At 40.6% G+C, this 57,671-nt stretch carries 51 protein-coding genes and 1 pseudogene (1 of these 52 running past the window's edge); 7 read left to right on the top strand and 45 right to left on the bottom strand.

Annotated features, from left to right (window positions below; all coding sequences use genetic code 11):
- The 5 genes from H6G92_RS26795 to H6G92_RS26775 form a co-directional block, all read right to left on the bottom strand.
- A protein-coding gene (locus tag H6G92_RS26795) for a GNAT family N-acetyltransferase (RefSeq protein WP_190897800.1) crosses the window boundary here: on the bottom strand, positions 1-827 show its 5' portion. The gene continues 13 nt to the left of window position 1, outside the view; the window shows 827 of its 840 coding nt (coding positions 1-827); it begins with the start codon at positions 825-827; its stop codon lies off the left edge, out of view.
- A 153-nt stretch (positions 828-980) separates the two neighbouring features.
- Entirely contained in the window at positions 981-1,148 is a 168-nt protein-coding gene (locus H6G92_RS26790) for a hypothetical protein (RefSeq protein ID WP_190897795.1), read from the bottom strand.
- 242 nt (positions 1,149-1,390) lie between these two features.
- Positions 1,391-2,704 carry a DNA polymerase III subunit gamma/tau gene (gene dnaX / locus H6G92_RS26785; RefSeq protein ID WP_190897789.1) on the bottom strand — a complete coding sequence of 438 codons (1,314 nt, stop codon included), beginning with the start codon at positions 2,702-2,704 and terminating at the stop codon, positions 1,391-1,393.
- A gap of 66 nt (positions 2,705-2,770) precedes the next feature.
- Entirely contained in the window at positions 2,771-4,147 is a 1,377-nt protein-coding gene (gene dnaN, locus H6G92_RS26780) for a DNA polymerase III subunit beta (protein WP_190897783.1), read from the bottom strand.
- A gap of 80 nt (positions 4,148-4,227) precedes the next feature.
- Positions 4,228-5,226 carry a DUF5895 domain-containing protein gene (locus H6G92_RS26775; protein WP_190897779.1) on the bottom strand — a complete coding sequence of 333 codons (999 nt, stop codon included), beginning with the start codon at positions 5,224-5,226 and terminating at the stop codon, positions 4,228-4,230.
- Positions 5,227-5,810: 584 nt separating this feature from the next.
- Between H6G92_RS26775 and H6G92_RS26770 the strand changes: the two genes are divergently transcribed.
- Entirely contained in the window at positions 5,811-10,844 is a 5,034-nt protein-coding gene (locus tag H6G92_RS26770) for a UvrD-helicase domain-containing protein (protein WP_190897775.1), read from the top strand.
- A gap of 233 nt (positions 10,845-11,077) precedes the next feature.
- Here the strand turns inward: H6G92_RS26770 and H6G92_RS26765 are convergent, their stop codons facing one another.
- The 14 genes from H6G92_RS26765 to H6G92_RS26700 form a co-directional block, all read right to left on the bottom strand.
- Positions 11,078-12,130, bottom strand: a complete 1,053-nt coding sequence (locus tag H6G92_RS26765; RefSeq protein ID WP_242059319.1) for an SAM-dependent DNA methyltransferase — start codon at positions 12,128-12,130, stop codon at positions 11,078-11,080.
- Complete coding sequence (locus H6G92_RS26760) at positions 12,090-12,440, bottom strand: hypothetical protein (protein WP_190897771.1); 351 nt, start codon at positions 12,438-12,440, stop codon at positions 12,090-12,092. The genes H6G92_RS26765 and H6G92_RS26760 overlap by 41 nt, the downstream gene beginning before the upstream one ends.
- Positions 12,437-13,120 carry a hypothetical protein gene (locus H6G92_RS26755; RefSeq protein WP_190897767.1) on the bottom strand — a complete coding sequence of 228 codons (684 nt, stop codon included), beginning with the start codon at positions 13,118-13,120 and terminating at the stop codon, positions 12,437-12,439. Before H6G92_RS26755 ends, H6G92_RS26760 begins: the two co-directional genes overlap by 4 nt.
- A gap of 62 nt (positions 13,121-13,182) precedes the next feature.
- Complete coding sequence (locus tag H6G92_RS26750) at positions 13,183-14,022, bottom strand: ThiF family adenylyltransferase (RefSeq protein ID WP_190897765.1); 840 nt, start codon at positions 14,020-14,022, stop codon at positions 13,183-13,185.
- The gene (locus H6G92_RS26745; protein ID WP_190897763.1) at positions 14,010-14,606 is read right to left on the bottom strand and encodes a Mov34/MPN/PAD-1 family protein; all 597 of its coding nucleotides are present in this window, start codon (positions 14,604-14,606) and stop codon (positions 14,010-14,012) included. Before H6G92_RS26745 ends, H6G92_RS26750 begins: the two co-directional genes overlap by 13 nt.
- A 2-nt stretch (positions 14,607-14,608) precedes the next feature.
- Positions 14,609-15,331 carry a prokaryotic E2 ligase family D protein gene (locus tag H6G92_RS26740; RefSeq protein ID WP_190897758.1) on the bottom strand — a complete coding sequence of 241 codons (723 nt, stop codon included), beginning with the start codon at positions 15,329-15,331 and terminating at the stop codon, positions 14,609-14,611.
- On the bottom strand, positions 15,328-16,056 hold the full coding sequence (locus H6G92_RS26735) for a hypothetical protein (protein ID WP_190897753.1): 729 nt from the start codon (positions 16,054-16,056) through the stop codon (positions 15,328-15,330). Before H6G92_RS26735 ends, H6G92_RS26740 begins: the two co-directional genes overlap by 4 nt.
- 43 nt (positions 16,057-16,099) lie before the next feature.
- Positions 16,100-16,522 carry a hypothetical protein gene (locus tag H6G92_RS26730; protein WP_190897749.1) on the bottom strand — a complete coding sequence of 141 codons (423 nt, stop codon included), beginning with the start codon at positions 16,520-16,522 and terminating at the stop codon, positions 16,100-16,102.
- A 5-nt stretch (positions 16,523-16,527) separates the two neighbouring features.
- Positions 16,528-17,022, bottom strand: a complete 495-nt coding sequence (locus H6G92_RS26725; protein WP_190897744.1) for a hypothetical protein — start codon at positions 17,020-17,022, stop codon at positions 16,528-16,530.
- A 2-nt stretch (positions 17,023-17,024) separates the two neighbouring features.
- On the bottom strand, positions 17,025-18,023 hold the full coding sequence (locus tag H6G92_RS26720) for a bifunctional DNA primase/polymerase (RefSeq protein WP_190897740.1): 999 nt from the start codon (positions 18,021-18,023) through the stop codon (positions 17,025-17,027).
- Between the two features lie 73 nt (positions 18,024-18,096).
- A complete protein-coding gene (locus H6G92_RS26715) occupies positions 18,097-18,315 on the bottom strand; it encodes a hypothetical protein (RefSeq protein ID WP_185580033.1) in 219 nt (72 codons plus the stop codon).
- 28 nt (positions 18,316-18,343) lie between these two features.
- Positions 18,344-19,090 carry a hypothetical protein gene (locus H6G92_RS26710; protein ID WP_190897726.1) on the bottom strand — a complete coding sequence of 249 codons (747 nt, stop codon included), beginning with the start codon at positions 19,088-19,090 and terminating at the stop codon, positions 18,344-18,346.
- A 101-nt stretch (positions 19,091-19,191) separates the two neighbouring features.
- Complete coding sequence (locus tag H6G92_RS26705; protein WP_190897719.1) at positions 19,192-21,912, bottom strand: DEAD/DEAH box helicase; 2,721 nt, start codon at positions 21,910-21,912, stop codon at positions 19,192-19,194.
- A 79-nt stretch (positions 21,913-21,991) separates the two neighbouring features.
- Positions 21,992-22,876, bottom strand: coding sequence for a LysR family transcriptional regulator (locus tag H6G92_RS26700; RefSeq protein ID WP_190897713.1), 885 nt, complete (start codon positions 22,874-22,876; stop codon positions 21,992-21,994).
- A 105-nt stretch (positions 22,877-22,981) separates the two neighbouring features.
- Here H6G92_RS26700 and ilvD point away from each other — a divergent pair, with 105 nt between their 5' ends.
- On the top strand, positions 22,982-24,673 hold the full coding sequence (gene ilvD, locus H6G92_RS26695) for a dihydroxy-acid dehydratase (RefSeq protein ID WP_190897706.1): 1,692 nt from the start codon (positions 22,982-22,984) through the stop codon (positions 24,671-24,673).
- 125 nt (positions 24,674-24,798) lie between these two features.
- Here the strand turns inward: ilvD and H6G92_RS26690 are convergent, their stop codons facing one another.
- From H6G92_RS26690 to H6G92_RS26680, 3 genes are all read right to left on the bottom strand, one after another.
- The gene (locus H6G92_RS26690; protein WP_242061185.1) at positions 24,799-25,635 is read right to left on the bottom strand and encodes a glycosyltransferase family 2 protein; all 837 of its coding nucleotides are present in this window, start codon (positions 25,633-25,635) and stop codon (positions 24,799-24,801) included.
- Positions 25,632-26,822 (bottom strand): bifunctional 5,10-methylenetetrahydrofolate dehydrogenase/5,10-methenyltetrahydrofolate cyclohydrolase, encoded by a 1,191-nt coding sequence (locus H6G92_RS26685; protein WP_190897689.1) that lies wholly within the window; start codon positions 26,820-26,822, stop codon positions 25,632-25,634. The genes H6G92_RS26690 and H6G92_RS26685 overlap by 4 nt, the downstream gene beginning before the upstream one ends.
- Before the next feature lie 78 nt (positions 26,823-26,900).
- Positions 26,901-27,131 carry a hypothetical protein gene (locus H6G92_RS26680; RefSeq protein ID WP_190897685.1) on the bottom strand — a complete coding sequence of 77 codons (231 nt, stop codon included), beginning with the start codon at positions 27,129-27,131 and terminating at the stop codon, positions 26,901-26,903.
- A 35-nt stretch (positions 27,132-27,166) separates the two neighbouring features.
- Between H6G92_RS26680 and H6G92_RS26675 the strand changes: the two genes are divergently transcribed.
- Positions 27,167-27,580 (top strand): hypothetical protein, encoded by a 414-nt coding sequence (locus H6G92_RS26675; protein WP_190897680.1) that lies wholly within the window; start codon positions 27,167-27,169, stop codon positions 27,578-27,580.
- Positions 27,581-27,871: 291 nt separating this feature from the next.
- On the opposite strand, the gene H6G92_RS26670 is transcribed toward H6G92_RS26675, so the two are convergent.
- The 20 genes and pseudogenes from H6G92_RS26670 to H6G92_RS26575 all read right to left on the bottom strand — a co-directional run bounded on the left by H6G92_RS26670 (position 27,872) and on the right by H6G92_RS26575 (position 51,433).
- Positions 27,872-28,699: a hypothetical protein gene (locus H6G92_RS26670; RefSeq protein WP_242059318.1), complete on the bottom strand. Its 828-nt coding sequence runs from the start codon at positions 28,697-28,699 to the stop codon at positions 27,872-27,874.
- Between the two features lie 2 nt (positions 28,700-28,701).
- Positions 28,702-29,157: a hypothetical protein gene (locus tag H6G92_RS26665; protein ID WP_190897668.1), complete on the bottom strand. Its 456-nt coding sequence runs from the start codon at positions 29,155-29,157 to the stop codon at positions 28,702-28,704.
- 358 nt (positions 29,158-29,515) lie between these two features.
- Positions 29,516-30,358: a hypothetical protein gene (locus tag H6G92_RS26660; protein ID WP_190897666.1), complete on the bottom strand. Its 843-nt coding sequence runs from the start codon at positions 30,356-30,358 to the stop codon at positions 29,516-29,518.
- A gap of 28 nt (positions 30,359-30,386) precedes the next feature.
- Positions 30,387-31,829 (bottom strand): DUF6884 domain-containing protein, encoded by a 1,443-nt coding sequence (locus H6G92_RS26655; RefSeq protein ID WP_190897663.1) that lies wholly within the window; start codon positions 31,827-31,829, stop codon positions 30,387-30,389.
- 99 nt (positions 31,830-31,928) lie between these two features.
- A complete protein-coding gene (locus tag H6G92_RS26650; protein WP_242059317.1) occupies positions 31,929-32,102 on the bottom strand; it encodes a hypothetical protein in 174 nt (57 codons plus the stop codon).
- 10 nt (positions 32,103-32,112) lie between these two features.
- Complete coding sequence (locus H6G92_RS26645; RefSeq protein WP_190897660.1) at positions 32,113-32,913, bottom strand: hypothetical protein; 801 nt, start codon at positions 32,911-32,913, stop codon at positions 32,113-32,115.
- 328 nt (positions 32,914-33,241) lie between these two features.
- A complete protein-coding gene (locus tag H6G92_RS26640) occupies positions 33,242-35,503 on the bottom strand; it encodes a hypothetical protein (RefSeq protein ID WP_190897658.1) in 2,262 nt (753 codons plus the stop codon).
- Positions 35,504-35,589: 86 nt separating this feature from the next.
- Positions 35,590-37,356, bottom strand: a complete 1,767-nt coding sequence (locus H6G92_RS26635; RefSeq protein WP_190897655.1) for a type IV secretory system conjugative DNA transfer family protein — start codon at positions 37,354-37,356, stop codon at positions 35,590-35,592.
- A gap of 138 nt (positions 37,357-37,494) precedes the next feature.
- Positions 37,495-38,907 (bottom strand): hypothetical protein, encoded by a 1,413-nt coding sequence (locus H6G92_RS26630; protein ID WP_190897653.1) that lies wholly within the window; start codon positions 38,905-38,907, stop codon positions 37,495-37,497.
- A gap of 17 nt (positions 38,908-38,924) precedes the next feature.
- Positions 38,925-39,758: a hypothetical protein gene (locus tag H6G92_RS26625; protein ID WP_190897649.1), complete on the bottom strand. Its 834-nt coding sequence runs from the start codon at positions 39,756-39,758 to the stop codon at positions 38,925-38,927.
- The gene (locus H6G92_RS26620; RefSeq protein WP_190897647.1) at positions 39,755-41,605 is read right to left on the bottom strand and encodes a TrbI/VirB10 family protein; all 1,851 of its coding nucleotides are present in this window, start codon (positions 41,603-41,605) and stop codon (positions 39,755-39,757) included. The genes H6G92_RS26625 and H6G92_RS26620 overlap by 4 nt, the downstream gene beginning before the upstream one ends.
- A gap of 17 nt (positions 41,606-41,622) precedes the next feature.
- Positions 41,623-42,408, bottom strand: a complete 786-nt coding sequence (locus tag H6G92_RS26615; protein ID WP_190897643.1) for a hypothetical protein — start codon at positions 42,406-42,408, stop codon at positions 41,623-41,625.
- Positions 42,407-42,517: pseudogene (locus tag H6G92_RS26610) on the bottom strand (four helix bundle protein); the annotation flags it as partial. The pseudogene H6G92_RS26610 and the gene H6G92_RS26615, both read right to left, overlap by 2 nt.
- Positions 42,518-42,540: 23 nt before the next feature.
- On the bottom strand, positions 42,541-43,692 hold the full coding sequence (locus H6G92_RS26605; protein ID WP_190897640.1) for a hypothetical protein: 1,152 nt from the start codon (positions 43,690-43,692) through the stop codon (positions 42,541-42,543).
- 69 nt (positions 43,693-43,761) lie between these two features.
- Positions 43,762-44,493 (bottom strand): hypothetical protein, encoded by a 732-nt coding sequence (locus tag H6G92_RS26600; protein ID WP_190897637.1) that lies wholly within the window; start codon positions 44,491-44,493, stop codon positions 43,762-43,764.
- 113 nt (positions 44,494-44,606) lie between these two features.
- Complete coding sequence (locus tag H6G92_RS26595; RefSeq protein ID WP_190897634.1) at positions 44,607-47,435, bottom strand: hypothetical protein; 2,829 nt, start codon at positions 47,433-47,435, stop codon at positions 44,607-44,609.
- A 42-nt stretch (positions 47,436-47,477) separates the two neighbouring features.
- Complete coding sequence (locus tag H6G92_RS26590) at positions 47,478-47,813, bottom strand: hypothetical protein (RefSeq protein ID WP_190897629.1); 336 nt, start codon at positions 47,811-47,813, stop codon at positions 47,478-47,480.
- 91 nt (positions 47,814-47,904) lie between these two features.
- Positions 47,905-48,507, bottom strand: a complete 603-nt coding sequence (locus tag H6G92_RS26585) for a hypothetical protein (RefSeq protein ID WP_190897627.1) — start codon at positions 48,505-48,507, stop codon at positions 47,905-47,907.
- 399 nt (positions 48,508-48,906) lie between these two features.
- On the bottom strand, positions 48,907-49,464 hold the full coding sequence (locus tag H6G92_RS26580; RefSeq protein ID WP_190897624.1) for a DUF192 domain-containing protein: 558 nt from the start codon (positions 49,462-49,464) through the stop codon (positions 48,907-48,909).
- Positions 49,465-49,798: 334 nt separating this feature from the next.
- Positions 49,799-51,433 (bottom strand): ATP-binding protein, encoded by a 1,635-nt coding sequence (locus H6G92_RS26575; RefSeq protein ID WP_190897622.1) that lies wholly within the window; start codon positions 51,431-51,433, stop codon positions 49,799-49,801.
- 182 nt (positions 51,434-51,615) lie between these two features.
- On the opposite strand from H6G92_RS26575, the gene H6G92_RS26570 reads away from it, so the two are divergent.
- Together H6G92_RS26570 and H6G92_RS26565 are read left to right on the top strand one after the other, a co-directional pair.
- The gene (locus H6G92_RS26570) at positions 51,616-52,194 is read left to right on the top strand and encodes a hypothetical protein (protein WP_190897619.1); all 579 of its coding nucleotides are present in this window, start codon (positions 51,616-51,618) and stop codon (positions 52,192-52,194) included.
- A 472-nt stretch (positions 52,195-52,666) separates the two neighbouring features.
- On the top strand, positions 52,667-53,080 hold the full coding sequence (locus H6G92_RS26565) for a hypothetical protein (protein ID WP_104899404.1): 414 nt from the start codon (positions 52,667-52,669) through the stop codon (positions 53,078-53,080).
- Between the two features lie 91 nt (positions 53,081-53,171).
- Here H6G92_RS26565 and H6G92_RS26560 read toward each other — a convergent pair whose 3' ends face one another.
- From H6G92_RS26560 to H6G92_RS26550, 3 genes are all read right to left on the bottom strand, one after another.
- Positions 53,172-53,453 carry a hypothetical protein gene (locus H6G92_RS26560; RefSeq protein ID WP_190897617.1) on the bottom strand — a complete coding sequence of 94 codons (282 nt, stop codon included), beginning with the start codon at positions 53,451-53,453 and terminating at the stop codon, positions 53,172-53,174.
- A gap of 231 nt (positions 53,454-53,684) precedes the next feature.
- Entirely contained in the window at positions 53,685-53,906 is a 222-nt protein-coding gene (locus H6G92_RS26555) for a hypothetical protein (protein ID WP_190897615.1), read from the bottom strand.
- A gap of 6 nt (positions 53,907-53,912) precedes the next feature.
- Positions 53,913-54,116, bottom strand: a complete 204-nt coding sequence (locus tag H6G92_RS26550; RefSeq protein WP_190897613.1) for an HNH endonuclease — start codon at positions 54,114-54,116, stop codon at positions 53,913-53,915.
- Between the two features lie 262 nt (positions 54,117-54,378).
- On the opposite strand from H6G92_RS26550, the gene H6G92_RS26545 reads away from it, so the two are divergent.
- Both H6G92_RS26545 and H6G92_RS26540 read left to right on the top strand, forming a co-directional pair.
- The gene (locus H6G92_RS26545) at positions 54,379-54,567 is read left to right on the top strand and encodes a hypothetical protein (protein WP_190897610.1); all 189 of its coding nucleotides are present in this window, start codon (positions 54,379-54,381) and stop codon (positions 54,565-54,567) included.
- Between the two features lie 351 nt (positions 54,568-54,918).
- The coding region (locus H6G92_RS26540) for a helicase-related protein (RefSeq protein ID WP_190897607.1) at positions 54,919-57,671 on the top strand (2,753 nt) is incomplete at its 3' end.

Below are 57,671 nucleotides of genomic sequence, written 5' to 3'. Positions count from 1 at the left end.
GTGAATGAGTATTCGTGCCAATCGCTTAGGGGGCGATACCCAATCGCTTGATAAATATGATTGGCTGTGGGATTGGCTAAATCTGCTATGAGGAAACAATGGCGGCATCCCTGATCTAGCAGTTTTTGGCTTAACGCTGTGACACAGGCAGTGGCATATCCTTTGCGACGATACTCTGGTGGTGTATAAGCTAAATTGATCCGACCAATTGTAGGTAACACTTGTTTACCAGACGCAACCGAAACTGGAGTGCTATCAATCCAAAAATAAGTATTCTGCTGTTTCAACCGATTATCTACTTGGTGTTCGACATCTTCGCTCACCGCCTCATCTATCTCAGATAAAAATGCAGAAAGCCACTTGATCAACAGAGAGCGATCGCCTTCAGTTGCCAGTCTGAGATATCCACTGGCCGTTGAGACTCTTTGCACTGCCGTTAATTGGTAAATTTTCATTACCACCGACCGTTGATAGAATTGTCCTGTCAGCGTTTGCCAAGTCTGCGAGAATATTTCTGCTTCAGTTGCCAGTCCCATGCTTCCTGGCAGTTGCTCTTGGCGTAAATCTTGAGCAATCAACCGCAAGGCATCCATATTCTGGGCTTTGGATAGGATCAATTTTTGGGGTGGGGTGCGGATGGCAACAGCCAGAATCTCGCCACTTGTTTGGACAATTGCTAAATAAGGCTTACCCAGATAACGTTCTGGGTTATGCAGCAAGCTATGCGAAATACTGAGCAAAACATTATTTTCTACCTGATGCTGGAGTAAGTAAGCCTGAGTGCAGTGCCAGAACTCCTGAATATTGTCGAATCGATGTAGTTGCATGATTTGCCTTCTTCACGAACCAAGTAAAGAGTTGTGCTATCTACAGTAAACCAAAAAGTTTTTCCCATAGTGCAAGGGTTTGTTTACGATCTAAGGTTTTAGGATGGGAATAGATAACTCCGCTAATTTCTGATTTATCGGGACATTCATTTCCTACGCCTGGAAAATGCCTCCATAATGGTTGCCTTTTTCACCTTTGGCAAGGCATAATTCGCCAAAACATTTGGAGCATCGCGGTAATTCGTCAATATACGTATCGAAATCTGCGATCGCTGCTGGTAATTCAAGTCCTGTACGAAGGCTAATTGCTTCAACTGGCATAATTTTAATCGGATACTTCCAAAATGCCAGTTGTTAAATTTTGTTGTGGTATTACTTGATATCTTAATTTTTTGCTTCCCAGTCAGGGCAGTCTTTATTAATATTGAGGCTTACTGCACAAGGTAGATATTGCTGTAGATGCAAGTGTATTCAATGTAATTTTTGAATAAGTATGAAAAAATCTTTCCCCAAAGTTTTTATTGGGGAAAGTAAGTGTTTTTACAAAGTGACGAACATTTGAATTAGGCAGTTTGTAATTGAGACTTCATCTGAAGCTCTTGTACCAGTTGTACCCACGCAGGTGCTTTTTTACCTTTAATGGGAGTAAGATTGTTCCAGTGCCTTTCGAGTTCAGATTGAGATAAATGTGGGAGTTGTTCCTTACCCCAATTTATAGCATCTTGGATTGTTTTCCAATTAGTCCAAGGTTGTTTTTCTTCTTTGATATTGCTTAACTCAATGAGTGTCGCTTCCAACCAAAGTTTAGCTGCCTCCGAGTCACGCATTAACTGTTGTCTTGACATTAACAGGGCAATACTTGCCTGAATCTGGGTTAGTTCCCACATCTGAGAAATAGTAACGAGTTCCTGCCAAGTTTCTTCCTCCAGTTGAGTAATTTGTCTATTATCAGGAGCAGTTTTAGCCACTAGCAGGTCTTTGAGAAACCTAGTTAAACTTGAGTATATGACGAATGGGTTTTTGCCATACTCAATTAAGTCTTGGAGGATCTGTAAGTTAGCTGTTATCTCCCCTTTAGCAAGGTTTTCGGTTAGGGTAAGTAGGTCATGTTCGGGAACGACACCTGATAATTCCCAAACCCAGTTTGGCGTGATTTCATCTACTCCCAGGTTGCTCAATTGATCGAGCAATACAAGACAGTTGCGAATAAAACCTCCACAAGACTTGACGATCGCCCAAATACCAGGTGCGTTAATGTTGATGTTTTCATTCTGGGCAACTTTTGATAAATACTGAACAAGTGTTTCTAGTCCTACTCTCCTAAAATCAAACTTTTGACAGCGCGAGATGATAGTTTCAGGAACCTTGTGTATTTCAGTTGTGCAGAAGATGAAAACTACATGACGGGGTGGATTTTCAATTGTCTTGAGGAGTGCTTGCCACGATTGACTGCTCAGGGCATGACATTCATCAATAATGAAAATTTTGTATCTTCCCTCAACTGCTGCAAACTGGGTAGTGGAAATTAACTCGCGGATTGTTTCTACCCCGCTATTGCTGGCAGCATCTAACTCAGTGACATCCAGTGAAGAAGAGGCTGTAATTCCCTTGCATGAATTGCATTCTCCGCAGGGCTTGGTTGTTGGCTCATCGGTTGACTGACAGTTAAGGGATTTGGCGATGATGCGGGCGGTACTGGTTTTGCCTGTGCCTTTGGGGCCGTTAAATAGGTAGGCGGGTGCAATCTTCTGGAGTGCGATCGCGGAGTGACTCCCTCCTGAGAGTATCGCATTTATGAGAGTGCGGACGATATGTTCTTGCCCGATTACTTCACTAAGGGTCTGGGGACGGTATTTGAGATGTAGTGGTTGGTACATATTTTTGATGATAAACGGGTGTTTTACTTACTCCCTACCAGTGTGGTTGGTAGGAAGTTTGATTTTTTAGGCAGTCGCCGCTTCTTTTTTCGTTCGTGGCGATCGTGAGGTTGACTTAGCTTTGGTGGTATCTTTCACTACTACGGTTGGCGTTTCTATTTGAGGAGTTTCACTATCATCTGTTGCTTGTGCCACATTTGTTACTTCTTCAGTGTCAGACTCAGTTTGAGTGTTAACTTCTGTTACTTCTTCAGTACCAGGCTCACTTTGAATGCTGACTTTTGCCTTTGTACTTTGGCTATTTACCTTTTCAAACCCCTGCTTGATTTCTACAGGCATTACCAGATACAACTGATTGAGCAGTCCTCCCATCGGGCAGACAATGACTGGTTGCGTGGGTTTGTTGCACCGCACCACGATTTCATCGGTACTGATATGCTTTAATCCTTCGATAAGGTAGTCGATGTTTAATCCAATACTGATGTTTTCTGAATTACTAGTTACCGATTTCATCAGTACCGAGTCAACTGCATCCCCAATATCAGTAGCTTCAGTGTATAGTGTTGCCTGTGTAGCTTCCAATTCCCAGAGGATTTTGACAACCTTTTGCTTGCGTTCGGCTAGATAACTTACCCGCTTCAGCGCGCTCTCAAATCCCTTGCGCTCTAATGTAAATTCATACTCAAACGACCGGGGAATCAAGCTATTGATTTTGGGATATTCTCCCTCCAGAAGCCGGGAAATGAGCTTTGTATTAGGAAGGCTAAACTCGATAGTTTTACCTGATAGAAGAATATTGCAGACGCTTGTATCGGCGCTTTGAGAAAGAATTTTGTTTAACTCGCTAAGTGACTTACCTGGAACAGTGAAGTTGATTGGGTCAGAATATTCGCTATCAAGTGTTCCTGTTACTAGCGCTAATTTGTGACTATTTGTACTAGCAGCTTGCCACTTGTTGGTATCAATTTTGAAGTTGACACCAGTTAAAACCAACTTTGTCTCGTCGCTGCTGGCGCAATAGAGCGTCCCTTCAAGTGCAGCTTGGAGTTTCTTGGCACTTAAGTTTATCTCCGTCGGATTTTCTCCCTTGGGAAGTGTTGGGAACTCGTCAGATTTTCCGCCAATTAGTCGGCACTTACCGCTATTGTGAGTAATTATGCAGGCTTGATTTTCTACTTCTAGGGTAATTTCGCCTTTAACATTACTAACAGTATCAGTTAGTAGTTTGGCAGGAAGTGCTACCTGACCTGAAATTTCGACATTAGCGGTGGTTGTAGTATGAATTGTGAGGTTAAGGTTTGTACCTGTTGCTGATACTATCCCGTCTTCGTCTGCAATCAGTAAGATATTTCCTAAAATTGGGTCAGTGGGTTTAGGACTGATTGCGAGGTAAGCGGTTTCTAGAATTTCTGCGAGTTTAGATTGTTCAATTGTTAGTTTCATTTGTTACTTGGTTTTTAGTGGATGATTTCTTAACGGGCGCTATTTCTAGCACCCTTTTCGCTTAGATGAGGTAGTTTGTTTTAGTAAGGCAGTTTTTCCATCTCAGTACTGTATGCTGTATAGTCATGACCTGCTGTACTAGGAGGAAGTGCTGCTATTGGCATATCGCCTGCACCTATCAAGCGGTTATGTTCTGCTACAACGGTTGATGTTTTACCGATGCGGTGAGAGAATTCGGGATTTGCCTGCATCGTTGTTTGGATATCGATTTCTTTGCCTTCTGAGAAGAATTCGAGAAAATCGCTGCCATCGGGGTTTGGTGATTTGTAGGAAGTGACAACTGCTACCCAGGATTTATCTCTTTGGTTAACTGCTTCTTTCGGTTCAAGGGATGGTGTGAAGGTGGGTTGAAATGCACCAAGGCGATGAAACTCTGCACGTTTTTCAGCGACAGTTGTATCAGTAAATCGGGCGAATGCAACCTCTAGTTCGCGTTGGAACTGTTTGTAAGCCTCGCCAAATTTTGATGATGCAACGCCTTTGATTGACAAGACAATTGGTACTGAGTGCAGGTTGTTATTATTTTCATCGACAAGTTGCAACAAGTAGAATCGTCTCAATACTGCGGCATCTTTGCCGAGTGCTTGGTACATTTCGTACCCATCAGGTGATTCGTACACCCCGACAATTTTGCCGTCATCGCGCTGTTCAATATATCTGGGAGAAACATCAAGAATGTGCATTCTGGGCGATTGCAACAACACTCCCATTTCTGGCGTGCCACTGGAGAAGGTGTGCTTGTGTGTTGGTTCTTGTCCTTGCCAGTTAATTGCTGCTAAATACTTATCTTTTATAAACAACCCAACTTTTTCTGCTTCCATGTGGTTGATGACTTGGCAGATGCAGATATTGCTAATCGGCGCATTGTACTCAGGATTGGCAAATTTAGAAATAGCTGATTTACGCTTTTGTATGTTATTACTATTCTGGGCATTTACTTGAGGGGCTTCTGATTGCGCTGCTGTTACTGCGGTTTCTTCAGTGGCGGAAGTATTTGGCTGTGTTTGACTTTTTGGCATAATTTTGGCTAGTTGAAACCAAAATTCCATGCGTATGCAACAAAGTCGTGGTCAAGAACTCAAGTCGTCTGGTAAAAAACAACTTGAGCAGGTATTTTTTGACTTCATTAATTAATATTTATCTAACTAGCTCAAGAAATAGATATTACCCATTTACCCAAGCCCGTGATGATTAGCGATCGCCTACTGCTTTCCTTGTTAAGCGAGACTTTACTTCTTGCCTACTTTGCCAATGCGTAATATTAATTCTCAGCAATTCTAAATTTTAAAAATCATAAGGCATTATGCCTATAGTTTGCCTGGGGCTAGATTTACCAAGCTTGCCTTTACAGGCTAATTATATAGGACTCATATTTGATTTTTGAAAAACAAATTTGCTTATAAGCTTGCAATACAAAGGTTTATTACTCAGTATACTTAGCAAGAATCAAGTCGGATTTTTATATACCTTTTTATATAGATTCAGTATAAGTCATAACTGTGTTAGTTTTTTCTCAAACTGGGAACTCTAAGTATTAAGAAGGAATAAGGTATTCTTTTTTGAGCATAGTTACAGATTGTCAACAAGAGAATCCAGTATAGTCATGACTTTTTCATCTAGCGATGCAAACTCCAACAGTTCAGTTATTGATAAATGTCATAATTCACTTCCATCTGGCTGGGTTTTACTAGATATTGAACGAAAAGTAACGGAACAGAATAAATGGGATATTTACAAAGTAGCTTTAGTAGCTGTAGAAGACACTTATCTCATTGAAAATCCCAATAATAATCAATTTAATTCCCTTTTAGACCGCATTGAAAAAGCTGAGGTCATTGTAGGACATAATATTCGTCGTCACGACATACCAGAACTGTATAAATCAGTTGGACGCGAGCAGCCAGCTACACTACAAGAAAAAATCTGCGATACCTTAGAACTATCTAATTTGTTTTTTCCAGGTAAAACAACACATAAGCTGAATAAAGTATATCGTGAAGAATTAGGACTTAGTGATCCATTAGAAGATGCTTGGGAAAGTTATAATCTTTACACAAGTATTTATCAGCAACGCTGTGAATTACCTGTGATTGTACGTCATTGGGCATCGCGATTACTTCCTAAAGGTTATCCCCGTAAAATAATTCCTGGTTATGTACAACCTCCAGAGCAATTGAAATGGTGGCAAAACCTTAAACAGCGTCATCAAGGATTAAATGTTGAGGGTTTGCGGAATTATCTAATCAATTTACCAAAGGGAATTGACAATTTAGGAGCAGTAGTTTTTCTAAATTGGTTATACCAGTTTAATGTGTCTGAGGTTCGCCGCCCAAATTGGTTAGAGTGTGAATTCCCAAGCTTTGGTGAAGCTGAAAAGAATGCATTTCCACTTCCATTGGATGAAGTTAAACTTTCAAAGGAACTAAAACAGTTCTTTGGCTTTGAAACATTTAAAACACATCAACTAGAAATTGTCCAAGCACTGCTAAAAGGGAAGACAGTTCCTTTAGGTATCTTGCCCACTGGAGGAGGTAAAAGCATAATTTTCCAACTTCCAGCCCTTATCCTTTCCAAATATTATCGAGGTTTGTCTATCATTGTTTCTCCCCTTCAAGCATTGATGGCAGATCAAGTACAAAATTTGAAAGAGAAACTGAAAAATCAACAACTATCTGAGTATGCTGAACGGGTAGAACTACTTACAGGAGCACAGTGCCTTGAAGAACAACGCCGTATTATTGAAGCCCTTTGGAATGGACAAGTAGATATTCTCTACTTATCTCCTGAACGATTGCGGCAACCAACAATTCAACGTATTCTTAAACATCGTCTTCCTCATCTGTGGGTACTTGATGAGGCTCACACTTTGTCTCAGTGGGGATATGATTTTCGACCAGACTTTTTACGAATTGCCGAAAGTCTTCAGAAATTTTACAAAAATGGACAGAATACTTCTATTCGTTGGGGTTTTGTTACTGCTACCGCAACACTCAAAGTTATTGAAGACCTGGAAGAAGCTGTAAAAAAACTTGACGGATTATGCTCAGGTTCTTTAGAGCGTTTGCCACTTGATGGAAAGTCTTTTCAATGGCGTGACGAAATCAAAACTCATATAGAAATTGTGGAAAGACCTAAGTCACTTGATGATATCCCAGACTCAGAGCGACTTGAGAAGACCAAAGAATATCTAAAAAAACAGCAAAAAGAATATATAGAAAAATATCCTAATTTGGGTTTGGGTGTTGCTATTGTTTATGTTCCTACTCGCCGTATGGCAGAAAAATATGCAGAGCATCTTAATCAAGCTGACTTTAAAACAACCTATTTTCACTCCCGCATTTCTAACAAACAGCAAGTCTTGGAAGATTTTAAAGCCGGAAAAATAGAAGTAGTAGTCGCAACTAACGCTTTTGGTATGGGTATTGACAGAGAAGGTATCCATACTGTTATTCATGTTGCACCACCTGCTACCCCAGAAGCTTACGTACAAGAAATTGGTCGGCTTGCCCGTAACCAGGGGGAACGAGGTTCAGCTTATCTATTTTGGCATCAAGATGATTTTAACTGGATATTTGAGCAACAAGGGCGATCGCAAATTAGTTTTCAGGCTCTCAAAAGTTGCTGGGATTTAATTCGACCCCGACTAAAAACTCAAGATGCTTGGATAAGTACTTTGGATTTAGCGAAACCTTTATCTTTAGAAGAGCCAGAAGATTTAGAAATATTAGAGACTCAAGCACGGGTTGCTATCTTCTATTTGGAAAAAGCTGGATTGATACGGGAAGGAGAATCTTGTCCTTGCTACCTGAATATTTACTTGAAACGGGAACTTAACTTAGAAGAAATTGGTAAATTAAACGGTGATGCTAATAAATTAGCTTTGTTCTTATTTGATATTGGTTTTAGAAGAACTCAAAGTAGTATTAAACTAGATGTACGCGAGGTATCTTTAGTAACGGGAATTTTACCTCCATCTGTGATTAAGACTGTGCGTAAATTGGTTAATCTTGATTTAGTAAATTGGGAATATAAAATCGCTTTTAAATTTGAAAAGCAATCTAATAAAAAGCTGGAACAGTTTAAATTAAGCACTGAAGCCTTTTTGAATTGGCTCCAGTCCGAATCACCAGAAATAGATGAAGAAAAATCTATATTGCTTCACGTAGAAGCTTTAGAAGATAAATTAGGCAAAAAAGTACATATTGCATATAGTTTGAAGATTTTAACTCAACTAAAGTTAGCTACTTACACTAAAGAAAGTCGTGATACAACTCGCCTATTTCTGAAAACCAAGAAAACACTAACTCAGTGGTTAGAGAGCGCAAACAAAATTTGGGAGAAACAATGGCAAGAAATTGACTATGTTGAAAACATTCTAGATAAGTTATTTAAGGACAAAAACTGGAAGCGGGAAGATAGTCAACTTCTTGATTTAGCAGAATTAGAAACACGCATCGATATTCTTGAATATCCAAAATTAGACCTTTTGAAAGTTTTAGCTTTCATGCAACGTCTAGGAGTAGTTGTTTTAGGGAGAGGAGATTTAGGTAATTTAATGCTTTATCATTTGCTTCCAGGAAAAGACCGAAAAAACTGGTATGAGGGAGTGTACCCACCTCTGGATGAACACTACACACAACGGCGTAAACGCATTGATATTATGCGCCAAGTCTTAGAAGCTGGAATGCAAGATAAAGAAGAACCAATAAAACTTATTCAAATATTAGAAGATTACTTTACCCTTTCTCTGGATGAATTTTCTCAACGTTGCGGAGAAATACACGGGAATCCACCAATTGTGGAAACAATTTTAGAAAATCTCAATCCAACCCAAAAGCGGATTGTTACAGACGATCAAAGTCGTGCATTATTGGTATTGGCGGGGCCCGGTTCGGGTAAAACTCACACAATTGTAAGTCGTGTAGCTTATTTGGTATCAGCGAGAGCTGTTCCACCAGAACGTATTCTAGTTTTAGCTTACAATCGCACAGCTGCTGCCGAGGTGCGGAAACGGCTGCACCAACTTTTAGGTAAGCGTGGAACGCTGGTAGATGCTTTAACTTTTCATGCACTTGCAGCTAAACTGACAGGACTTAGAAGTAAAGGTGAGGGGGGTTTTAAGTGGTTGTTAGAGCAAGCTATTATCCATCTTCAGGAAAATCATCCTGGATACCAATATATTTTGGTGGACGAGTACCAAGATATTGATAAATTACAATACGACATAATTACCCGATTAGCTGGATTTAACCATCAGGATGAAGACGAAAGCCAAAAAAGCTTCTTAATGGCTGTGGGTGATGATGACCAAATTTTATACGAATGGAATGGTGCAAGTGTTAAGTTTATTCGCGATTTCTGGAAAGATTACGACGTACTAAAAAAAGACGTAATTCCTTTAGTACAAAATTATCGCTCTCGCCCAACTATTGTTGAGTTTGCTAATAGTTTTATCGAAAAGGCGATCGCTCCAATAAACCGACTCAAGGGAGTCAACGAAAGAATACAGGCTGTTAACACTCAGCAGCCCGGAAAAGTGTTTTGGGGAGAGTATAGACATTTGTACGATGCGGCTGAGTGGATTACTGAAAAAATAGCCGAAATTTTGACTCGACCTGGTGAAATTCAAAAAGAAAAAATAGCAGTTTTGGCACATCGCTGGGAAGACCTGCGTTTTTTACAGCATGTTTTGCGAGATAGTTGGGGAAATGACCAAGATATTGCTTACCAGTTATACAACACACAAGATAATTTACGTCCTATCAAGAGTTGTGTCGGTCAAGCAGTCCTACACCGATTACGGGAAAAACCTAATCTGCATGTTTCTAACCCCCAAGCCCATCTTGAAGAATTACGCCAAGAATTGGGTTATAGCGATCGTGATGCTGCTTGGTCATCATTGCTACAGGCTTTGTCAGGTTGTTTACAGATGACACAAGAGGATATGGCATACCTCTTAGAAGAAGCTCGTCCTGTACGACCTGGGCAAGTGATTCTATCCACCTTTCATAGTGCCAAAGGTTCAGAATTTAGTCACGTTTTTGTGTTGGAAGATGGTTTTGTACATAAGAGTAAGCTAGAAAGTCGTGCTAGGGAGTTGTACGTAGGATTCACAAGAGCCAAGGAGGAATTATATATACTCTTCAGCAAGAATAAGGATTCAACACACCCAATATTATTGGATATTTTCAATAGTATGAACTCTCATCAACATATTCAGAATGTTCAGATAGCTCAAGTTAATTTACCCCCTAGTATTCGCTATCAATGGTTTCTAGATCCAAGAGACTTATATTTAAGTCAGCCGAACGTCACAAACCAATGTGGGCGTGAACGGATAAAAGCTTATGCTCGTGAATGGGGACAACTTTACTTAATGCCTCAAAATAATGGTTATACTCCCTATGAAGTTTGCTGGAAAGATTTGAAAGATAATAATGTTGTAGCTGTTCTCTCTAGAAGAGGAAAGGAGCAGCTACAGAAACATCTTAATGTCAATAAACATTTAGTTGTAAGCGGTCATACTATCTTTCGTGTTGAGCGAGATGATAAGTTTTTTCCAAATGCGGGTGAACAAGGACATGAGGATCACCACTATGTTGTTTTACCTTACTTTGAGGTAGAAGAAGCATTGTAATCAAGAAGTTATTTAAGACTTTGCGGTTTATTTGGGTTTAATTTCAAGCATTTTATTAGTAAGTTTGGTGACATTACTGATTTTCCAACCAGCAAGCTTGCACTTAGTAACTGCTAGTTCTAATTCTTGCTGTGTAAGGATTTTGTATCTCGCATAGTTTCCGAATTTAGGGAAAATGTACGTGACATATCTAGTTTCATCAATTTGGCAGTACGCCATACGCTTGTAGTACACTATGGTTTAATTATTTTGACGATTCTAGTAGCTACATTTGTAGGGTTGTTTGAACTCAAAAAGGCATCTTTATCTACCAATTCGACATAGCTATTATTGCTCTGTGACCACTCTTTTAAGCTTTGATACTTCCGGTTGAAGAAAACCGATTCAGGGACGACTGAAACTAATACACCACCTGATATAACTAACTTCCAAGCTTGATAGATATGCTCGACAAGTTCGCAAAATGGAGGATTCATGATACAGGCATTGTATAAATGACTGGGGTTAAACTCCAGAAAGTTTTTCCCTACAAGATTAAATCCTTTGAGTTCTAAAATTTGTCGTAGGTTGTAATTCACCTCAACTACCTCTAATTGAACATTTGGGTAAGTTTGAGTGATATACTCAGCAATATTTCCGCTACCAGCGCTCGGCTCTAAAATTCGCCAATTTGGTTCAATATCTGCCAGTTGAACAAGCCGTTGACAGACTGCTTTAGGAGTAGGAAAGAAATCTCCAGATTTCATGCCAATGATTTCTAACTCAAGCTTATTAAGTTGTTGCTTGGTAGTATCAATTGCTTCAGGTTTTACTACCTGTTGAATTTTTGTTATTGCTGATATGATTTCGCCTGATGTATTTAACCCGGCGCGACTGAGAGATTTTACCCAGTCTTGGTAATATTCGCCTTCTAGTATTTCTTGGACTTTCTGGCTAATTTCTCCACTTTGAGAAATCCTAAATAGCACTTCCACCTGTGATTTACGAGATATACCGCGTAGTATTGGTGGGATATTTCCTACTTCCCACATTTGTGCGATCGCAAATAGCCAAGACTGAATAATCTCAAGTTCAATTCCTTCTTGGATTATCCCTTGAGCGATGGTTTTACGGCGCTTTGTTGCCCTTTGATTCCCAATAGCAGGATTTTTCTTTTGGTCAATTCTTGACTGCATGGAAGCGGCTAAATTACGGAGAGATTCTGCTTTTTCTAAGTTAGGAATATTGAAAATATCTAGTGATGAGTTATCCTCGTTGTAAGACAGATTCAGTAGAGATAGTTGCATTGCTAGATTCCTTGAAATCTTTAACGGCGCATTTAAGAATTAGGGAGGTTGGTACATTCCAAGTTTTTACCTCCCATTCAGTAGCTAATCGTTCTGAGTGACGGATAACTGCACTACTACATTTGTTTTTTCGGAGAAGCCAATCTCTAAACTTTTCGGCTTGTTCTTTGCTATCGAACCCGAAATAGCTGGTTTTTCGGTTTCCCAAGGGATCAGTAATAGTTGCTACTCGACGTGAGAGAATATTGAGCGTCCAACCACCGTTAGAAGTGAGTTCGATTTTGGTGATATTTAATTCTGTTGGATTCATAATTCCACTTCAGGAATTGCTGCTAAATATTCCGTAGTTGATATTTCTCTTGCTAGCCATTTGTCATGTGCTTCTTGAGGAGTTATTTGAGCGGCTAAATGTTTATTTTCATTGTTGTCTCCTATAAAAGGAGCGAGTGTTTGTTCTAGCCGTTCTTTGAAAGCCAAATGTTTCTTATCAGAGTAAGTAAACTGGTAGATACTATCAGTATTTATGAACAAGTAAACTAGGCTAATTTGTTCAAATGGCATTCCAGTTCGTTCGTGAAGGAGAAATAATCTCAATTGGGTTTGCCACTTGCTCTCAAGAATTTCAAATTTAAGAGGTTTTTGAATTGTCCAGTCAAACCCAACTACTTGATTTTCACCATATATAATGAGGTCGCACTCGCTATAGAGAAGGATATCGTGATATAAATATTGAATTTGGGCGCTCCATTGTTTGTTTCCAAGGATGTTTAGAAAAGGTTTTACCTTATCGACCCAGTTATTAATTTGGGGGTATTCCTTTAAGAAAGGTTCGACTGGTAGCCCTAACCCAATTTGTTGCATGACGAGATGAAACTGACCTCCAGCAACTTCGGATTCACTTTTTACAGTGAGATTAGAATAATTTCTCGTCGATAAACACTCTGGATGATGTTCGGCTAGCTCAAGTGTTTTGTGATTGAATCGATTCATAAAAATTTATCCCAAATTTGTTTTTTGGGATAAATATGCGTGAGCTATTTGTGGTGATTTCTCTACGGTATATAGTATTTTTTCAGATTGTCGATACTTGCGTATAAACTTCGAGTTGACATTGCTTTGAGGTCAAAATAACTAGCGAACTTTTTCAAACCCCCGGTGAGGGTTAATTCTAGCAAGTATTGGGCTGCGATCGCACTCGTCATTTTATTGACAAATAGCGACTGATAATTTCGTGTTTGAATTTCCGCACATGAGAGGCTATTGGCTGTGAGTTCTTCCAGTTGAGGAACTAACAGTTCTGGGTGAACCAGCGCCGGGGAGGGAAGATGTAACCAAAATTTAGGTTTGTCTGGGTTATTGGAAGCCTGGACTATATCAAAATTAGAGTGCGTTCCAACTACTACTTGTCCGGAGTGGTTGCTGTTTCCACAATCCAGCCAAAATAGCGATGCTGGCTCATTTGCACTGTTCAGTTTGAGAACTGAGTGAATTTTGCTCCTGGCGGCGCTGTTATCTACACAACCAATAATTACTGTTAGGGTGTTCCATGAATTGGTGGTGCGAATCATGTCTTCTTCAAACCAGTCGCAAATGGCTGTAATCTCAATTCCATACTTGGCGCTGCATCTTGCAGCCAGTGTTTGTACCTTTGGTAGCCCAATTTCAGCTTGTTGATAATTTTGGCGGATGATATTCTTAAGTTCGACAGTATCGCCATCGATGATCGTAAAGTTGATTTCTTTCCCCGTGCGCTGAAGTTGCAGGATAATTCGACATAAGTCTTCTGCAAGAAACCCCCCTGTTCCTCCTGCTCCCACTAAAACGAAGTTGATACGGGTATGATTGCGAGGTAAGACGGGTAAAGCTTGTTGGTAAGCAGTTAATTCGAGCATTTTACCTGTGGTGGCAGTTCAAATATTTGATTGGGGTTGATATCGAAAAAGTGATTGTATATCCCTATGCGGGTGTATATTGTGGGAATGGTATTGAGTGTGCCGACGATCGCGAACACTCGAAATTTGCCTTTTTCTTCCTGATTGTCCACACTTGAAGGGTAAGCAGCTAGAGTTCCATGACTATGTATTTCCACTAATCCATCTGTATAGCTTTTATCGAGTGCGCTTTCTAAAGATAGGACGTGAGTAGAAGACGCAGTTTGCAGTGGCGTGTGACACCACCATTGGTAGTTTGTCACTCCCAAATAGAATAGGATTTCCTGTTGGGGGTTGATACTGGCAGCATTGATAATATCGGTGATTACAAGGCTTGGGACTTTTGGGACTTTCAGGCGAAAGTAGGGTTCAAGGGGTTGGAGTCCAGCAACTTGAGTTTGAGTTAGTTGCAAGCAAACCTCTAACTCGCGGCGGTGCGATCGCAAGAAAAGTCCATTTGCTGCCAGCCAGTATTCCTGAAGTTTTTGGCTGTAGGGAGGAAAATTATTACTTGTAGCGAAGTGATAACCGATAAAGGGATTCATGGCTAACTGAACAAATGATTGATAATGTCTTCTGGGGTTGTGACTTTCCAGCTATGAACGGAAACAAGGTCACTTGAAGGGTAGGATTTGGGTTTAGACTCGTGCAATTTGATTAGCTGGTTGCAGATGTTGTCGGGATGAGTTTTTGACTTGCCTTGGGACAAGTCCTTATTAAAGGGTGATTTCCAGAACAACTCCCAAGTTTGGCTTATAGTTGCAGCACTGCACATACCGAGAGAATTTCCCCCAAAGCAAATACTAGAGTCGTCCCAAACGTTAGGTAGAGGTGGCTTGTACAGTTGCGCGTATGGTTTAAATACCCTCCCTTTAACTGCCCACAGGTAATATTTACTACCGCATCCAGCAAAGAGGAATGCAGGCATGGGGATAGTAATTACTTTAGTTTCCTGCCCCATAATTTGAATTTGATATTTTTGGGGAGAGTAAAACTGAATAATTGCCTCTCCTTCTGGATTTTTACCCCACCAAATCGTGTTGCTAGAAAGCCATCCAGATGCGGCAGTTTTACTTGTGAAGGCTTTCTCTACTGCTTCAGGGGAAAGAAATTTGTACTTAGATTTTTTGCCTTCGTGTTCGACTAAAATAAACTGTCCTTTGAGGATAACTAACTGCGCTATTAAATCATCTTGGGGAATATTCCCAAGCAGAATTTGAGAGATATGTTCTAAGTTAATTATTGGTAATATGTTTGTATCTACATTCATGATTTTGATGCTTTATTCCAAATTTTGACTGCTGCTTTCCGAGCAGGAAGAGATGTTTCTAGCAAGTGGGTAAGCTTATTTGATTTTTCCATCATAGAGACGGCTTCTTTCCACTTTTGACCGAGAAATATGATATTCTCATAAGTCCATTCCAGCCAATCGCTTGTTTCACACGTAACATCTAGCCAGATATTTTCAGTTGAGTGATCTATAATTCGTATGGCTGTATCTAAATACTGAAGAGGACTTTTATAACGACGGCATAGCTTGACAAGTGTCTCGAAGTAAATTTCTTCTGCTAAAGCAATGTGATCAGGAGTAAAACCAAAATTTAGTTCCCATTGGCTTATATTGTACCCTTGCCCCATCAACGAGAGGAGGAATTTTTCTGAGTATTCTAGTTCCTCGAAATCTTCATACCACCATTCAACTTTTTGTGGTGAGACAGGAATACTATTATGTTCGGAACTCAACTCAATCTCATCGATATATTCTATTGGGAATAGATGATCATTCACCAGTTGAATAAATTCAATTTCTCTATCGAGATAGGCACTTGCTGGATGTGATTGTTTATCAATATGAATGGTTGATTCTAGCCATTGTTCTGGGAAGATTTTTTGATACAGGCTTAAGAGATTTACTCGTTCGGAGAGATTTTCTAGGTAGATAATTGCTGTTAAACAAGTAATGGGTATTTTGAATAATTGTATGTTCGCAAGCATAATTAATCAGCCGCCATAACTCATAGCGGCTATAAATTTGTTATTACAGTACGGGATATTTACTCGTGGCAGCAGGTTGATGCTTAAGGCTTCGAGTTACTTTTTCGATGTAGGTTTCCCAATTTTGACCGAGCTTGATAGCTTTTTCTATCTCAGGTTGTAGGGTAATTAAATTTTCGAGACTAATTTGATTTTTTATCTCCAGAAGCTTTATCTGCCACCCTAACTTTAGTGCAGGATTTATTTCTTCAGAACTATTTTTCAATTCTCTGAATTGACTTCCCTTAGTACCTGCTTTTTTTACCAAACGAATTGAAACCGTATTATCGGTTGTTTGCCGTTCAATTTCGGCATTAGCATATTCTGGAAAGTAGACGCTAATGGCTGTTTTGAGAGTGTTGTCATCTTGGGCGATCGCCTCATCAAGAGGAATTTCTTGTCCTTCGATAATCGCAATGTACTTCATGGTAATTAAAATAGTGACAGTTGGTTGTTAGGCGCGGGTGTTTTCTCTTTATCTTCAGACAGGTTGCGCTTTTGTACTTGTCTTGATTGTTCCTGTCTATTCTGATGTATAGTCTGCTTTTCCATCCTTTGCTTGCAGATATCTAACATCTCTGGGAGAGATTTTTCTAAATCCTGTAGCAAGTTATTGATGACAGGATGAGATGTTATCTCAGTCAGATTAATTATCTTAATAATTGGAGGTGCGCCTTTGATTCCGATTGAGACAATTACTGTTTCAGAATTTGGTATTAGTTGAATGGTTATTAAGGTGGTTATTGTGTCAGAATTGCCTAAATCTATCTCGGTAGACGAATTTTGGTTTATGACTTCAGTGTTTACTAATTCATCTAATGTTTCTTCTAAATCGCTATTCTCCTGGATATCAGGATTAAAATCTTTACTGCTATAACTGTCTTCAAGGTTAGTTACATTCTCGTCAGGTGATATTTGACTGCTCATGATTAAGAGAGATTGGCTAATCTAAATAAGGTGCGGATAGTAATACCTGTCTTGTTAAAAGACTGCCATTTGTAGGCGCATTCGCCTGATTTGTACTTAGGAGAAAGTTGGCTCCAAGTGTCCCATGCTTTAAATAAAATGGGACTAACACTATGAAGTGCCATTCCGACTTGAATCCACGAGTGGTAATCATCTGCAAATCTAGGGTGGATGACTTCAATTAGTACAAGTGCAGTCTGGATATTTGTCTCGATTGAGGGAATTAAATGAGCGTATCTGTCTACCCTATATCTGCGGTTATATTTTTCTTGGGGTAGGTTAAACTTTCTTGCTTTCTCCTGTTTGGCAAGCATTTGGGCAATTACCCAGTCGGGGGCTATTTCTATTTGACGCTCAGATGGACTACAGCCAGGAAGCCATCTGTAATTTCTGCCTTCTGGGTGAAAGGAAGGTGGAAGGATTGAAGCTAGATTTTTGCCTCGAAACTCCAGATGTTCATCCTTCCCAGTTTTGATTTTGCGAGATTTTACTTCCCAAGCTTTTGAATTTGGGATGAGGTATAAGCGCTGGCTCCGATATTTCCTTCCAGAGGTAAATGCAATTGTGGGAGGAAGGTATTTTTGAGCGCGATCGCACAATGACTCCATAGGAGTATCGGTTGCTTTGACGGGTATTATCTGGTTAAGTTCTTCTGATTCTGTATGTTCGTTAATCTGAATAATTTGTCGCCAGGAGGTTTCCCCGTCGCAGTCAATAGCTACTAAATACCCTTGAGGATGATTGGAACCGCATACCAAAGCTACACCAGTGGGGGTGATCAATCTGTTATTTGTCCAAACTTTTAGGCGGCGGCGGACGAGTTCGGCTTGTAGTTCTCTGGGAGAGTAAGTATTTTTTTCCCATTCTTTCCCTAGAGGACGTTTACCAAAGGTAGGGACGATTCGCCATTCTTCGGGTAAGTTGTCAAGCGAAGATACCAAATGACGGATTTGGGCGTGCATGAATTCATGTGGCTAATTATTTCGATAATTCATGCACAGCTGCGTTAGTGACTGTGGTGGTTTGATATTATGATTACGGTGCTAACTGATGGCCCGCTTCAACTAGCTTGGCAAGGGTATTTTGGTCAAACGCCTTTATGCCAGATACAAATTGTTGCCACTGCTGCCATTTCTCCTTTGAGTAAGCATGATTGGGATCAAAGTTGCAGACTTCACAGAATTTATGAAAGTCAGCATTCCAATGAAAGGTGCAAATGCCTGTTATTAAATAATTGATTTGTTGGTCGCTCATGAGTGATATTTCAGCTTATGATTTCGTTTTAAGCCAACCTTTTGTTCAGGGCATTTTCGACTTGATAAGTTCCAAGAGTACAGTTTGTATTCAATGGAAATTTAGGAAATTCCAGATAATTATTCATAGTTTTTGTTACCTTGCACAGTACCATTATCCCGTCCTTACTCTTCTTTTCTTGATTGTGATAGTAGCTGATAACTTCAAACTCATTATTACCAGCTTCAAATCTGCTTCCTGCATATTGGGAGATAGCCTTTTTCCAGTCTGGCTGCCAGAGCATAAGTGTATCTATTGCCATTGCTCTAATAACCGGGTTATCTAATTTAATCAGAATATCTGGTAAGTAATGGCATTGTTTGGAAATTACCTCTCGTGCATAATTTATTAGCCAATACTCGGCTTCTTTTAAGAGAGCTTTTGATTCGAGATTTTGGCACACTTCATCGTAAACTTTAGACATTAAATATGCCCTTTGTTCAAAAACCATTCCATTAGTTCGCATTTTTAAGTCTGATGGATAAGTAATCATTAAATCAGTAAGTTCATCGCTGATTTTTGGAAGAGGATATTTATCATTTTCTTGCTCTTTTGGATGGGATATTTTTACTTCATATCCTAGATTGACAGCATGATTGATAATAAAATCGATGCTATTAGACTCAACAAAATCTCCTAACTTAAAATCTGTTTCTAGGAGGAGATATGTTGGTGCATGGAGAATTTGAAACCGTTTAGGGTTTTGACTTGAATCCGCTAATAGTTCGATGTACATTGCTTATTCTCACAAATTTTCATAAATCTTGTGCGTAAGCGATGTATGTGGTTTCCTTACTGAAAAAGTAATCCTACCCATCTTGGGTAGGATAATCTTAATTATTGATTAATGGTTCTTGTTTGTGTCGGATTGATTATTTCCTCCAGTAGAGATAGCCCAACTGATTTAAACAGTGCTTTGTTATCATCAGGGCAGCGTTGAATTGTTGTACAAGATGAGCAACCGTATTTGCAAGGGCAATTATCTACTAGAAACTTTGCCTTCATAAAAGCAATTTCTAAATACTTGATGAGAGTATCGCACATACCTGTACCGTGTTCGCATGTATCGAAGAAATAGCCTACTATGTTATGATTTGATGGTACTTCGATTAACATGAAATCGATATCTCGACTGTTTGCTCCATGTTCGACAAGTGGTAAACTGAGCATGAGTTGGTGCGCGAGAGTATGAACGCAAATCTGAGTTTCATTGCTTTCAAATAGTTGTTTCTCTTCATTGTAAATATATTTCTGTTTGTTGAGTATCTCTTTTCGGAGATTTTTGACGACGGCTGAAAAATATTTTCTGGCATCAGCGTTAATTTCAACCCTAACGCAGAATGTATTGTAGTTAAGAGCAAATGCTTCCTTGTATTTATTTTCCTCCAAGAGTTCGACAAATTCTCGTTCAATAAGTTGGGTATTGCAAGCAGGACAAGTTTGTATGTGTCCGGGTAAATTTAAATTGAAGTTGCGACATCTGTTATTAGTGCAAGTCCATTTTTGTTCCAGCCTGTACAAGTTGTACCCGTAAATTTCTTCTTTGATTTTGGCTGAAACAGGTGTAAATCTAGCTGCCCCTTGGGAAAGATTGATAATTTTGGCTTCCCCTGCAATTTTGATTTCCTCGAAATTTAGGTTTCCTTCGGGACGACTAAATAAGTTAGTTGCCTCAATTGGCTTGAGAATTGCTTTACCTTCGGTTAAATTTAGCTCTTGTGATTTATACTGTACGGGGTTGCCGTCAAAGTCTTGAGCAAGATATATAGCACCAGGGTAAACTTCTCGTAGCGCAGATGATGCCGAACTTTCCTCAAACTCTTCCGCGCTATCTTGATTGATATAACTGATGTTTTGGTCAGTGTTACCTCTGAATTTAATTTTTGAGTAGACATAACCAAGGTTTCGATTAGTTGTCAGTCTTTGGTTATAACTGAAAATCAGTTGATTATTACCGATTAGCTGTCGTGCAATCGCATCGCCAGAAGTACCAAAATGTCGAGCAATTTGAGCTTGTGTCGGTTTACTTTCTTTGCAACAGGCGAGAATGTGCTGCTCCAAAATTGTTTCATAATTGTGGTTAAAGTTGATAATTTCTGGAGGATCAGATAAGAGGCGTTCCGGGTGATTGGCGTAGTAAGAATCCATAATCGACCTTTTCGATGGGATAAACACCAATAGCCCTGCTTCCTGTCTGCCTGCACGTCCTGCCCTTTGGCGAAAGGCAAGAATTGAGCCTGGGTAACTATGTACGATAGTTGCATCGATAGACCCTATATCCAGACCCGCTTCTAAAGCACTCGTGGATATAATGAACTTGACCTTACCGCCCTGTATATCTGCAATAATTTTGTTCCGCTGATTTGCCTTCATGCTGCCATAAAATGCTGAGATGCTTTCTCCCAAGTGAGGCAGTTGCATCTCCACTAAAGCTTTACGAATGGCATTAGTTAAAACCTTTACCAGTTCTCTACTATCGCAGAAACAAATCCCGACTATTCCTTTACTTACAAGCATGGCTGCAACTTGGGCAGTTTGGTAAAGAGTATTGTTTCGTGCTTTGAGGCTAAGGAAAGTAATCTCCGAGCGTTTTGCCCCACTTTGGTCGATAATAGCAAGGTTGCTTTGTTCTACTCGATTGGATATCTTCTGGGCAATTTCGCTGCTGTTACTAATTGTTGCAGAAGCAAAGATGTACTGTAATTTAGAAATATTATTGCCAGCAGATTCTATCATTAATTGAGTTCGCCGATTAAGTAGGGCAAAGTGTGAGCCAAATATGCCTTGATAGAAATGCGCTTCATCACAGACGATGATTGAAATTTTTCTGATTGTTTCCCTAAATCCCCAGTTTGAATCAAACTGATAGTTGTTTAGTTCGTGGTTCCATACATCGGGTGTCACGCATAAAATTGAGGGTTGATGGCTGTAAAGTTGTTTGCGCTCCTGGGGAGGAATATCACCATTGATATTGATAATTTGGGGGCGAATTTCTTCATCTAAGTGGCTAACAAACGAGCGAATTTTCTCTACCTGATCAAATGCAAGTGCTTTCAAGTTAAAAAATACTAAAGCTGATTTACCTTTTAGGCACTCGTGAACGATTGGAATTAAAAAGGAGATACTTTTACCACTACTGGTAGGAGTTTGGAGAATGATATCTTCCCCTTTTTTGTAAGCCTCCCATGCTTCGACTTGATGAGAATATAGTTGTGTAATTCCTGACTTATTTAAGGCAAGTTTAACTAGAGGGTGAATATCATCTGGTATGGGACAAAGTTTAGCTTCTTGAGCCGGAATTACATCACAATTTTGTAGTTTTCCTGAGCCATCAAGAATAGCTGCTATTTCTTGGTACAGAATACTTTTACCTGTTGGTGCTTGATTAAGAGGTAATAAATTACCGCTATTTACCTCCTGCTCCCAGTCAAAAATAATTTGATTTACACTTCCCTTTTTGAAGTAAAGATTTTTCTCGATGATGGCGGCGATATGGATAACACCATGTTCTTTAGAATAAACCTGTTTATTTGCTTGTAACCATTCAAGCTGGGTCATAAAAAGTTACCTACTTGCTGTTTTAGCAGGTAGGCGTTAGTCAAAAGTAGTGGTTTTTGTTATTGCCATAACTGACTAATTAACCACAGATACTTCTGACAATTTGTAGAAACTCCCGTAAAACAGGTGTCATATCCTCTTGTCGCCACACTACAGCCGTTTCTACTAATGGTGTTTTTTCTTCTAAAGTGCGATAAACTACACCAGCCCTTTGAAGATTTTGCAAAGAAGACGGTACGATCGCAATCCCCATTCCTGCTGACACTAGCCCGATAATTGTCTGCATTTGGATTGCTTCTTGAGTCACTTTGGGGCTGAAATTTCCTTGCTGACAGAGACTCAGGATTTGATCGTAAAGTCCGGGGCCCAAATGGCGGGGGAACATAATAAAATTTTCGTCTTTTAGCTCGCGCACTGAAATATTTTCTTGTCTAGCTAAGAAATGAGTTTCCAACATAGCCACAATTAAAACTTCTTGCTGAATGCATTCTTGATTGAGAGTGTTGTCTTCTAAAGGTGGATGGGCAAAACCTACATGGATGCGGTGATTGAATAGCGCTTGTTCTTGCTGAGTTGTCGTTAATTCCTGCAATACTAACTCCACCTCTGGAAACTGTTCTCGAAACCGCCGCAAAATCACAGGCAGCAAATCGTAAGTTACCAAGCTGGTGAAACCTATTCGTAGTTGTCCTTTCTCACCCCTACCTGTCCTTTGAGTCAGATCAATTGCCTTGGACAGTTGAGCGAACAATTGATAAGCTTCTTGCAAAAATACTTGTCCAGCTTCCGTTAGCTGCACCTGTCGTTTGGTTTTGCGTTGAAAAAGTTCCACCCCTAATTCTGCTTCTAGCTGCTGAATTTGCTGGCTTAAGGGCGGTTGAGCGATGTGAAGTCGCTCTGCGGCTTTACTAAAGTGCAGTTCTTCAGCTACAGCAATGAAGTAGCGCAGGTGTCGCAGTTCCATAGTTTTGATATTTTATAAGTCTCAAATACTTATAAATATATATTGGACATATCAAAAATTGCTATCTATGATACTCATACATGGAAGTCAGAGGATGATGTAACTATGTCGGAGAACTTAAGAAGCCAAGTTGTAACGCAAGGGGTACAGCGATCGCCAAATCGAGCTATGCTGCGGGCAGTTGGTTTTAAAGATGAAGATTTCAACAAAGCCATTGTCGGTATAGCCAACGGTTACAGCACCATCACCCCCTGTAATATGGGGATAAATCAACTGGCGCTCATAGCAGAGGCTGGGATAAAAACCGCTGGGGCAATGCCACAAATGTTTGGCACAATTACCATCAGTGATGGGATTTCAATGGGAACAGAAGGGATGAAATATTCCCTAGTATCGCGGGAAGTCATCGCCGATTCCATCGAAACCGCCTGTACTGGGCAAAGTATGGATGGTGTGCTAGCTATCGGCGGCTGTGATAAAAATATGCCAGGGGCAATGCTAGCGATCGCTCGGATGAATATCCCTGCAATATTCGTTTACGGTGGCACAATAAAACCCGGTCACTACAACGGACGCGATTTAACCGTAGTCAGTTCTTTTGAAGCAGTAGGTCAATATAGCGCTGGAAAAATTGACGAAAAGGAATTATTAGAAGTCGAAAGTCGCGCTTGTCCTGGCGCTGGTTCTTGTGGAGGAATGTTCACAGCTAACACCATGTCTTCAGCATTTGAAGCGATGGGAATGAGTTTGCCCTATTCCTCAACAATGGCAGCCGAAGATGCCGAAAAAGCTGATAGCACGGAAAAATCGGCTTATGCGTTAGTCGAAGCCATCAAAAAACAAATCTTACCCAGCCAAATTATCACTCGCAAATCTATCGAGAATGCTATCTCTGTGATTATGGCAGTGGGTGGTTCGACCAATGCTGTATTGCATTTCTTAGCGATCGCTCGCGCTGCTAATGTAGAGTTAACCCTAGACGACTTTGAAACTATCCGCGCCCGTGTTCCCGTTTTGTGTAATTTAAAACCAAGTGGTAAATATGTTGCTACAGATTTGCACAAAGCTGGTGGCATTCCGCAAGTCATGAAGATGCTACTCGTGCATGGCTTATTGCATGGTGATAGCCTGACCATTAGCGGACAAACCATTGCAGAGATATTAGCAGACATCCCAGCAGAACCATCCGCCAATCAAGATGTGATTCGTCCTTGGAATAACCCAATGTATGCCCAAGGACATTTAGCCGTTCTTAGAGGTAATTTGGCAACAGAAGGGGCTGTCGCCAAAATTACTGGGGTGAAAAAACCAGTGATTACCGGGCCTGCACGAGTGTTTGAATCGGAAGAAGCTTCTTTAGATGCAATTTTAGCGGGTAAAATTCAACCTGGTGATATTCTCGTCATCCGCTACGAAGGGCCCAAGGGTGGCCCTGGAATGCGGGAAATGTTGGCTCCCACCTCAGCAATTATCGGGGCTGGATTGGGTGATGCGGTGGGATTAATTACCGACGGGCGCTTTTCTGGCGGTACTTACGGTATGGTGGTTGGTCATGTTGCTCCTGAAGCAGCAGTTGGTGGTGCGATCGCTCTTGTAGAAGAAGGCGATAGTATTACGATTGATGCACCCGCTCGTTTATTGCAGTTGAATATACCTGAAGAACAATTGGCTCGTCGTCGTGCCAACTGGCAGCCCCCCGCTCCACGTTACACTAAAGGCGTGTTGGCGAAATATGCCAAATTAGTATCTTCTAGCAGTCTTGGGGCTGTGACAGATTTAGATTTGTTCAATAACTAGTTATTAAGCCAATAGCCATTTAAGTTTCACTTTTAAAGTTTTGAGGAGTCAGAAGCCAGAATAAAGATGCCTCCTGACTCTCTACTTCAGGCTAGATTCAGCGCTGTTGACAAGCTTCTTTAGATTTAAAGAAGGGCAAATGCTTTTGGCGTTAATGAGATTTTTCCTTTAGTACTATAAGCGTTTACAAGCTGCTTTAAGGGTTCAACAGCATTGTCCTGAAGGATGAAATAGTTTGCTTGGTTACTGACAATCAGCGATAGCTCAGTTGCCCATTGCTCATAGTTGGAACTACCAATAATACCGATAGAAGACTGAATATAGTTAACAAGAATGCTGTTATTGAGATCAAAGCCACCTTCACCCCAGATGCAAGCGCATTGCAGCAAATACTCGTAGTCCGCGAATACTTGAAACTGGGGGTTCCATCTAGGTGCATTGCTTCGGTAGTGGACGAAACCATTGCTGTCGAATATCTCTTGTTGCCATAGAAGCTGCTGTAAGGAGCAGCAATTGCTAGGCGAAATAAACGGTTTCCCTTGGCGAACAAGACTACCATTACGGATGACATCGCGGCGGCGCTGCTGTCTTGCCATGCTGTATCGGACATTGGGATGTTGTTCAAAGTACTGCCGCATTGAGGCAACAAATTCAGGAGCAATGCTGTTGTCATCATCCAGGTATGAAACAATGTCACCACCAGCTGCATCTAGTCCCAGGTTTCGAGCGTAGCACAAGCCAAAGCCACTGCTCGGATCAGGGTGTTCCATTTCAATGTAACTGATGGGAAAATCAGCTCTTGCCTTAATGCTGTTGATGATATCTTTGGTATCAGGATTAGCGCCATCATTGATGACGACCCACTCGAAATTGCGGTCAGTTTGACTTTGAATGCTTGGCAGTGCAGTAGATGCAAGCTGCATAGGTCTATTGTAGGTTGCAGTGATAATTGATAGTTTCAAAGCTCTATACCTCTATCAGTTGATTGCGTTATTGTTGAATCGATCGCAGTTTGAATTTGCTGCCATCTTGCTATATCCTCGTTTGTTATACCCCTGGCGGTTTCAATTTGATTACTTGCAAGAGTTAGCCGAATCAGCGTTAGCTTTTCATTGGTTCTGGCAACAGTTAAACTTTGCGTGGTGCTATTGAAGCTGATCTGGTAGTTACTGCCTTCCAAGACAAATAGGTTTTCTTTTTCTGTGCGAATGGATTGAGGATAGGCAGTTGCTTGCTGTGCGAAGAACACTCTAGCTATGGGGGCAATTATAGTAGCGCGTTGCATCTGTTCTTGCTGTAATTGCTGATAGTCCCATTTCCCAAGTTCTATGCCCAAATCCATTTTTACCAAACGTTCTGCTAAAATTGCCATTTCTATTGGGCCAACACCTCCAGGGACGGGCGTAATGTTCTGGGGGATTCTGTAAGCACTGCGGTCTACATCGCCAGCAGCACCAGAAGCAGTAGGTGTAAAGCCACCATCGACAACCAAGCGATGAGAGGGGAGTACATAGTCCGTGAAAATTCCTCGTCTTCCGGTGACTGATACTACAATGTCAGCTTCTTGAGTTCTAGTCAGGTCATCGCCGTCTTCCAAACAGAAACAGCTGATTCTACTTGCTTCTAAATATTTGATGACACCATTGCCCGCAAAGCCACCTCCGCCGACAACTGCAACATTGGAATCTCTTTGTGCGTAGGATTCAACAATTCTGGCGATTCCTTCAGCAGTAGCACAACTTTCAAAAAAATTGTTGCTTTGTCTGCGGACGATATCTATATCTTTTTGTGGCTCTAATAGCCCAATTGAGCTTGTAAACTTAGCTGGAATTGGATATTGAACAATAGCAGCAGTGACTTGGGTGTTTTCGTTAATGGATTGAACAATGCCATCAAATTGCTCTACTGCGATATTGGGTGACAGCACAATATAATTGGGAGTAATGCCAATAGCGTTGAAAATAGCTACTTTTTGTTCTGCTGAGATTCTGGCTGCTTCATATCTAGCTCTTAATTCATTGCTGGCATTTTCTGAAGACTCAAATCTGATGATTGCTACTTCTTTTTGAGATGCTTGAAATATGGATTTGTATTTTTGACATTCTTGCTTTACGTGTTCTCGTATTAACTGTCCGTCTATGAGCGTCATTTAATATGGCGTTAAATTTGATGAAGAAAATTGTCTGGTACAAACAATTTTCTGAATTTCTACTAGGATTTGTTGCAATTAGGTAGGGCGTTTGGTGATTTCACCAACTTCTTGTCCGTTGCAGGAAACCCAGTTAGTGATGTAGCGTTCAGTGTCATGGAAGCCACTAAATTCAATACTGTTATCAGAACACTTCTCTTGGAACCATTGTTGTGCTTCTTGTTCTGTATTGAATGTTCTAGCGGCGACTTCTTCTACTGGAATCTTCCAGTTTGTATTGCCATACAAATCGCAAACATAATGTGTCATATCTGTTACTCCTTTAACAATATTTAAAAACCACTATGACAATTTTAAATCAACAACAGCAGGCTGAATTAATTATCCAACAAGCTTACAAGGAAAATTTTACTGATAGGGAGAAAGCTATTTACGATGATTTTATTCTGGAAGCGGGGGTAAAAAATCCAGCTAAGATGACTGAGGCTACTGCTGATGCTTTGATTAGATACCTTAATAGCTGCGAAGCATCTAACGAGTTTGTTGCTAATGTAGTAAATCGCCTCGCGCAGGTTGTCCCAGCTCATATCATGACCAAGATTCTTCTTAGTGATAATGACGGTGATGGTGTGCCTTTATACGAGGAATTAAAACTTGGAACAAAGGTTACGGAATTTGATACCTCTTTTGAAATAGCGGCTGCAAGGCAAAGGCAATATCAATTTTCTCCAACTCGGAATTGCGATATGGAGTTGTAAGTATAATTCATCACTAAATAATAATCTGTAGTGGATATGAGATCGTTATTCTCTAAAACGACTGAAAATAGAGATTAACCAGTTGCTACACAGGGGTAGATACTTACTCTTAGCTCGAAGTAAGTGTCTTAGACGCTTTTCTCAAATATCGCCATCTTTCCCATACTCAAAATTAACCTTCGATATACTGAGTGTAAAAAATGCGCTTACGATTAACAGTAGCGCATTCCCGATCTTGTACAGCGATCGCAATACTCCCAGCCCAAATAATCAGGCGATTCCCCTGTAAGTTTAACTTTGGAAAATTACCCCAGTATCCTGATCTTCATCCCAAAACCACCAACCTTGGGATAGTTCAGAAAGAACGTGCATTAGTGCTAACTGTTGCTGTGTAATTTCCCCACCACCGTAGCTGACGTTGCTATTGCCATCCCATGATTTAAGAATTGATTCTAAATTGTATCCATTGCCCATAATCCAACTGGCGTAGAAGCAGTCTTTGGATATTTCTTCCATGATGGCTAGCAGTTCAAGGGCTGCATCAGGATTGGGTGATTTTAGGGCTTCAAGTGCAACGCGGAGGTTTTCTTCCCTGTCTGCAAGAAACTCCGAAAAAGCTGCTCTATTTGATGGTAGATTGTCCTTTTCAAGTGTAATTAATTTTCCATTTACAATCTTGACTGGAGTTATATTTGAGTAGTCAGTTCGGTCATCTTCACTTGCCTTTACTTTTATAGCTAAAGGATGCCAATGGATGCGTTCAATTTTATTGGTCTGAGGATTTGTCCATGTCCAGAATAGTTTGTGAGATGCAGCACCCTTAACTGTAAGATAAGTTCTTTTATGTCGAATGGGATAGTCTACACTTTCCTCTTTTTTGGCTTGAAACAAGGCTTCTATTGATAGATATTCTTCATTAAGATATGCCCTTATACGTGGTGCTGTCGTATATGTATCATCTGATATGCTGCTATCACCATTTTTAAATGGTATCAAATGCCATTTTTCGGTTCTTGGATTGTGTATCCAAAACTCAGCTGATATTGTCTGTACAAACTGATCTAAAATTTGAACTACACAAGGATAGTAAAGTGTGAGTTGTTGGTTGCTATTAGTCATTGCTATTCCATCCATTCGATTGGGGATATGGTTTCCTTTTTAGCGGGAAGTATTTTGACTTCGTAGCCATAAAGAATTAATTCGTGCAGAGTTTTTAATAGTTGTCTGGGTGATATACTGTCCCATTGCTTGCACTCGAAGATATCTTTCAATACATGATCTGGAGCATTAACCACCCAAAGACTGTGAATTTTTATGTTGCTAAATCCCGCACATAATTGAACAATTGGTTGTAGCTCAACTGTTGTTTTTGGTATGTGAATAATTGCTGAACTTATAGGGATTGTTGGTTTTGCTTCTGGACTTTTTGGTGATAAAAAATCGGGATCACTATACCATTGTCCGTCGATTTGATATGCAACCATTAAGTATGGCAATGCTTTAATCGCATTTATAGTTCCCCATCTGGCAGTTTGTCCTGCGTGAAACCAGATATAAGAGCCGTTGTGTATTATCATGTACAAGTTTTATGATTTTGACTTCAGGTTTTGCTTGCCTAGCTAGTTGATAATTTCGTCTGTGGTAAAAAATTTAGCTACTTTTTCTACCTAAAGAATAATTTCGTATTTGTATGAACACTTAGTTAAAACTCGCCCTTATTAGCCATGTGCAGTCAACTTCATGCTCAGGTAAAATACTTGGGATTTTATTGATTGCTGAATTACTCCTAATAACTACCTTTATAAGGTGTGTAATAACTGTGGTGATTCATCTATTAATAGATTAATTGTTATTTAAAAAGTTCAATAATTCATTAGAAATAAAAAGTGCGCCATTATAATTGATGACGCACTTTTATTAAAAATAAAATTATGATTAAGCGTGCTGAAGGATAATATTTATTGCGTCTTGAGTGCTAATTTGATATTGTGTAGCAAGTTTATTCATATTGGCTTCACCATTTGCATGAGCTTTGACAATTGCGCGAATAATATTTGGTGAAACATTAATCTCACAATTTGTAACAACTGGTTTGGGTAAAGTTTGAGAAATGAAGAATTCTTTTCTTCTTAAGAAATGTATTTGACGGTAATGCTCTTTTCTGGGTATCCATTGACAATTTCCGGGAGCAAAGTCACTCTCTAGATCAATACGTGCTATGACTGTTCCTTCGGGTGCTACTCCCATATCTTTTAAGAACTGGGTAAAGTTATCGCGCCAGGATGCATCGACTTGAATTCCGCACCCGCCATGATACTTGTACTGATGGTGGTTCTTGTTATAACAGATGCGCTTGATGTGTAACCAGGAGTTATACTCGTGGCTTTTGCAGTGTCCGTGGACAGTTTTATCGCTCTTGAGGGTTTCGCGCTGTAAGCATCCGCAGCTTTGTGTAAGCCCTCTTTTTAGGCTATTTTTACTGATATACTTTTGGGTTCCGCAGCTGCATAGGGTAAGGAGTAGTAATTCACCCCTTTTCCCCTTAACTTCTACATCTGATATAACTTTTAGTCTCCCAAAGTTTGCCCCAACGGGGATGGATTCTTTTCTTTTTTTACAACCGCAGTTAGTTGACCGACCATTGGTGAGGGTGTGACTGTAGACAAGTTTTTGGGTTCCACAATCACACTGGCATAATACTTGCTTTCCTTGTTTATTTAGTACAATCCAGCTACCGAATTTTTCACTTATATTAATTACTCGTTTTGTAGTCTCCATAAATCATTTTGGTGCTATTACTGCTGGGTTATATATTTAAAACAAGCTGTTTTTCTTGCTCCAGTTCCTTCTTTATCCAGGCAAGTTGCTGTCCAATGGCTAGGTGCTGCATTGGTACTTTTGTTTCGTATCCCTTCGCGTGTAAAATGGGCGTTACCTCCTGTCTGTAAAGCTTGCCTGTCAAAAATACAAACTCTATTTCCACAGACGCAACTTGCATGAGGTTTTCTGCTACTTGTTGCGCCCATAGTATACGTTCCTGGTGAGATAAAGAATAGGGGGATTTGTCGTAGGGTTTGATAATTGTTTCTGGGTTAATAACTTGATGTAAAGGTGAGAGGATATACCATCTTGAGTCTTGCTCTTCTACGTAGCGACGGCACGCTTGAAAGTGCTGGGAATAATATAAGTCTTTGGCGGCAGCAGGGTAGGTAAGCTGCTTGCCACATCCAGTAACCAGGTAGATTTTTTTCTTGGGAGTGAACTTTCTGTAGGTGCTGATCACCAAATTGAGGTTGTGGGCGATTCTTCCCATAGTATGCGTCCGTCCTTTGTTTGTCAGCCGAGGGTCAATCCTATGTCGGTTGAGAACCCTGCAAACATGACAGTTGCACTTTGGCGCACAGTGGGTTGGTATCCGAATTAATTTTTCCTCGTGGCTGACGAACATCCCACCGCCTAGTCCTTCCCGGATAAAAGTTGAACCATCAAAGGATAGTCCCATCTGAATACAAGCTTTGGCATACTGGGGCGAGCATAATCCAAAAACGTGTAGATGAGCATTTGGCTCGTGCAATGGTGCGATGGCTACGCCCGCCGCAGGCATTGCATCCGCTTTCGGCAATACTCGTTCCGAGTCAATTAGCGATGGCGAAACGCCCGCCTTCGACAATACTCGTTCCGAGTCAATTAGCGATCGCACAACTTGAGTGATTGTTTTGATAATGTGTAAGTTAATCGAATACTCTCTCGCCTGGGAAACAAGCCCACCGATGCCGAGATGGCGGTATCCCAGTCCCAAAAGATATTTTGCTACTTCAAGGCGTTCACTGAGAGACTGCCCGTGGATGACTGCTAGGGGTATTCTGTTGGGAAGATAACTTTTAGTAAGCTGGATAAATGTTTCTGCTTGTTTAAGGTTGTATTCTTGCCGTTCCCTGATATTTTCTCCAACAAGTAAATGGTCGGGACAAACAATAATATCGCCGACCTTTGAGCGTTCTCGATATCTATGAATAGACCAGTGGGCATCAACATATTTACCGTTTAGAGTGGGGATATCTTGCTCACGGTAGTTAAATGATCCACAGTCATGAATAATGGGACTATCTGGAACAATTTCTGCCTTGATTGCGAGTGAGTATAGCCAGCCCACAGGCTGATACTCAAGCAACTGCCAGATTGGAATTTTTTTACCCTTACTTCTAACAAAATCGCTCTTACCCAATACTGGATAGAAACCTAATTTCATAGTATTTAAACGAGCAAAATTTGATTTTTATTCGTTAAGTTAACCCTCTGCTTGGAGAAGGTTAACTTGTAGATTACTGTCTGTATTTATTTGCAATATTCAGAAGATACTGCCGCCAACGGTTAGATACTCTTGTAGCAAGAGTGCTAATATCACTTGCTGGAATTTCTTCTGCTTCAGTTTCAAAAGCATATCAAAGTGAATCTTGGCGTGATACTTCATACCATCGAAGTGGATATTGAAGCTAGGATTGAGTTGAAAGTCTTGAATCATATTTTTATTCTTACTGGGGAAGATATAAACACTTGTTTTGTTCTGCTAGCCTATTTGTGTGATAGTTATCAAGAATCATTTTCTTAAATTCTTCTCTTGTTGCTTGCAAGTCGCGGAATATTTTGTCAGTAGGATAGAAGAATACCGACTGTTGGCGGCTGTAAAACCAGACCAATTGATTGATACTATAGGTATCATTGCTATCAAGCAGGACGTAACTAATTTGTTGGTAAAAATTCTCTAGAGAGAAGGGACGCTTTTTGGCAGTTGTTCGTACATCAATGAGAGTATTTCCAGCAATTATCTGGCAATCAGCACCTCCAAGATATTCACTTAAAGGATATGAAGCATTGCAGGTAATATTCCCACTTACTTGATTAGCTACTGTTTGCCAGGTACGGGGTACAATACCGATGATTTGAGATGTATCTTGGATACTAGGAAGCCATTTTTTGAAGTATTGTGCTTCAAGTTGAAGGGTTTTTTCTCCTTGTAGAAAAGGTTGAATAATCTCATGAATATTACGGCTACGAGCATAATTTTCTAATGCACCCAAGAGCATACACTTTAGAGCTTCTTCTTCAAGTGAATTTGAATTTGTAATGGAATAATCGAAGGCATATTCTATTTTGAGGGCTTTTGCTCCAACCTGAGCAAGACAATTAGTAAACCATGTTTGGTCTTCATAGATGTTTCCTAAATACTTGGCAAGTGCTTTGGCGATCGCATTTCCTACTAAGGGAAAATCTACCCCATCAATCGGTCTGATAATTTCTTGATTTTCTAATAGCTGGTTATGGTTAGTAATCATCTTGATGACTATCTTGTTGAGTCTAGAGTCAAACCATCTCCTGATAGGTGAGTTTCTATTTTTTAGTTCGGATGTTAAGCTCACTTTTGGCTTTTTTGTTTGAGATACTACATTGAGTATCTGCGTGAGCTTTACGTAGTAATTTTTGTTTTAATCGCGTTAATGATTTAAGTAAAGAGACTAATCATTCAAAATCAGTTAAAAGCTTACTTTATAAGCTTTTTAAATTTCGTAACTCGTACAAATTTGGATAAATTCTCAATTCAAGTTTTTATATTTTCAATGCGACTTTGCAAACTTGGTATTAGATAACTTGGTGATAGTTAGTTTACAATTCAACTTCTCTCGACTTGCTTTTAGGTGCAGCCGCAACAGTTTGCCTTTGAGGGGAGGCTATGTATTCAGTTGGGGTATATTGCTGCCGAATTTCTTTCCCTCGCCATTGTTGTAAGTCTTGCATAATGTCTTTGAGGGGAACCAAATCGACGACTGTTTCTCCTTTCTTTTCAGCTTCATTTGTCTTATGGTTTAAAATCTTGAAGTACATTTCCCTCTGGTCGGCAATTGGTAACTTGCCGTCATTCTCATTTATCCGTTGAAGAATCTCTTCATTACCCTGGTTCATTGCCTTTCCCCAGTCAGGGCTACCATGCTTGACCATGTTCGCCCATTCCTCAGCGATATATGGGTGAATTTTCACAGGCATATCACCAGCTGCTTGTATTACTCGTTCTTTGGGTGCAGCTGCGGCTGTGGGTGTAGATTGTTCGTTACCAAAAATTTGTTCCAAGTTGAGTTTGCTGGCGTTCTGGGCAATAAACTTGACTTGGTTGATGTCGTAGTCAGAGATGTTCATCTTGCTGACCTCTTTAGTAATCCCAGCTTCGGTTTTAGTTAGGTCAAACCGGACAAGTTCCTGAGTACCTTTCTCTTGAGTAGTTTTAAATAATTGCAGGCTGGCTCGATTATTTTCGGGGTCGCGCGATCGCTTGATAGTAAATTCACCTACTGTAAGTTCTTCCTTATCAGCCTGGATGAGGACATTATTGAGGGTATGCAACATCTCGTTTTGTTTAAATACTTCGAGGGTTTTAATCGTGCCAGAGGGTGCAAGACTTCCCAAGCTATTTGCTACATCACGGATATCGGCATTGTTGAGGTCAGGGAGCTTGCCATTGTCGCCCAAGTACTCTGCCACTATCAGAAACTCCTGACGTTCAATAGGTAACATCTCTGTAGGTTTTTTCGTTATTTTGGGTTCCTCTTTTTTGTTGAGTTTAAAATCCATCAAGGAGTTTTCCCACCCAAATAGTTCATCACTGCGGCGGTGAATGCTAACAGTGTCTCCCTCTTGGCGAATCACAAATGTATCGCTACGGTAAATACGCGACCCGTCTTGTTCAAGGATGCCGTATTTTTTCAACATTGCGATCGCGGTTTCAGCAATGTCTTTATTTTCCCCGTTGTAGCGTTCCTCCCGCGCTTGTTTATTATTAATTTGATAGATAGGTACTTCAACTTGACGCGCCCACTGCTGCGCTGCTGACTCTACACCTTGGGAGTTAGCTACTTCTTGATAGATAAATTCAGGTGCATATTTGTTTCGATTATTAGTTTCTAGCTCCTCTGGCTCTTGTGCGAAAAACTGATTGGGAGTTCCATTTTCATTTACCTCTTCTTCAGCTTTATTTTGAGGTTGGTAGTTACTAACAACTATCTCTCTGATTTGAAGAGTTTCTTTGGACTGTGCTATTTCTTCTTGAAGATTATTGACTACATCATCTTCAAAACTCTCATCTGCTTCTATTTCAACAGATGAGTTTATTACTTGAGTTATGGGCGAACTGTTTTCGCTGTTTTCATCTTGTAGTAACTTATTTATAGTTAGCTGACTATCATCTAACAGTGGATTTACTTCTATAGCAGTGAAATTTTCATTATCAGATAATAACTCTTTTGTATCTTCAGAATTTTCAATAATTTCAGCAGATGGAGGTAGTAGCTTAATTAGTGGTTCACTTGCTACATCTATTATTTCATCTGGGGTAAGTACTTCAGTGACGAGATTAGTTGTACATTTACCTTCGCTATCTTGTTCATAGATAACGATTTGTTTTTCTGAACCCTCTGACTCCAGATAAGCTGTAATTTTCAGAGCGATCTCACCTGTTTGCTGATAATCACTATTTAAATTGGGTACATCTTCTACTAATCTGGCAGCAATTCTTTGTGCTTGATAGTCTGTAAAAGGTTCAGTTTCTATTGTGTATTGACCTTCTATTAATACATCTGGCATGAACACAATATTAGTTTCTTGATTGCTTTTTATACTTTGGCTGGTTAAATCTACCTTTTCCCATTTATATGCACCAGGGGTAGATTCATCAGATACAAGATTGTAAATGTCTTTGCCAACTTCAACTGCAATTTTACTTGCTTCTTGAGTTTCTTTTAGTTTTTCGAGAATTACTTTAGTTATCTTAGTAAGTGCATTGATGAGGGTTTTACTTAATTCCCGACTTGTTTTAATTGCAGTATCAGCTGTATTTAAATATGATTCATTAATTTGAGCGTGTCTGGGGTCAAACATATATTAATTGTGGTGAAAATAATCTATAAACTCAAACAGTCTGATTATGCTTTACAAAAACCAGTTGGCCATCAAACTTAAAGTTTTTAGAAAAAGCTCTTGTATGCGTCAACAGGCAACGGGGCATTGCCTGCTTGTACGGGTGCTTGTGGGATAGGAAACTTTCGATCTACTTCCTTGACTCGCAAATCTAAATCTTCTTGTGTGGGTTTTTTCTGGGTACTTTTCCTAGCAAGCTCCTTAATGACTTTATCCCAGTTAGTATCGTTTTCTTGTTCGACTCCGATAATATGTTTCGGAATTTTGATTTTTTTTAATATTGGTACTGAACCCTCATTTTTATTACTATAAGCTGGGTTAATAAATAGACATTTACCAGGTGGTAATTTGAGGAATTGGGCAGGCTCGAATAGCTTCCGAGTCCGTTCTTGTTCGCTGATAGATGTGCTAGCCCTACCCCCTCCAGTTGAGCGAGATTTTTGTTTATATTTAATTTCCTCTTCACCTAAATACGCAGAAAATAATCGTGCTGATTCTTCTTCACCAGGATTAAAAACAAATTTTGTGCCGCACGCACCGAGGATAGCTTTAGAGATTTCTTTACCATAAATCTTTTCAAGCTGACCCATATTTTGCCAACCCAAGATACCGCAGAATCCTTCGGAACGAGATTCGTTAAGCCATTTAAATAAATCTGGAAGGAAGATACTTGGCAACTCGTCAAGACATACTACTAATGGCCCATCTTCCTTGCGTTTTTTGGCGATACTGCGGGAAACTACCATGTGGAGAATGCTGGTCATCAGGGGGCTGACAGCATCGCGGCGTTCGCGGTCTAACCCGAAGATAATCATCTGTTTGCGTTTTACCTCCAGGGGAAGGGTTGTTTTACCGACAAAGCATCCCAATGTACCCCTTGCCATGAACCGGGTGAACATCAATGAAGCGCTACCAGCGATACCCGCCACGGTTTTTTCGGAGCCAGCTGAACTAAATAATTGACCAAAAGCTATCTTAATCCAGGGGTTTAGTGCTGCTGCCATCAAGCGTTCGACCATCTTCTCGCTGGAAAGTATTGCCGCAGCCGTCATAATATCAGCGTGGTCGCCAAACTCCTTGGTTAGCATTAAGATAGCCTGCGTCAACTGATCGCCCGCAGGACCAAAGAATGCATCCTCAGACGCATTACCTAACAGGCGGAAGTTCTTGTTAATTACTGTAGCTAACTGCCGTGCGGTTTCAGCATCAGAGGAATCGCGCAAGAAATCGATGGGATTACATACCTCCGATTCGGCGAATCCTGGTGCAAATATGTGTACGTCATACCCCTTTGATTTGGCATAACTGGCGATTTTGGCTTGACTGGCATACTTGAAGTCGTATAGTACGATACCAAAACCTTGGTCTATTGCTGAGTAAATCATCGGGTTGATAGCCGAGAATGATTTACCGCTACCAGGTGCGCCAATTACAGCAGTTCCGCGTTGGACATCGGGTACATAAACTGGTACTCCCCCACTCCCCTTGGGTGATTTTTGACCCTTGTATCTATGTACTCCGATATACAGACTAGCACTATCACACTTAGGAGCTAAGATTTGCTTTAAGGCTTTTTTCTTAGCTTGGGCAGTTTCCTTTGCTCCACCCCAATAGCTAGTAGCAAGCTTGCCTTTTTTACCATTACTAAAAAGCTGTAAAAGCAACAATAAGCCAATTCCCCCTGCAAGTAGTAAACCTTGAGGTGACATGAGCTTATCTGTATATTTACTAAAGTCAGTATTACTATTTTTATGAGCAGCTTTTACTTCTCTAACAGTCTTAGCTTTAGCGGTTGCAAACAGATAATTATTCATATTAATCTGTGTTAATTTTGCATGAGATAATTGAAGAAATATGCAATGAAGTGAAGTTGCATATTTCTCCATTAGTTGTGTGTAATGTCTTCTCCAAGTCAAAAGTTAAAGAGAATAAATTCTTCTCTAATTACCTTTTTACTTTTTAGGTACAGTGAGAGGTGTACCAAGAATAATTGGGTCTATTTCGCGGTAGGTGAAGAAGGGAACAGGGCCAATGAAGTAGGGCGAGCAGCCCAAGTCAACCCATCCCCGCTTGCAGATACGGAAGAACATCGCGGTGGTGATACTGCCGTCAGCTTCGTTAATATCCCAAATGACTTGTTTAAATGATTTTCCAAAGGGGTGACGACCTGTAGGTTCTTTGCCGCCGTTGAGGCTGCCCAAGATGCCGAATCCGCCTTTAACGTTTTGATCTTTACCGGACATCCACTGTGCGCCAACGATAGTCTCACTACCCGAAACTTCGATGTGACCGCACTTTTTCTCGCACGGGACATTAAACCCAGCTTGATAGCTACCGCTTATTGACTTCCAGCGTCCGCTTTCAAGCGAACCGAGGGGTAAGTCTACTTTGCCGATAAAGCTAACATCGGGGATGGGAACACTGGGGAACTGATCAAACGGTACATCTGCTAATCCCGGAACCTTACTAATTGTTGTGTTTTGCCAGTTAGTAAAGTCCTTTAGCTGTGCATCCTGAATACCGGGGATGCTGGTTAGTTTATACTTATCGAGTTTGACATACTTACCAAGTTCCACTTCTCCCAGTTTGGGATAATTGTCTAGCACTTCACCAACAGTTTGGTAACTTGCAGTGCTGCCTGTAACTTTGGTCACTAGTTCTTGAATTGGTGGGATGGCTCCGACTTTTGAATCTTCTAAATTAGGAATTGCTTCAGCAAGGTCTTCGAGTGTTTGCCACTCTAGTGTCTCAAAATCTGACAGTTTGAGATTTTTGAGGTTAATTCCCGTGATGTTGGCGATATCTTCAAGCGTGAAATCTTCAATATTGAACTCAGTTGCTTCAAAATCACCCAGTTCCATGACTTCGGAAAGGCTTTGTCCTGCGCTCCAGGTGCGTGTCTCCTTCATACCAGGGTTTTTGATATTAGGGAATTCGACGCTGCCAGCACCGCTAAATTTCATATTTTTGAACGTGATACTACTCCAGTCAGGAGTAGGTGCGCCGTTGACGTATTTAGTTGCGACGGGCTGTGGCTGTTTGGTTTGTTTTGTTTTATTTATCGAAGTGTTCAAATTTGAATACTTCGATGGAACTGTTTGAGCTACTGCTTTCTCACCGAATAGGAGACTGCCGATATTGTAGCTACCTCCAAACCGGATTAACCCATGTAGGGCAAGTCCTGCAATAAGTCCTGCTACCATCAGGTAGCGTAAATTATTAAATTTTTCCATCCGATACTCAAGCGCTCGGTTGGTTTTTTTGTGAGTGGTTTCCTGACTTGCATCTCTCACTGGTACTATCGCAGTTACCTCGGTTGTGATATCTAAAATTTGGTTGTTGGAGGTCAAATTTTCGTTATACATCACTGGTTATTTAAAAATTATTGATTCAAGAGAAAGTTTGTTTTACCTGTATTTGGTGTTATGGGAGGGTTATTGCGCTGTGGCGGTATTTCTAAAAAGCGCTTTCCACCTAGCACCATGAGTTTTTCAACCAACTGCATTGATACTCCGGTGGTGCTGGCGGCGACAACAAGTTCCTCTCCTTGCGATCGCAACTCAACAAGTTGGTTCAGACGCTTCCAAAGCTTGCTGTCTGTATTAACCCACTGATTTTTAAGGGCAACTTGCATCCCTTTAGCGATATGTCTGCTATCAGATAATGCGGTGTAACTGACCTTTGGTTTTACTTCTTCAGGTTTACTAGGAGTATCGCCAATAATTTCAATTTGGCTGTACTCTGGTGTGCCACTGCCCGCTAGAATCCGAAAGTGATAGCTTTTCCTTGTTGACCCAGATTCGGTAATCACCGTCATGTGCCCCCCGTAAGAAGCTTGTGGTAAACCGGGGATTTTGACTGTCTCGATGCGGCGAATGTGAATTAGTCCTGCGCCCGTACTGTTTCCAGAACACTTACCCAAGCCTTCAAGACATCCGTCTACATCAAAAACAAACCTAGATGGATCATCCAGCCAGATTTTTTTGATGATTTCTCTGGTGTTGTAGAACGATATTGATACCCCATGTCCAGGCCAGACCTTAACTGTCTGCAATTGGGCATTCTCCCCTGACACCTGGGACGCTGCAACTTGACGGATAGTATTTGCCAGTACAAGTTGGTTTGGTGCAAGCACGGAGGCAATGGTGAGGCATCCGCCAAAGGCGATCGCCCAGGGCATCATTAAACTAAAGTCGGCTATATATCTGAATTTCACAGCTTGATTGACCTATCGACTTTGATTGTGATTTTGGTGTCTTTAGGCACATACCAGACATTGGGACGGCGGTTGATTTCGTCAGTAGCACGTTCTGTCCGCTTGCTGACTGTTTCGCCAAGTTTGCCAAAGGCACCTTCAAGGAAGGCAGCTCCCAGGTTGCGGTTGTTATTGCGGCTGCGGGTTCTTGTCCCACCTAAAGGCAAATCTTCTGTGACTTCTTCATCTGGCTGGTTGATAATTTCCCCTACCTTGGCAAGACCAGCTATTGTCCCCAAAGTGGCATCATACCTGGCAATTTCAGATCCCTTGTTGTCGTATGGTCTGGCGGCTAGGGGGGAACCTGCCTCTCCCAGGACTGATATCGTTCCGGGTGATAGGGGGTATTCGGTTCCGTCTTTGAGAATAGCCGTAACTTCGGCACGCACGCCTGATGTGCTATCAACCGAAATCATAGCGATAGTTACCTGCGTTCCTGCTGGAATGGCTATTTCGCCAGTATTGCTATAAAGCGGCTCGTTCAACTGGGCGACAAACCGTAACGTATTTGTCTGCTCCTGGGAACGACCGTTATTACTGATTTGGGGCATCACGAGCGGAGTTACGAGGGTTGCACTTGCAAACGAACCGACAACTAAATACTGTGGTTGTGTTTCTTGAAGTATCTGTGCTTCTTCTGGCAGGTAGGCATTTGCAACTCGTTCGACTTGCTGAGGGGAATTGTTTTCTTTATTACCAGCAAAACTGGATTCTAAGGTTTTTTCTTTGCTACTGCCAAGTTCTGAGCTAGTTTGTGGTTTTTCTACCAAGAAGCTATAAATAACTGGTACGGCTTGATTGTTCTCTTTGCCATCAGTATTGCTATACTCTGGAGTACTGTCGTTTATGTTTACAGGTTCCCAACGCGGCTGTAGTTCTTCAATTTGACTGGGAGTGTTGGTAACTGTTTCGGTATTCTCGCTGCGGCGGTTACGGCGACGACGGGAGCGACTGGTATTTTGTTCTGCTGGGCGTAATGTTTCTTCAGTTTTAGCTGTAACTTCTTGTACTGTTGTGCTTGTAGGTTCACTTACAGTGGTACTGGCTAACATATAATCAACCCGACCAACCGAACCCAGGCTACGTAGGCGTTCGAGTTCGGCTATTGGGTCTTTGGCGACACTCTGGTTGCTGGCAACTATTTGTTTGGCAAATTTTGGCAGAGGAGCGCTAGGACGCAGGGGTGGTATTGGCTGTGAGGCGACTTCTCTACGTCTTGGTCTAACAGTTTCGGGTGCTTCTTCTCGGTATACACGTCTTCTGGAAGTAGGGGGAGTTTCTTGAGTGACTACCCTTCGTTGTCGAGTAGAACGTGTTTTCTCTTTGTTTTTGGATTGTTCTTCTTCAGTAGCTTCCTTTTTCTCTTCTTTGTCTTCCGTCTTGCCTTTACCATTTAGTGCATCAAGTTCTTCCTGTTGCTTGGCAAGGGCAAGCTTGGCATAAACATCCCCATCTTTTTTCTCAGATGCCGCAACGGTGGGAGTGGGGGTAGGGGTTACTTCTGGTTTTTTTGCATTTTTACCACCCCCATTCATCATGCCGTTGAGGACAACAAATATAACTAGGAACCCAGCACCGAATGCACCACCAATAATTCCTAATCTTGACCAGGGGGATGTGACAAAATCGTGTTTAGTTTGTATTAATGCGGGGTCTTCTACTTCCAGATCATCTTCTTCAGCTACCTCATATTGTGATCCCTCCAGTTCATCTTCTAAAGGTTTTATATCTTTACTCTCGATTGGTAAAAGACTATCTACGGAAGATAATTCATGCTTATTTGAAGCCTCATCTTGTAGCTGTAACATATTTGGGTATCTAATTACTAATTATTTTCTTTTTTGCCGAGATTATAATCAAGAATTTGAGTAATTTCTAAACCTGGCTCTCGTACTAAATAAATTTTTTTATCAAGTTCAGTTGGCTTGACTGGTAACTTGGGAGTATCGATAGCTTCGACAGTAATTGTTTTGTTAAAGGCGATTCCTTTACCTTGATTTTCATTTCTATCAAAGCTTACAAGCGTGCCGATATAATCAACCTCCCACTTTCCATCCTTGATTTTTCTGGGTTCAGAGATATGGCGGGTGACGAGTGAGACTTGAACCTCACCGTTAAATACACCATTTGGGACAATTTCTGCTAATTTTTTGAGGAAGTTTGCCCGAAAATCTTGATTTTCAGATAGTGCGAATGCAGCTTCCCAAGCTCTAGTCGGAATTCTTTTTCTACTATTTTTTGTTGTTTGAACATCTATTCCTTTATCCGGTTTGGTAACGTTTTCGCCATTCTCTGTTGCTTCGATTATTCCGTTCCAACCGAACATTTTAATCATGCTATCTGAGATAAAGCGTTTGATAGTTTCGTCTTCGCGTTCGTTGGGAGCAGCAAATTTACCAGGTGAAATAGAGCCATCTTGGAGTTGAACAACCGTCATACCTTTGACATGACGATTTGTACTAGAAATTATACCAATATTTACAATTTGCAATAGGATAGATAAAATAGTTCCTCCTGCTGTTATGGTGATTGCCATTGCAATAGGTGTAGAGGTAGATTGACCGTAACTGAGAAGGCGGGCTGGTTGAGATTTAGACTTAGGTTTAAGCATATATTTCCGATTTAGGAAACTCACTAGTAAATTGATATACTAATAAAACAAACTGATGTGCTTTTTGCCAAACTATCAAATATTGAAATGTCTTAGCTGACTCCTGAATTCTGACTTCTGAATTCTGACTAATTAATTTTTAACTTTAATTTTGGAACTAACAAATTTGGTGGCATTGACAGCAACCGTTGCAGTTGTACTTGCTCCACCAGTAGCGATTCCTGCTGCAATTTCAGATCCAAATGCTACTGTTTTACCTAATCCTGTCCAAACAGCTATTCCACCACCTGCGGCTAATGCAGATGAAAGGATAGGAGAAACTAATCCGACAAAAAGGAGAAATATCATCGGTTGGTTTTGTTCGGAATTAGCAATAAGTTGTCCGCACAAACCAATAATCATGTTGAAGCAAAGTTTTGCCATTCCAACGGTGAAATAACCCGTTAGCCAAGCGAAAATAGGTTTCGCGCCAAAGGGGAGTAGTGAACCGCCTATTGCCAATGGCCCAAGTAAGGCAGTTAAAAGCATCGTGAATTCGATACCCCACTGGTAGGCGTTATTTAGGGCGAGGAGGATGACTGCGACAAATCCGGTAATCATCGAGCCGATTGTACTGGTGATAGAATTACCAATCTTTTCGGCAATTTGACCGGGGGAGAGGTCGTCAAGCGCATCTTTGGCATCAGATAAAGCCTGAAGTGGGTTAAACTCCCAACTACCGCTATCGGGGGCTTCTCCTTTGAATAGATCGGGCGCAGAGGTTTTGAGTTCTGCTTCTGCTTGTTGCAAGCAGGTGATTGAATCTTGCGTGTTACCAGGGATTGAGCGGCATCTTTCCATTGCTGCCCCTACTTGCTGCTGGAGAGCAATATTGCCGACTGCTCGGTTAAATGCTACTTCTAGGTTTGCTCCGGCAGCAGTAAACTCAAGGATGTCATTATTGACAGTATTAATGTATCCTCGTATGGCAAGTGTTCCACTTCTGAGTAAAGTGCCATTGTTAGCTAGTAGCCCGATAACCAGGATGGGCCATATCCAACTGGAGAGAGCTTTCATATCCTCTTGATTTATCCAGTTTTTGCCTAACTCAACCATAAAAAGGGTGAGAGTTGCGATCGCAAAAAACTGACCAACTTTGCACATCGAGCCATACAAGCTACCGTTGAGGGTTTCCTGCCAAAGTTCATTAAAACCTTCAGCTACTAGTTGCGCCCCGGCTGCGGCATTTTCTAAAATGTCTTGCCCAAAAAATGGGTCGGTTGCAATTATGAGATGTTCTAACATAGCACTTGATTAACAGGCGTGAAGGTTTGGTCATCTCAATTGCAGAGATGACCAACTAATTAGGGTGAATTATTCACCTGCTGTAGTTTTGAGACTGCTAAACCCGCTGATTTCGATGTACTGGGCGCTGATACCGTCCATCATCAGGTTTTGACGACGGCGATCGCTTGCCCCCTGTTCGGCAAGTTGACTTAGCATCAGGTTAGTTTGCTGGACATCGTGCCGTGCTTGCAGTCCATCGGTGCGGGATTGCCCCAACATTGAGACAATTTGCGAGTTTTGGGCAGCAATTACCTTGAGGATGTTTTGTGAAGCATCCATTGCCTGTGCAGATTCCGCGAGTTCTTTGGCCTCAGCTACAGTTTGTTCAGTTGCTTCTATTTCATTTTTGGTACGTTCCTGACCGACTTCCCCTAAGACGCTGGCGATCGTAGCGCGGGTGGTTTCTCTCTCCAGTTCGTTAGCTGCACCTACAGCACCTTCAACTGTGTTACTTTCATTCCAGTTACCCTTTTCCTTGAGTTGCTCTTTGAGCTTTTCTGCTGAATTTACTGGGTCTGGCATATCCATACTGCCAGTCTGAATAGCAGTTTTAGCTTCGCCTTTCATCCCACCCCATTCATTAGCTGCTGCGGTGAGTTCGTTTTTGGTTTCTTCAAAATAGTTATTGAATTTGCCTAAAACCTTGAAAAAATCGTCAATTGAAAAGGCATAACTGGGTGCTGTACTGAGTAAAGTAACCAGACCAATGATTGACCCGATTATTACCCCTTTCTTAGTAAACTTGAACTTTGGTTTCATACTTTTGGTGGATAAAATAACCAATGTGGCAATTAAAGTTAAGCCACTTTTTTATGATTTATTGATTCTTCTTTTTCCCAGTCCAGATTATTTGTTAGTTTGTCTTATATAATTTATGCTGGCTTTAATTGCCTATTGTTATTGTTATCCAGTAATTGTTGTGCTTCTTGGCTTAACTCATCTCCTCTAAGCATTTGTATGTATGCCTCAGAAAATCTCACCATACCCAGCATTGGATTATCGGCATATTTATTGAGGAAGAGAGTGCGTAATTCTTGCTCATTCGGGTTATTTGCTACTGCTGCAAGTAAGCAATAAGCAGGGTAATACCTACAGAAGGTAAGTTTGCCATTGTCATCAAGTAACCACTGTGAATAAATACTTTCGCGTTTTGGGAAGAATGCTTCAGTACTATTACGCGAGATAATTTCATAAGGGTATTTAAACCTGTTAACAAATGGGTCAACAGCTGATGTTTGAATCCGACCGATAAGGCGGGTCGTGATGTTAGCAAATATCTTGGAAGCAGACTTACTTTGGAAAATACTTTCTGGTTCTTGGGCAGATAAAATTACACGTATACCTGCTTTTGCACCGTTGGCGCAGAGTCTACCAATTAGCTCGGCTATGCTGTCAAAACTGAATAAAATCGGCGCTTCGTCTAAGAAAAATATTGAGACTTTAGATGATAAAGCTCTACGTAATGCTGCGGAATAGGCGCTAAGGGCAAGGACTGCTGCATCAGCTTCACTCCCAAGCGATCGCAATGCGAATACCAGTAGTCGGGCATCAGTTTTAAAGCTAGATGGATTGGCGATTGATTGTCCAACTCGTGAGTTCAGCCAAAACTTTAATCGCAATCTGATTTGGTCAAGAGCATCAAGAATTTCTTTACTATTATTGGTGATGGAATCAAGTTTGATAAACCCAGGCGAACAATAATTATAGAAATCTTTAAGTGTGGGAATATCTGCCCATTCAGGTGTTCCTAATCCATTTTCTAGTGCAAGTTTATATCGAAGTTTGATATCTTCATCGTTGTAGAAAGTTTCAATTGTGATTGTAATGATACTTTCGATATTTGATATCATTGTCGGACTTACCCCTACAGGATTTGTCCCAAGTACCATTATCATTAATGTGGATTTCAAGAATTCCTTGAAATCTGTCATCCTTTCCTTAATAAGTTCAGGTTCATACCCCCTTAAATCAGGTAATTCAAATAGATTGTTCGATTCTTTACTAATATCGAAATACGCCCCTTCTTCTCCCATAAATTTGGTATAGTCGGTAAACGTGCTAGTACCATCGGGTTTGGGATAATCAAGTGCAATTACGGGAATGTCTTGAGCCAAGGCAGGTGTTAATAGACCTGCTACTAAGACAGATTTACCTGCACGGGTAGTACCGAAAATGGCGAGATTTTTGTGCTGCTTGTACAAGTCGAGATGTACTGGAGTTCCTCCCTCTTCAGCGATTAGCTCAAACCCAGATTTATCTCCCGTAGCCGTTCTAACTATCGGCATGAGTCCGGGAACTTCTGATGAGAAATAGGGGAGGCGACGGTTAAAAGGTCTTGTAAGTAGGTTTTCCCAGACTACAGGTATACATTGTAACCATGTTTTCCAGGCATATTCGATTTCTCTATCAACTACAGCAGGTCGTAAGAAGCAGCTAGAAAGGTATTGGCAAGCTTCATCGAGTTTTTGACGACTATGACGATGAACACAAAAAACAACGGCAGTATGGATGGGTAAGCTGCCTCTGAGGATAGTTTCTTGTGCCTTGACCGCTTCCTCGATGTTCATATTGGCTTTTACGTCAATTGACCCCTTCTCAGAAGACATCGCGCTGGAAGTAATTGACTGTTTGGTAATCCGTTGAAGGGCAGTTTTAGCGAGTCCCTGGTTAGCTTTAGATAGCTGGCAGATAATCTCAGTATCGGAAATTTTTTCTTTGGATATTACCTCCCAAAGGTATCGAAGCTGGGCGTATTCGTCTACCCACCCTTGGGGCTTTTCGCTAAATTGTAAGACACCAATATACTTATCTTGCAGTCTTACCCAGCTGCGATCGAGAAACGGGACAGATTTTTCATTCTCCAGCATCAGGTGGCGAATATGAAAATCACTGGTTTGAACTTCTCGAAGCCCCTCTTCATCTAATATGAGGGGATTGGGAACTTTGGGTGCATCGCTACGGTTAAACTGACTCCAAAGAATCGACCATACTTCCTCACTTGTGACTGCTCGTACTGAAAGCCCCATTGAGTTAGTAAAAAGTTGTTCCCACCGTTGAAACCCAGAGGTAAAACTATCCCGTAAGATTGTTTCGATTCGTTCTTGCCGAACACCGTGGATTTGACCAGTAAATTGGAACCAGGCGTTCTGCAACTGTTTGATAGTTTTTTCAATCGCATCATTTGAGCGAGTGTCTTCAGAAGCCAGGATACTATAGGTACACCAGAAACGTAAGAACTTGTTTTTACGGGTTCCTGCTTCGGTGAGTTCTCTCGCTCGCAGACGTTCTGATCGCACTAATAAAGTTAATTGCTCTAGATCGCATTTATCCTCTATCTTTTTTAGTTCCTGCTGCCGGAGAAAGTCATCAGTAAACGAACCAAGATGAATTGTCAAGGTTTCACGTTCGGGAAGTTCTTTGAGTCCGCCCTCAATATTTTCAAAAATGGGGAGAATCTGTTCTTCTGGTAAAGACGGGTGAATTCCTTGTACGTCGAAGCAAAACTTAATTTGAATATCTTCTTTTTTCTGGAGGATGAGTGCGCCGATATCTCTACGACCAGCAAGCGAGATACTTGCAATCCCGGCTAAATGGGTAATATCCTCAAACGGTGTCAGGTTTTTGACAACACCTAATTGTTCAGTATCAAGGGATTTTTTACCAATTTTGTGCTTTATTTTTGTTGAGGCGGTCGAACTCATAGCCTGTATTTTTGTTCGCTGATATTTATTAATTGAGAAGCCTTATCTGCGTTTTTTAAGCTGGCGCTTCTTCTTGGGTTGAGATTGTAGAGGATTAACGAGGGAGACAAAAGGTTTGTAACCACGAGTGATGCGGGGCGTGCCGACAAACTTACCGAAAAAGGCTTTGTTGGAACTTACTGTCCACCAGGTTGCCCATCCCCAGGCGGTTACAATTCCGGTTGCAAGCCAGGAAGCTTGCATAAAACCCTTGACTACCATGTAGGAGATGAGAGCGATCGCACTCCAGGGAACAATTTGGTCGGCGGGGAATGGCCCGAGGCGTGGCTGGTCTCCTAATACGCGGTTGACAGTACGAAATTCCCGAACTCTTGTCATTATTACGAAAGGCAAAAGTCAGCTTTTGAAATTTTGATGAGTGGCACACTTCAAAGTGCCACTCGTGGTGGCTTTTTTGACGAGTGACGTATCAGCCTGTTACCAGTCCTGCAAGCAAGTCTCCGACTACAACTGTGAGGGCAACGATAATTGGTGTACGGGCGATTGTTTGCCAATCTTCGTCGTTTCTGGCTGCTTGAACAACCCGGATCAGACCAATACCCAGGTAAATTAGGAACAAACCGCGCAGTACTGCAAATACGTACCTAATAATATCTTCATTAACACCAGTAAAGTATTCTGTGAAGAAGTCCTCTGCGTTTTGCATGAACTGGGCGTTTGCGGGTGCAGCGGCGATATCCAACATAAATACTACACCTACTAAGCAGAACAAGACGGTATAGATATTGATGCCATACTTGCGCTGCCATTTCTCGAAGTTGGAAAGTAGCAAGTTTGCTTCCTTGGGTAGTAACGCTACAATGCCAGTTCCAAAGGCCAGCGATGCCATTACCATGTGATGAATCGAGATATCTGCAATCATCAAGCCAGTACCAACTGCCATTAGTCCAGCGATGCTGGCGTTTTCTTTCCAGTTGCGACGGCGACGGGTGGGAGCGGCGTATCCGTATTCTTCGTAGGAAGGAATGCGATCGCGGTCATTGCTAAAATTAGATTCGTAGTCTGTTCTCATAAAAAAAGTAGATGATTTCGGAAATTACTGGATGAAACTTTGTAGGGGTAATTACGACTGAATTACTGCTTTATTCCGTTGGCGGAGTCTGCCCCTAGTACATAGTTTGGATTGGAGTAAATCTCTGCTCCAACTTCTCGCTTGTGAACCTATTTTATGAGACTAATATCCGTAAAAGCATCTAAGAATTTTCCATTTTTAAACACTATGATTTTCAGTAAATCATTAGTAAAAAATTAGAAAAATTGAATTGACAACTTTCAACATTTAAATCAGTGGTTTATTTCATAATGTTTGACCCCCGATATAGTCTATATCGGGGGTCAGTAATTGATATATGAGGTAGTGTAATTACGGTGTTTACCGTTAAGTTACCGAGTGAAATAAATTGTCCGTCAACTAATTCTGCGTTTGATTTGGGTTGAAGTCGAGATGGAGCTTCTTGCCTACTTTGAGGTTGAGGGTTTTGGTACTGTTAGCAGGTAGTTCGATAACTTGGTTAACAGGATAGATGGAATCGTACTTAGGACAGATTTTTGTTTTGCAGGGGGGAGCCGCCTCTACGATTGATTTAATAACTCCATCTTGGAGAAATATCATATCTAAAGGAATATACGTATCCTGCATCCAAAGTTTAACTTTTTCAGGTTTGTTAAGGACAAATAACATTCCGTGATTTTCGGGAATCGAGTCACGGAATTTGAGTCCGTGGGCATATTCTTTTCTATCGTCTGCTAGTTCGAGTTGAACTATCTGATTATTACTGGTAAAGGTTGCACCAATAGGTAGATACTGGGGCTGGCGAGTCCAAAAGTATAGTGGTAGGGGTGAGAGAGCAGCAGTAAAACCAGCAATTGGCCCTACGATATTGAGAATTTTGAAAAATAGGCTTTTTTCTGGATTTTGTGCTTGTTTAGTTTGAATGTTGGTTTGAGCGGTTTGTCTTGTGACTTCCATAGTTTTAGATAAATAAAGTAGTAGAGTGGTTATAAATAGCAGGCATTATTATCTGTTGAAATGTTTTGGCTACATTTGCTTTCGTCCAAACATGGTGAAACTTTGAATTTATTTATGATGTTTACAAAGAAGTAGTCGTAACTCAGGAGTCAGAATTCAGGAGAAAGCTTGCGTAAGGCTTGAGGACTTTGTACGAATGACTTTTAACTGTTGGTTTAAAGCCTCATCAGAGTTGTTAAGCAAAACAAAAAAGTTTTTAACCACCAGCCCGAAACTCCTTCCTTTATGGCTGGAGTTCTTCTGACTCCTGAATTCTGTATTCTGGCTCCTTTCATTAGCTAAAAATCTCGATGTTGCCAACAGCAAACTTGCTTTCATCGAGGGGACTACTAGGTAAAGCTTGTTGGTCAGCTTTGTTACGCATCGATTCGACTTTATCGGCTTCGCGGATAGCAAGCGGGTTAATCTGGCGGCGTTCTTCTAGCAATGCTTCGATTGTTAGTTCGAGTGCCGGGAGTTTGCTTGATGCGTAGGTATCTTCTATTACTGTTTCGCAGAATATGGTACTAGCGGCGCGTTCTACAATTGTCTGGATTTCTGCACCTACACACCGATTGGTGGCTTTAAGAATTCTGCGCCACTGTTCCTCGCTCCAGGGGTCGCCGCCATTGCGAAAACGTTCGTCAAATCGGGCAGCGTGCAGTTTGAAGATACTATATCTTTCCCCATTATTGGGCAGGTCTACCTTAAATAAATAGTCAAACCGTCCGGCACGGGTGAGTTCGGGTGGCAGCCATTCCATTCGGTTGACTGAGGCGATGACCAGTACATCTGACGTGCGCTCTTGCATCCATGTCAACAGCTGACCAGCAAGCCGTTTGGCGAGGTCATCATCCCCAGCGAAGCCTTTATCAAAGTCGTCGAAGTACAAAATTACTTGATTGAGCCTATCTGCCAGTCGCAACAAGCGTTTAAGCTTCATTTCTGCTTGGTTGCCAAAACTTCTAAAGTTGCCCCAATCGACCATGATAAGGGGAATACCCATATTCTGGGAACAGGCTTTTGCTGAGTGTGATTTTCCTGTTCCCGGTGGCCCCACAAGCATAATCCCTTTGGGTACACGCAGATTATATTGTTTGGCACGCGGGGTAAGCAATCGCTTGAACCTTTTGAATGACTGCTGCATGAGTTCCAACCCACCAAGCTGGACTTTTGGCGGAGGTAAGAATTCGATGTCATACAAGCGGTTGAGCAGTTGAATTTTTTTTGATAGCAGAAGCTTGGCTATCTTACTGGAATTTCCTAAATCATGATTTTTACTAATATCGTTTAGGCAATACATAATATCAGAAATATACAAACCAGCACTAGCGTTAGCAATTTCTAAATAGTCTTGTTCCGTATATGTGAAAGAAAATTTTTTGCTTTTAATTAAACTGTCAATAATTTCTTGTGCATCTGGTAGTTCTTGACTCCATAGGGGAATTTCTGCCGCTATTTCGCTTGCTATCTCGGCGTTAGCTCCTAGTAATATAGTAGTTTTACCACTATCTTTGGTATAAAATTTGAGATTGATTAACGACGACTTCATCCATTCTGATATAATAAAATCGGTTTCTTTCGGTGTATTTTCTTTTATCCAAGGGAAGATATTCTCAACGATTAATACTCCAGTGCCAGAATAAACCTTCCAGAAATTGAGTACTTGAAAATAGTCTTCTTTATTTTGTTTTATGGAAGGTTTATATTCGTCAAATTCTCGAAGAACCAGATTTTCTTCGGCGCTGACTACTAGTTCTTTAATACTGTCCTCGCTGAGATTCCAGATGTAGGCTTTTCTGCCTGCTTGCTGACAGTAAGTAGTGATCCGGGTTAGGAGGCGGTGACGTTCTTGGAGGGGAGATTCGCAGGCGATGATTGGATAGTTGTCCGCAAGAAGGTCTTCTAGATAGTCAAAGCTAGACTTCATCTTAGTTGCTTGTAGCGTACTCAGAAGTAATCTTATCCAGAAGAGATGCTGTACGAGAACTGATAATTTTCTAATTATTGCGTCCATAAATTAGAAAAAAGTTGGTTTATTTTCAGTATTTTGTTGATTGTGTAATGACGTTGTGAATTTAGATAATTGCAGTATGAAGAGTTAGTGCAAGTATGGCAAAGACACCAGAATATCCAATTGTTGTTATCCCAGAGTTAGTTAAAGAAAAAAAACAGTTCACCCCTTTAGTTTTTCCTTCTGGACAGGGAGATGCACCAATCGGGGCAAGTGAGGGGCTGTTTGAAAATGTTCTCAAACACTATTTTGGTGAAATTGTTTCTCCCCAGCAGGTGATGCTTCCTCCAGGGCATCGACTACCATTTACGGCTGATTTTCTTATTATTGAACCAAATACTGGCTTACACATAGATTTGGAGGTTGATGAGCCAATTTCGTTTGCAACTCTTAAGCCTACCCACTGTATCGGCGAGGATGATTACCGAAACAAGTGTTTTGTCGATGCAAACTGGCTTGTCATTCGGTTTGCAGAGGAACAAGTCTCGTCTCAGCCAGAACGCTGCGCTCGATTTATTGCTGGTGCGATCGCTCAACTAACGGGCAATGATACTTATCGCCATCAGCTACTTCATGTAGAAAAAGTTACTCCTATGCGTCAGTGGTCTGCACGTCAAGCTTCCAAATTAAAGAAGAGTGATTACCGCCAAGGCTATCTTGTCCAAAGGAAGAACTAAGGATGTGATATTCGATACAACAATACTAGTGAGAGCGATTAGCATTCTGTAACTTACACTATAAAAAGGTCAAAATATGGGTTATTGGCAACTTTTGGTGATCTTGGTTGAGGTAAGGCAGAAAGCAGAGGGCAGAAGGAAGAGGAAGGAAAAATTCCCACAATTGAAGCTCTGCTTGGATTATAGAACATCTGCATCACAAGAAAGCCGTAAGCGATCGCAAGAGTGAAGTCACAAATCCCACGCTCGGATAAGAAAACGTTTTAAAACCTTCTGCCTCCTGCCTTCTGCCTTAAAGTGCGTAACCTTTCATCATCACCAAAATCTGACAAGAACCATTTTATGCTTCACTACTAATGCAACAGAGTAATTAACCTTGAGAAAGTCGAAGTTTAGGGTGAAGATGTTAAGTGTGGGGAAACTCAGTTAAGGTGTCCCTAATGTGGTGGTGAGTTGACAGCAAAAAAGAGCTATGAATTTATCAAACTTATCATTAGAATTAGAGTTGGCTGTTTGCGCGATTGCAGCGCAAGCCTATGCACATACTAGATACAAGCTGATTGTTAAAATATCTGAGGATTTTATTACCATTGAATTTCAAGGATATTTTACTGAACAATTTAACCCCAAAAATCGCCCTGACCCAAATCCTAATAGCAATTTATACCGAAATCCGAGAGTGGATTTTTCTCTTAATTACTTTAAAGATGAACTAATTCTTGGAGGATGGTGGCGTGGAGCAATATTATCCTTGTATTATTCTCCAAATCAGCATTTTTGGCTGAATGAAGATGGAAATGAGATTGCCAGCCCCTATCCAGATGGGGATAAATTTGAATCTATGGCTGCACAACTTTACCCACTTCTCAAACAGCATTTTAATTAGGCTCAACTTAGATTTCTGTAATGCTTTAGCTACTAAAAATCAATTAAAATCCTTATTTATGCTTTAGTTTAGTTGAGAAAAAATCTGGCTTTCAAATACAAATTAATTCCCCAATCAAATTCGCCGCTCGCTCTCCATATTTTTGCTTAACAGCACTGCTATATGGCAATTTAGCTTCGCTCAAAAAGTCGCGGATAAATAGAGAAAAGTTAAATCCTCTCTTCGAGTCAACATATTCTACTAGTTCAATATTAAATAATGCTTTGAATTCGTCTTCTCTTTGTTTGAGCGCTGAATATTTAGTTAAGTTGTTTGAAGAGAAGATTGGGCTGACTGCCTCATTAAACAGTTTTTCCATTAAGCGATCGCTCATATTTTTCTCTACACTTCTTTCCTAAGTTTTACTTTAACAGAACTTCAAGTTGTGTAACTGTGCTTTGAACTAAAAAATGAGAAAACTTCTAAACCATAAACAGAGCAAGAGGGAATATAATTTCGTACTTTAGCGCCAATAATGACATAAAAAATTTGCATCTATGCTCTCTTAAAAATAACCGCAAGCTAACTTAAAATCTACTGTTTATTCCTATTGTCCAGTAATACCTTAATCTAAGTCTATTATCCACAATCCATTATCCCATTTCCAACCCCAAGAATTCATATTATAACGTTCAAGCTCTGACATATTAGTATAAGTTTTCAAAGATTTATCTTCTACATAAATGATACCCGGCTCGTTTATCTCTGAGCCAATACCAACATTGGCTGATTCATCGTACTTAACAATTAGGTTTAATCCGTTTGATAAGCGTTGGATTGTTGACATAATTTACTACTGTTTATCTAACTCAACCATTTCTTCAGTATATGGTTGCATTTGCTCCATTCTAAGGGAACGGGTAAGTTTTTTGGTATCATCAAGGGGGCGAATGCACTGCAACCGACATTTAGAACAACGCCAGCCCACAGGTTGTTTAACATCAAGAGCGATATCTGACCAGTTTTCTGGATAACGTGACTGGGATTTAGAAGGCATTTCTGATTCTCAAAATGCGTAGCGATTTAATTACCAGTACTTGGATTACGATTAATCTACTATAATTAGTCGATTTATTAATTTTTCTCACTCGGCATTCTTCAACATTCCCGTCAACAATTTCGACATTTCCCAGAGGTCTTTATTTCGGTCTAAAGCGATGGCATAACATTTCAATAACCGCTTTGGGACATGATTAACCCAAAGCGGTTGCTACCGTATATTCGTTTCTTCTATAAAAAGAGCCAGTGATTTACGAGATATGACTCACTCTCGATCTGTTTCACAGAGATGCTTTCGCCAAAGAGTCGAAACCATTACAGACCCTAACTTTATTGTGCATAATGCCGAACCCCATGACTGTACGGCAGACTCGACATCACAAGTAGAGGTTTCCGTGAACGGCTTGTTATCAACTGGGGGTATAGAAATTTTATTTTGGGAATACTAAAAATAGTACTACTTAATAAAGTACAGTCTTGATGTTTCAAGTAGTTGGTTATACAGTTGAAATTCCTTTTATAGGATTAGGAATTGGCCAACAACTAGCTTGGTTTAGTAATTCTACGTCTAACTGAAGTATAACGACTCCGGCACACTTGACCGCATAATCACTTAATAGTATTATTGTACTACTTAGACATACTTCCTTAGCTGACCATTATCCCCACCAATTCTGTGGGGTTATTTTTGATTTTGAATTTCATGTTTTCTAGTAATAGTACGGGAATTATTAAAGTTGAAAATTTATAAAATGGTACGTTGACCTCGAAACTGGATCTACCATAAGCAATCCCAACTCATGAATGAAGAAATAGAAAATAACGAAAGCGGTGAAATAGGTACTCCACGAGAAAGCTGGTTTGAGAGAAGAAAGGCTTTGGAGTATATAAGCCACTACTTCCAAACAGCTAAAAAAGAGATTCGCATCGCTTCTGGATTCTTTACCATCAGAGGTTGGGGGCTAGTTCGACGATACACAAAAGGCAAGCGCGTTTATATTTTAGTTGGTCTTGATGACCCCGGAGAAGAACGAGCGCGGCAAGCTCTAATTGATGAAATATTACGCGACCTGCGAACAGGTCTGGACAGGGAGCGGCGACAGACAGTACTGGATTTAATAGAAAAAATGCAACAAGGTAGATTACACCTTGTAGATGCTAGAGCTACAGACCATCATGCCAAGCTATATATTGTTGATCGCAAAGTCGCAATTATGGCTTCGTCAAATCTTACCCAACGTGGTTTGAGGGAGCAAGTTGAGGCAGGGAATATAATAACTAAACACCGCGAGGTTGTGGCACTGGTAAACGAGTTTGATACATATTTTGCTGAAGCGAAAGACATTACCCAAGAATTATTAGAAGTCTTGCAGCGCTGGCTTAACTTTGTGCCACCGTGGGATGTATACCTAAAGACTATGTTAGCGCTGGAAGACATACAACCAATCAAAAGTAATTATAATAAACAACCTGTTTCATACCAGGTGGATATGATTGCTCAAACACTGCGGCAGATAAAAGAGTTTGGCGGTTCAATGCTAGTAGCTTCTACTGGACTTGGCAAAACAGTCGTAGCAGTTCACGTAGCTTTACACCTTCGCAATGATGACCTAATTGATAATATTATGGTTATTGGCCCAAAGGCAGTCCGCAGTAGTTGGACACGCGAAATGCGTGATGCTGGTCTACCTTGCGAGTATTTTGTTTATCAGGCTTTAGATAAGAGTGGTTCGGAGCAGGATGGGAGCTTAGAATTGTTTGAAGAAATTCAAAAAAATCTTCATGAGCAACGATGGTTAATTATTTTTGATGAAAGTCATTATTTTAGAAACCGTTTCAAACAAGATTTATTTAATATGAAGAAAAACCCCGCAGAGCGTCGGGCTTTTCTCCGTTTAAAAAAATTCTTGAAAAAGAGCAGCAATACGAAGGTCTTATTGTTGACTGGTTCCCCTTATGCTAGAGATGAAAGTAATTTAAATAATCAGTTATATTTATTACCACATACTGCCGAACTTCATACTTTGCTGGATGAAGATTACGACGATAACGCCCGTGCATGGCATATAGAGCAAACCGAAGATTTTGTTAATCTATCCGTAGCTTCTCAACTAACTACACCTCACGTAGCTAAATATTACAGTCAATCAGAAAATCAAGAGAATTATATTCTTTTTGGAACAGAGAAGAGATATATTCCCAAAATTGTACTATACAGTGTCAATTTTCCTCTCTTACTAGATAAGGAACTGATAGATGCAATTAAAAAAAGATATTTTGATTTAGATTCACGTAATCCTATGTTTCGAGAATGTATCAGGAGATTGGTAAAAATTGCTTGGGCAAGTTCTCCATTGGCTCTTCGTGGAGTTCTTGAAAGCGTTGTTGATACTCCTGGAGGAAAGAACGAGTACAAACTTGGGAAATTAAAGTTTGTGTCGGATCAACAAGAAAGACAATCTCTTTTAAATCCTCTAATTGAAACGTTGACTAATTTGGATTTTGAAAGTGACTTGAAGCTCAGAGCACTTTACATAATTATTCAAGAACTTAAGCAGAATTCCGAAAAAGCAATTATATTTTGCGAACGTCGCGCTACTGTTGTTTACTTGGCACAGGCATTCAAACAAATGTTCCCTGCATTAAAAGTAGTTGCAACTATCGAAGCGAGTGAGAATGAAGATAAATATCAGATGAAAGAAACCAATGAAATAGAAAAACTCATCAAAAAGTTTGCACCGATTTCTAATAATGCTGAAACCATTTCTGAAGAAAGCTATGATGTATTTATTTCCACAGATGCTCATGGAGTTGGGGTTAATATGCAAGATGCATCTGCTGTGATAAATTATGATATTGATTGGACTCCTATTGGCCCTGTTCAACGAGCTGGACGCATATTGCGTTTTTGGCATTCTCCACGAACAGTCAAAGTATATACCTTTGTTCCTAACCTGACACAAGAGACAGACCTTAAGTATGATTTAGTCAGAATTAGACAACGTTGGGAAAATCTCATGTTGCGTCATGGAGAATCTAGAAAGCTGACGGACTTACCCGTTTTAACAATTGCCAATTCCCAAGAAATTAATCTGCCTGAGCTTGCGTCTCAAGTAATAATAAAATCAGGTCAATTAAACTTAGACGCTTTAGCAGATTTGGATATTTCTCCCTTCTATCAACATACAGCAAAACTACAAATGCATCGTGATTATGCTAAGACTATTCTTAGTGATATTGTCAGTGCAAAGATAACTCAGGACTCGGAACCATCAGTTTATGTTTTACTAAATCATAATAAAAAGTATCATGCTCTTGTATATACTCCCAAAAATCAACAAGTACGTGAGCCGGATATTATCAAACTTCTCAATTTAATTGCGTGTAATGAAGATACTGAAATTGCTGTAGTTGATTATGGCTTGGTTGAAGAATTGAGCGATGCTTGCATCAAAGCTTGGTGCAACAAGCAGAGTATATCACCCGAAGAAGTGGAAAGAATTTGTACTTTGTATCTCAAGCCAGAAAGTGAACCTGATGAACTTGAAAGTTT

The organism is Nostoc foliaceum FACHB-393, assembly GCF_014698505.1.
In the GTDB taxonomy this organism is placed as follows: domain Bacteria; phylum Cyanobacteriota; class Cyanobacteriia; order Cyanobacteriales; family Nostocaceae; genus Nostoc; species Nostoc foliaceum_A.
The sequence above is the reverse complement of the archived record's forward strand: the minus strand, read 5'-3'. Positions and strand labels throughout refer to the sequence as shown.

Excerpts from the sequence above, each read along its gene's own strand:
- H6G92_RS26655 (WP_190897663.1), bottom strand. The coding sequence starts at position 31,829 with ATGAAATTAGGTTTCTATCCAGTATTGGGTAAGAGCGATTTTGTTAGA.
- H6G92_RS26615 (WP_190897643.1), bottom strand. The coding sequence starts at position 42,408 with ATGCTTAAACCTAAGTCTAAATCTCAACCAGCCCGCCTTCTCAGTTAC.
- H6G92_RS26790 (WP_190897795.1), bottom strand. The coding sequence starts at position 1,148 with ATGCCAGTTGAAGCAATTAGCCTTCGTACAGGACTTGAATTACCAGCA.
- H6G92_RS26650 (WP_242059317.1), bottom strand. The coding sequence starts at position 32,102 with ATGATTCAAGACTTTCAACTCAATCCTAGCTTCAATATCCACTTCGAT.
- H6G92_RS26640 (WP_190897658.1), bottom strand. The coding sequence starts at position 35,503 with ATGTTTGACCCCAGACACGCTCAAATTAATGAATCATATTTAAATACA.
- H6G92_RS26675 (WP_190897680.1), top strand. The coding sequence starts at position 27,167 with ATGACAATTTTAAATCAACAACAGCAGGCTGAATTAATTATCCAACAA.
- H6G92_RS26680 (WP_190897685.1), bottom strand. The coding sequence starts at position 27,131 with ATGACACATTATGTTTGCGATTTGTATGGCAATACAAACTGGAAGATT.
- H6G92_RS26585 (WP_190897627.1), bottom strand. The coding sequence starts at position 48,507 with ATGAGAACAGACTACGAATCTAATTTTAGCAATGACCGCGATCGCATT.
- H6G92_RS26705 (WP_190897719.1), bottom strand. The coding sequence starts at position 21,912 with ATGACCCAGCTTGAATGGTTACAAGCAAATAAACAGGTTTATTCTAAA.
- H6G92_RS26570 (WP_190897619.1), top strand. The coding sequence starts at position 51,616 with ATGGCAAAGACACCAGAATATCCAATTGTTGTTATCCCAGAGTTAGTT.
- H6G92_RS26595 (WP_190897634.1), bottom strand. The coding sequence starts at position 47,435 with ATGAGTTCGACCGCCTCAACAAAAATAAAGCACAAAATTGGTAAAAAA.
- H6G92_RS26755 (WP_190897767.1), bottom strand. The coding sequence starts at position 13,120 with ATGAATCGATTCAATCACAAAACACTTGAGCTAGCCGAACATCATCCA.
- H6G92_RS26565 (WP_104899404.1), top strand. The coding sequence starts at position 52,667 with ATGAATTTATCAAACTTATCATTAGAATTAGAGTTGGCTGTTTGCGCG.
- H6G92_RS26560 (WP_190897617.1), bottom strand. The coding sequence starts at position 53,453 with ATGAGCGATCGCTTAATGGAAAAACTGTTTAATGAGGCAGTCAGCCCA.
- H6G92_RS26630 (WP_190897653.1), bottom strand. The coding sequence starts at position 38,907 with ATGTATAACGAAAATTTGACCTCCAACAACCAAATTTTAGATATCACA.
- H6G92_RS26550 (WP_190897613.1), bottom strand. The coding sequence starts at position 54,116 with ATGCCTTCTAAATCCCAGTCACGTTATCCAGAAAACTGGTCAGATATC.
- dnaN (WP_190897783.1), bottom strand. The coding sequence starts at position 4,147 with ATGAAACTAACAATTGAACAATCTAAACTCGCAGAAATTCTAGAAACC.
- H6G92_RS26745 (WP_190897763.1), bottom strand. The coding sequence starts at position 14,606 with ATGAATCCCTTTATCGGTTATCACTTCGCTACAAGTAATAATTTTCCT.
- H6G92_RS26600 (WP_190897637.1), bottom strand. The coding sequence starts at position 44,493 with ATGAAACCAAAGTTCAAGTTTACTAAGAAAGGGGTAATAATCGGGTCA.
- H6G92_RS26720 (WP_190897740.1), bottom strand. The coding sequence starts at position 18,023 with ATGCACGCCCAAATCCGTCATTTGGTATCTTCGCTTGACAACTTACCC.
- dnaX (WP_190897789.1), bottom strand. The coding sequence starts at position 2,704 with ATGTACCAACCACTACATCTCAAATACCGTCCCCAGACCCTTAGTGAA.
- H6G92_RS26620 (WP_190897647.1), bottom strand. The coding sequence starts at position 41,605 with ATGTTACAGCTACAAGATGAGGCTTCAAATAAGCATGAATTATCTTCC.
- H6G92_RS26760 (WP_190897771.1), bottom strand. The coding sequence starts at position 12,440 with ATGAATCCAACAGAATTAAATATCACCAAAATCGAACTCACTTCTAAC.
- H6G92_RS26730 (WP_190897749.1), bottom strand. The coding sequence starts at position 16,522 with ATGAAGTACATTGCGATTATCGAAGGACAAGAAATTCCTCTTGATGAG.
- H6G92_RS26700 (WP_190897713.1), bottom strand. The coding sequence starts at position 22,876 with ATGGAACTGCGACACCTGCGCTACTTCATTGCTGTAGCTGAAGAACTG.
- H6G92_RS26750 (WP_190897765.1), bottom strand. The coding sequence starts at position 14,022 with ATGCTCGAATTAACTGCTTACCAACAAGCTTTACCCGTCTTACCTCGC.
- H6G92_RS26635 (WP_190897655.1), bottom strand. The coding sequence starts at position 37,356 with ATGAATAATTATCTGTTTGCAACCGCTAAAGCTAAGACTGTTAGAGAA.
- H6G92_RS26715 (WP_185580033.1), bottom strand. The coding sequence starts at position 18,315 with ATGAGCGACCAACAAATCAATTATTTAATAACAGGCATTTGCACCTTT.
- H6G92_RS26765 (WP_242059319.1), bottom strand. The coding sequence starts at position 12,130 with ATGCAACTATCTCTACTGAATCTGTCTTACAACGAGGATAACTCATCA.
- H6G92_RS26590 (WP_190897629.1), bottom strand. The coding sequence starts at position 47,813 with ATGACAAGAGTTCGGGAATTTCGTACTGTCAACCGCGTATTAGGAGAC.
- H6G92_RS26605 (WP_190897640.1), bottom strand. The coding sequence starts at position 43,692 with ATGTTAGAACATCTCATAATTGCAACCGACCCATTTTTTGGGCAAGAC.
- H6G92_RS26740 (WP_190897758.1), bottom strand. The coding sequence starts at position 15,331 with ATGAATGTAGATACAAACATATTACCAATAATTAACTTAGAACATATC.
- H6G92_RS26725 (WP_190897744.1), bottom strand. The coding sequence starts at position 17,022 with ATGAGCAGTCAAATATCACCTGACGAGAATGTAACTAACCTTGAAGAC.
- H6G92_RS26685 (WP_190897689.1), bottom strand. The coding sequence starts at position 26,822 with ATGACGCTCATAGACGGACAGTTAATACGAGAACACGTAAAGCAAGAA.
- H6G92_RS26770 (WP_190897775.1), top strand. The coding sequence starts at position 5,811 with ATGACTTTTTCATCTAGCGATGCAAACTCCAACAGTTCAGTTATTGAT.
- H6G92_RS26645 (WP_190897660.1), bottom strand. The coding sequence starts at position 32,913 with ATGATTACTAACCATAACCAGCTATTAGAAAATCAAGAAATTATCAGA.
- H6G92_RS26580 (WP_190897624.1), bottom strand. The coding sequence starts at position 49,464 with ATGGAAGTCACAAGACAAACCGCTCAAACCAACATTCAAACTAAACAA.
- ilvD (WP_190897706.1), top strand. The coding sequence starts at position 22,982 with ATGTCGGAGAACTTAAGAAGCCAAGTTGTAACGCAAGGGGTACAGCGA.
- H6G92_RS26555 (WP_190897615.1), bottom strand. The coding sequence starts at position 53,906 with ATGTCAACAATCCAACGCTTATCAAACGGATTAAACCTAATTGTTAAG.
- H6G92_RS26665 (WP_190897668.1), bottom strand. The coding sequence starts at position 29,157 with ATGATAATACACAACGGCTCTTATATCTGGTTTCACGCAGGACAAACT.
- H6G92_RS26660 (WP_190897666.1), bottom strand. The coding sequence starts at position 30,358 with ATGGAGACTACAAAACGAGTAATTAATATAAGTGAAAAATTCGGTAGC.
- H6G92_RS26710 (WP_190897726.1), bottom strand. The coding sequence starts at position 19,090 with ATGTACATCGAACTATTAGCGGATTCAAGTCAAAACCCTAAACGGTTT.
- H6G92_RS26775 (WP_190897779.1), bottom strand. The coding sequence starts at position 5,226 with ATGCCAAAAAGTCAAACACAGCCAAATACTTCCGCCACTGAAGAAACC.
- H6G92_RS26735 (WP_190897753.1), bottom strand. The coding sequence starts at position 16,056 with ATGCTTGCGAACATACAATTATTCAAAATACCCATTACTTGTTTAACA.
- H6G92_RS26670 (WP_242059318.1), bottom strand. The coding sequence starts at position 28,699 with ATGACTAATAGCAACCAACAACTCACACTTTACTATCCTTGTGTAGTT.
- H6G92_RS26575 (WP_190897622.1), bottom strand. The coding sequence starts at position 51,433 with ATGAAGTCTAGCTTTGACTATCTAGAAGACCTTCTTGCGGACAACTAT.
- H6G92_RS26545 (WP_190897610.1), top strand. The coding sequence starts at position 54,379 with ATGACTCACTCTCGATCTGTTTCACAGAGATGCTTTCGCCAAAGAGTC.